General features: G+C 70.4%; 44 protein-coding genes, 1 tRNA gene and 1 CRISPR repeat array (2 of these 46 only partly in view). Of the genes, 25 read left to right on the top strand and 20 right to left on the bottom strand.

The features are described from left to right. Together KIP79_RS12875 and KIP79_RS12870 are read right to left on the bottom strand one after the other, a co-directional pair. Positions 1-1520 carry the 5' portion of an NACHT domain-containing protein gene (locus tag KIP79_RS12875; protein ID WP_214104996.1) on the bottom strand. Its footprint begins 673 nt before the window's first position, so the window shows 1520 of its 2193 coding nt (coding positions 1-1520); its start codon is at positions 1518-1520; its stop codon lies beyond the left edge, outside the window. Between the two features lie 224 nt (positions 1521-1744). After that, the gene (locus tag KIP79_RS12870) at positions 1745-2860 is read right to left on the bottom strand and encodes an RNA-guided endonuclease InsQ/TnpB family protein (RefSeq protein ID WP_214104995.1); all 1116 of its coding nucleotides are present in this window, start codon (positions 2858-2860) and stop codon (positions 1745-1747) included. Positions 2861-3761: 901 nt separating this feature from the next. On the opposite strand from KIP79_RS12870, the gene biuH reads away from it, so the two are divergent. The 6 genes from biuH (at position 3762) to KIP79_RS12840 (ending at position 10756) form a co-directional block, all read left to right on the top strand. Beyond that, positions 3762-4451, top strand: coding sequence for a biuret amidohydrolase (biuH, locus tag KIP79_RS12865; RefSeq protein WP_214104994.1), 690 nt, complete (start codon positions 3762-3764; stop codon positions 4449-4451). A 45-nt stretch (positions 4452-4496) separates the two neighbouring features. Then, a complete protein-coding gene (atzF, locus tag KIP79_RS12860) occupies positions 4497-6263 on the top strand; it encodes an allophanate hydrolase (RefSeq protein WP_214104993.1) in 1767 nt (588 codons plus the stop codon). A 21-nt stretch (positions 6264-6284) separates the two neighbouring features. Then, a complete protein-coding gene (locus KIP79_RS12855; protein WP_214104992.1) occupies positions 6285-7319 on the top strand; it encodes a hypothetical protein in 1035 nt (344 codons plus the stop codon). An 88-nt stretch (positions 7320-7407) separates the two neighbouring features. Further along, positions 7408-8964: a circularly permuted type 2 ATP-grasp protein gene (locus tag KIP79_RS12850; protein ID WP_214104991.1), complete on the top strand. Its 1557-nt coding sequence runs from the start codon at positions 7408-7410 to the stop codon at positions 8962-8964. Beyond that, positions 8961-9944, top strand: coding sequence for an alpha-E domain-containing protein (locus tag KIP79_RS12845; protein WP_214104990.1), 984 nt, complete (start codon positions 8961-8963; stop codon positions 9942-9944). The genes KIP79_RS12850 and KIP79_RS12845 overlap by 4 nt, the downstream gene beginning before the upstream one ends. Beyond that, the gene (locus KIP79_RS12840; protein ID WP_308169695.1) at positions 9941-10756 is read left to right on the top strand and encodes a transglutaminase family protein; all 816 of its coding nucleotides are present in this window, start codon (positions 9941-9943) and stop codon (positions 10754-10756) included. The genes KIP79_RS12845 and KIP79_RS12840 overlap by 4 nt, the downstream gene beginning before the upstream one ends. Before the next feature lie 190 nt (positions 10757-10946). On the opposite strand, the gene KIP79_RS12835 is transcribed toward KIP79_RS12840, so the two are convergent. Beyond that, on the bottom strand, positions 10947-12053 hold the full coding sequence (locus KIP79_RS12835; protein WP_214104989.1) for a glycosyltransferase family 4 protein: 1107 nt from the start codon (positions 12051-12053) through the stop codon (positions 10947-10949). Positions 12054-12216: 163 nt separating this feature from the next. On the opposite strand from KIP79_RS12835, the gene KIP79_RS12830 reads away from it, so the two are divergent. The 4 genes from KIP79_RS12830 (at position 12217) to KIP79_RS12815 (ending at position 18128) form a co-directional block, all read left to right on the top strand. Further along, positions 12217-13017 carry a PIG-L deacetylase family protein gene (locus KIP79_RS12830; protein WP_308169694.1) on the top strand — a complete coding sequence of 267 codons (801 nt, stop codon included), beginning with the start codon at positions 12217-12219 and terminating at the stop codon, positions 13015-13017. 19 nt (positions 13018-13036) lie between these two features. Then, positions 13037-14098, top strand: a complete 1062-nt coding sequence (locus KIP79_RS12825) for a lysylphosphatidylglycerol synthase transmembrane domain-containing protein (RefSeq protein ID WP_308169693.1) — start codon at positions 13037-13039, stop codon at positions 14096-14098. 103 nt (positions 14099-14201) lie between these two features. Next, positions 14202-17552: an ATP-binding protein gene (locus tag KIP79_RS12820; RefSeq protein WP_214104988.1), complete on the top strand. Its 3351-nt coding sequence runs from the start codon at positions 14202-14204 to the stop codon at positions 17550-17552. Positions 17553-17609: 57 nt separating this feature from the next. Then, complete coding sequence (locus KIP79_RS12815; RefSeq protein WP_214104987.1) at positions 17610-18128, top strand: DedA family protein; 519 nt, start codon at positions 17610-17612, stop codon at positions 18126-18128. Here KIP79_RS12815 and KIP79_RS12810 read toward each other — a convergent pair. Beyond that, positions 18119-18316 (bottom strand): YegP family protein, encoded by a 198-nt coding sequence (locus tag KIP79_RS12810; RefSeq protein ID WP_214104986.1) that lies wholly within the window; start codon positions 18314-18316, stop codon positions 18119-18121. The two genes, KIP79_RS12815 and KIP79_RS12810, sit on opposite strands and share 10 nt — an antisense overlap. Before the next feature lie 62 nt (positions 18317-18378). Here KIP79_RS12810 and KIP79_RS12805 point away from each other — a divergent pair, with 62 nt between their 5' ends. Beyond that, a complete protein-coding gene (locus tag KIP79_RS12805) occupies positions 18379-19191 on the top strand; it encodes a D-alanyl-D-alanine carboxypeptidase family protein (protein ID WP_214104985.1) in 813 nt (270 codons plus the stop codon). Here KIP79_RS12805 and KIP79_RS12800 read toward each other — a convergent pair. After that, positions 19154-19978, bottom strand: coding sequence for a TrmH family RNA methyltransferase (locus tag KIP79_RS12800; protein WP_214104984.1), 825 nt, complete (start codon positions 19976-19978; stop codon positions 19154-19156). The two genes, KIP79_RS12805 and KIP79_RS12800, sit on opposite strands and share 38 nt — an antisense overlap. Before the next feature lie 113 nt (positions 19979-20091). On the opposite strand from KIP79_RS12800, the gene KIP79_RS12795 reads away from it, so the two are divergent. The 11 genes from KIP79_RS12795 to KIP79_RS12745 all read left to right on the top strand — a co-directional run bounded on the left by KIP79_RS12795 (position 20092) and on the right by KIP79_RS12745 (position 33275). Beyond that, positions 20092-20751 carry a cation efflux transmembrane domain-containing protein gene (locus tag KIP79_RS12795; RefSeq protein ID WP_308169692.1) on the top strand — a complete coding sequence of 220 codons (660 nt, stop codon included), beginning with the start codon at positions 20092-20094 and terminating at the stop codon, positions 20749-20751. Between the two features lie 133 nt (positions 20752-20884). Then, on the top strand, positions 20885-22660 hold the full coding sequence (locus KIP79_RS12790) for a substrate-binding and VWA domain-containing protein (RefSeq protein WP_214104982.1): 1776 nt from the start codon (positions 20885-20887) through the stop codon (positions 22658-22660). 143 nt (positions 22661-22803) lie between these two features. Further along, a complete protein-coding gene (locus KIP79_RS12785; protein ID WP_214104981.1) occupies positions 22804-24420 on the top strand; it encodes an RNA polymerase sigma factor in 1617 nt (538 codons plus the stop codon). A 125-nt stretch (positions 24421-24545) separates the two neighbouring features. Continuing rightward, the gene (locus tag KIP79_RS12780; RefSeq protein WP_214104980.1) at positions 24546-25091 is read left to right on the top strand and encodes a hypothetical protein; all 546 of its coding nucleotides are present in this window, start codon (positions 24546-24548) and stop codon (positions 25089-25091) included. Between the two features lie 235 nt (positions 25092-25326). Beyond that, entirely contained in the window at positions 25327-27591 is a 2265-nt protein-coding gene (locus KIP79_RS12775) for a protein kinase domain-containing protein (RefSeq protein ID WP_214104979.1), read from the top strand. 172 nt (positions 27592-27763) lie between these two features. After that, complete coding sequence (locus tag KIP79_RS48945; RefSeq protein WP_214104978.1) at positions 27764-29395, top strand: serine/threonine-protein kinase; 1632 nt, start codon at positions 27764-27766, stop codon at positions 29393-29395. Continuing rightward, positions 29396-30793, top strand: a complete 1398-nt coding sequence (locus tag KIP79_RS12765; protein WP_214104977.1) for a protein kinase family protein — start codon at positions 29396-29398, stop codon at positions 30791-30793. It abuts the gene before it with no gap. A gap of 19 nt (positions 30794-30812) precedes the next feature. Beyond that, entirely contained in the window at positions 30813-32051 is a 1239-nt protein-coding gene (locus KIP79_RS12760) for a DUF2510 domain-containing protein (RefSeq protein ID WP_214104976.1), read from the top strand. Positions 32052-32073: 22 nt separating this feature from the next. Beyond that, positions 32074-32670: an oligoribonuclease gene (orn, locus tag KIP79_RS12755; protein ID WP_214104975.1), complete on the top strand. Its 597-nt coding sequence runs from the start codon at positions 32074-32076 to the stop codon at positions 32668-32670. A gap of 61 nt (positions 32671-32731) precedes the next feature. Beyond that, positions 32732-32807 (top strand) — tRNA-His (locus KIP79_RS12750). Between the two features lie 249 nt (positions 32808-33056). Then, the gene (locus KIP79_RS12745) at positions 33057-33275 is read left to right on the top strand and encodes a helix-turn-helix domain-containing protein (protein WP_214104974.1); all 219 of its coding nucleotides are present in this window, start codon (positions 33057-33059) and stop codon (positions 33273-33275) included. On the opposite strand, the gene lat is transcribed toward KIP79_RS12745, so the two are convergent. The 3 genes from lat to KIP79_RS12730 form a co-directional block, all read right to left on the bottom strand. Continuing rightward, positions 33203-34576 (bottom strand): L-lysine 6-transaminase, encoded by a 1374-nt coding sequence (lat, locus tag KIP79_RS12740; RefSeq protein ID WP_214104973.1) that lies wholly within the window; start codon positions 34574-34576, stop codon positions 33203-33205. The two genes, KIP79_RS12745 and lat, sit on opposite strands and share 73 nt — an antisense overlap. A gap of 123 nt (positions 34577-34699) precedes the next feature. Continuing rightward, the gene (locus KIP79_RS12735; RefSeq protein ID WP_250213139.1) at positions 34700-35329 is read right to left on the bottom strand and encodes an HdeD family acid-resistance protein; all 630 of its coding nucleotides are present in this window, start codon (positions 35327-35329) and stop codon (positions 34700-34702) included. A 92-nt stretch (positions 35330-35421) separates the two neighbouring features. Continuing rightward, positions 35422-37035, bottom strand: a complete 1614-nt coding sequence (locus KIP79_RS12730) for a penicillin-binding transpeptidase domain-containing protein (protein WP_214104972.1) — start codon at positions 37033-37035, stop codon at positions 35422-35424. 93 nt (positions 37036-37128) lie between these two features. On the opposite strand from KIP79_RS12730, the gene KIP79_RS12725 reads away from it, so the two are divergent. Further along, entirely contained in the window at positions 37129-37974 is an 846-nt protein-coding gene (locus KIP79_RS12725; protein WP_214104971.1) for a spermidine synthase, read from the top strand. Between the two features lie 14 nt (positions 37975-37988). Here KIP79_RS12725 and KIP79_RS12720 read toward each other — a convergent pair whose 3' ends face one another. Further along, positions 37989-38261 carry a 4a-hydroxytetrahydrobiopterin dehydratase gene (locus tag KIP79_RS12720; RefSeq protein WP_214104970.1) on the bottom strand — a complete coding sequence of 91 codons (273 nt, stop codon included), beginning with the start codon at positions 38259-38261 and terminating at the stop codon, positions 37989-37991. A 25-nt stretch (positions 38262-38286) separates the two neighbouring features. Further along, positions 38287-38889, bottom strand: coding sequence for a hypothetical protein (locus tag KIP79_RS12715; protein WP_214104969.1), 603 nt, complete (start codon positions 38887-38889; stop codon positions 38287-38289). A gap of 185 nt (positions 38890-39074) precedes the next feature. Between KIP79_RS12715 and KIP79_RS12710 the strand changes: the two genes are divergently transcribed. Beyond that, positions 39075-41648 (top strand): ATP-binding protein, encoded by a 2574-nt coding sequence (locus tag KIP79_RS12710; RefSeq protein WP_214104968.1) that lies wholly within the window; start codon positions 39075-39077, stop codon positions 41646-41648. Position 41649: 1 nt separating this feature from the next. On the opposite strand, the gene KIP79_RS12705 is transcribed toward KIP79_RS12710, so the two are convergent. From KIP79_RS12705 to KIP79_RS12690, 4 genes are all read right to left on the bottom strand, one after another. After that, entirely contained in the window at positions 41650-42555 is a 906-nt protein-coding gene (locus tag KIP79_RS12705; protein ID WP_214104967.1) for a carbohydrate ABC transporter permease, read from the bottom strand. 3 nt (positions 42556-42558) lie between these two features. Continuing rightward, positions 42559-43494: a carbohydrate ABC transporter permease gene (locus KIP79_RS12700; RefSeq protein WP_214104966.1), complete on the bottom strand. Its 936-nt coding sequence runs from the start codon at positions 43492-43494 to the stop codon at positions 42559-42561. A gap of 4 nt (positions 43495-43498) precedes the next feature. Next, on the bottom strand, positions 43499-44947 hold the full coding sequence (gene ngcE, locus KIP79_RS12695) for an N-acetylglucosamine/diacetylchitobiose ABC transporter substrate-binding protein (protein WP_214104965.1): 1449 nt from the start codon (positions 44945-44947) through the stop codon (positions 43499-43501). Between the two features lie 496 nt (positions 44948-45443). Beyond that, a complete protein-coding gene (locus KIP79_RS12690) occupies positions 45444-47027 on the bottom strand; it encodes a DUF885 domain-containing protein (protein ID WP_250213138.1) in 1584 nt (527 codons plus the stop codon). Between the two features lie 140 nt (positions 47028-47167). Between KIP79_RS12690 and KIP79_RS12685 the strand changes: the two genes are divergently transcribed. Then, positions 47168-48394: a DUF4032 domain-containing protein gene (locus tag KIP79_RS12685; protein WP_214104964.1), complete on the top strand. Its 1227-nt coding sequence runs from the start codon at positions 47168-47170 to the stop codon at positions 48392-48394. A 218-nt stretch (positions 48395-48612) separates the two neighbouring features. Then, a CRISPR array of direct repeats spans positions 48613-49303; the repeat unit is 30 nt; unit sequence GTCCTCATCACCCCTACGAGGGGTCGCAAC. Positions 49304-49422: 119 nt separating this feature from the next. On the opposite strand, the gene KIP79_RS12680 is transcribed toward KIP79_RS12685, so the two are convergent. The 6 genes from KIP79_RS12680 to KIP79_RS12655 form a co-directional block, all read right to left on the bottom strand. After that, positions 49423-50457: a hypothetical protein gene (locus tag KIP79_RS12680; RefSeq protein WP_214104963.1), complete on the bottom strand. Its 1035-nt coding sequence runs from the start codon at positions 50455-50457 to the stop codon at positions 49423-49425. A gap of 165 nt (positions 50458-50622) precedes the next feature. Then, positions 50623-52938, bottom strand: coding sequence for a hypothetical protein (locus KIP79_RS12675; RefSeq protein ID WP_214104962.1), 2316 nt, complete (start codon positions 52936-52938; stop codon positions 50623-50625). A gap of 85 nt (positions 52939-53023) precedes the next feature. Next, the gene (locus KIP79_RS12670; protein ID WP_214104961.1) at positions 53024-55255 is read right to left on the bottom strand and encodes a TIGR03986 family type III CRISPR-associated RAMP protein; all 2232 of its coding nucleotides are present in this window, start codon (positions 55253-55255) and stop codon (positions 53024-53026) included. Then, complete coding sequence (gene csx19, locus KIP79_RS12665) at positions 55255-55827, bottom strand: type III-D CRISPR-associated protein Csx19 (protein WP_214104960.1); 573 nt, start codon at positions 55825-55827, stop codon at positions 55255-55257. Before csx19 ends, KIP79_RS12670 begins: the two co-directional genes overlap by 1 nt. After that, entirely contained in the window at positions 55827-57485 is a 1659-nt protein-coding gene (locus KIP79_RS12660) for an RAMP superfamily CRISPR-associated protein (protein WP_214104959.1), read from the bottom strand. The genes csx19 and KIP79_RS12660 overlap by 1 nt, the downstream gene beginning before the upstream one ends. Continuing rightward, positions 57482-57671: the final stretch of an RAMP superfamily CRISPR-associated protein gene (locus tag KIP79_RS12655; RefSeq protein ID WP_214104958.1), read on the bottom strand. 2144 nt of this gene lie beyond the right edge of the window; only the last 190 of its 2334 coding nucleotides appear in the window; its start codon lies beyond the right edge, outside the window — the gene reads right to left on this strand; the stop codon is at positions 57482-57484. Before KIP79_RS12655 ends, KIP79_RS12660 begins: the two co-directional genes overlap by 4 nt.

The following is a 57671-nucleotide window of genomic DNA, read 5'->3' as shown; positions in this document are numbered from 1 at the left end:
GCCAGGGGCGCTCTGACCAGGAGCACGGCCAGACAGCAGATCGACCCCATGGCGATTCCCCACGCCAGGACCACGATCCGGTCCCGGCGGCACAGCCCGGCGGACCCCACGTCACGGCCGGCGATGTACAGGAAGGCCACCAGCGGGATCATCGGCCAGAGGACCAGGTTCGCCACCGCGTACGCGTCGACGTGCCTGCCGGCGGACAGCGTGGCACCTGCCACCATCAGCAGGGCGCCGATCGGCACGGCCCAGGTCAGCAGGGCTCGGGACCTGGCGCGCGACAGCTCGCCGGTCCAGGTCACGATGGGGATGGCACGGCGGCCGGGTAACACGGTGTCGCGCCCGCGAAGAATCGTCCGAGCCAGCAGGCCCAGCCAGGCCAGGACCGCCCGGCGGGGGTAGGTCCGGCCGAGGCCGCGTTTCCGTGTCAGCAGCTGGTCCACGAAGGTGTCCAGCAGGCGGCGGCGTTCCACCGTCTCGTCCTGGTCAGACCCGCGGCGTTGGCCGGTGTCGCGGAAGGCCACGCCGGCCACGTGCAGCCAGAAGGGGGCGGTGATCAGTTCGAGCAGTTCCGGATCCTCGGTGACGGCCGTCCGCAGGCCGGTCAGTCCGTGGCCCGCCTGGGCGAGGTAGTCGAGCACCCCGTCCCGGGTGAGTGGGCGGATCTCCACCGCGCCGCGGAGCTGGAGGCGGAGGTCGCCCGGCAGGTCTTCGTACTCGGCGAAGCGGCTGCCGACCACCAGCCGGAGGCGGGGGTGCTTCCGCTGGAGCTCGTTGATCAGGCGGGCGCACTGGCGGCGCAGGTCGGGGTTGACCTCGTCGAAGCCGTCCAGGAGGAGCACCAGCTTGTCCTCGGCCAGCCAGGTGGCGCCTACCGCTGTGCCGATGCCGTAGGTGCGGTCGATCTGGGCGAGCAGCCAGTCGTGGATGGCCTCGGGGGCGGCACGGGGGCCGAGCCGCAGGAACCCCTGACGTTTGCCCGACTGGGACCAGGTGGCCAGCTCGATCAGGACCGGGATGGGCTGGGCCGGGTCCGCCGCCTTGGTCAGCAGGGCCTCAGCCAGTTCCAGCAGCATGGTCGTTTTGCCTGCGCCGGGCGCGCCGAGGATCAGGACGGATTCGTCGAGTTCGTCGTAGATTTCGGCGACGGTGGCGTCCGGGGCGGGTTGCCAGGTGATGGCATCCTGGGTGACGTAGTACGACCTCGGCGGGTTGACCAGCCCAGACGCCGTGCTCAGTTCGAGCTGCACCCGGGCGAGATGCCCCAACGACTGATCCAACCTTTCCCGGACATATCCGGAAATGATGGCGATCGCCCGGGAACGGTCACTCTCGGTGATCCGCGCGCCAAGGAGCCGGGGCCGAATACGACGTCGATGCTCCCGGATCTCGTTGACAACGGCAGGCGCGACGAAAACGAGCACCGAACCACCGACCAGCTGCCACAGGTACGGCTCGACCGGCTTGAGCAAATCAGGCAGCTCCCCGCCGGTCCCCGCATTGACCGCGATCGGCACAAGAACCAGCGTGATCGCGGCCCCCGCCACAACCTGAACAATCCGCCACACCACTGCCCACATGCCCACCAGCCCGGCTCGCGACGTCAGCGACGATTATCGTTGACCTCCTCCCCTCCCTGAAGGGAGGGGATTCCCGGGTCACCCCTGGGGGTTCCTGTTTCATCGGGCCGTGCCTGCCCGGAAGACTCCGGGGCCGGTCTTACCAGCCCTCCGCAGGCGTTTTACCTGTCCGCCAGCCCGGCGGCCAGGATGTTCCTCGCGGCGTTCACGTCTCGATCGTGGGACGCTCCGCAGACCGGGCAGGTCCAGGCCCGCACACGCAGGGGCATCGACTCGCTGACATGTCCGCACCCTCGTGCCGAACACAGCTTGCTGGAGGGGAACCAGCGGTCCACGACCAGAAGTTCCCGCCCGTACCAGGCGGTCTTGTACTCCAGCATCGAGCGGAGTTCCCGCCAGCTCGCGTCGGAGACGGCTCGGGCAAGCGAGTGGTTCTTGACCAGGTTCCGCACGGTCAGGTCCTCGATCGCGAGCGTTTGGTTCTCGCGCACCAATCGAGTGGTGACCTTGTGCAGGAAGTCCCTTCTCCGGTCGGTGATCCGCGCGTGCGCGCGGGCGACCTTGACCCTGGCCTTGGCCCGGTTGACCGAGCCCTTGGCCTTGCGGGACAACTCCCGTTGCGCTTTGGCCAGGCGCTTGCGGTCGGCCCGCTCGTGACGCGGGTTGGTGATCTTCTCCCCGGTCGAGAGGGTCAGGAGGTGATCCAGGCCCGCATCGATCCCCGCCGACCGCTCGGCCGGAGACAACGGCGTGATCTTCTCTTCCACCAGGATCGAGACGAACCAACGTCCCGCCGCGTCCTTGCTCACCGTGACCGTGGACGGCTCCGCGCCCTCGGGCAGAGGTCGCGACCACACGATGTTCAGCGGCGCGTCCATCTTCGCCAGCTTCAACACGCCATTCCGGAAGGAGAAGGCATTGTTCTGGAACGTCGCCGACGCCCGCGACTTGTGCTTGGACTTGAACCGGGGATACCGCGCCCGTTTGGCGAAGAAGTTGTTGAACGCCACCTGCTGTGCTCGGAGCGTCTGCTGCAACGGGACGTTCGACACCTCGGACAGGAACTCCAGCTCGGGGTCCTGTTTCCACACCGTGAGCCACTTCGCGGTGTCCACGTACGAGGTCGAGACGCCGTCGTCCTTGTGGCGGCGGTTCCGCTCGGCGAGTGCTTTGTTCCAGACCAGCCGGACACACCCGAAGGTCCGACTCAGCAAGTCGGCCTGCTCGGGGGTCGGGTGGAAGCGGTACTTGTAGGCCCGCTTCACGATCTGGGACATGCTTAACACGATACGGAACGATCGTGTTATGTATGCGCTGTTCCGGCCTATCTCCGCCCTGAAGGACGGGGTCTGCGGCCTTCAATGACTCGATCAAACGATCACAACCCCACCAAAGTTTCCAGCCAACCCCACCCTCCCAACGACAACCGCCCCCAACCAAAGCCCAATGAGCCAGAACCCCGCAGCCGCGGGGCACGTGGTGGTCGACCGTCCTGGCGGGGCCTGGTCCGCGACCGAAGGGTGGGGGTTCCACGGGCAACCGACCACCCGGCGGAGCCGGGCCCGACCGAAGGTTATAACGGGCTGGGTGGGTGGGAGTTTCACGGCAACCATCCGGCCCGGCGGAGCCGGGCCCGGACCCGAGAGGGTCAGATGGGGTGGGTGGGACCTACCGGTAGCCGAGTTGGTGGGATGACCACGGCAATCAAGCCTGAGCGTCTGAGGAAGGGGCTGCTCGGCCGGGGCGAGGGTCAGTGGTGAGGGGTTGGCCACACGGAATTAACTCTGTCTGGAGTGAGGGGAAATGCGGCGACTCTACTGTGCGGGTCCAGGGAACGGCCTCGGATGAGGTGATGTCATGCCCCTGGCCGACCAGATGGGGCTCCTGTGGGAGTCCCCGCAGATTCCCACGTCTGCCGACACGCGGGCACGTACGGCGGATGCGGTGTGTGCTCCGGCGACGGGTGCCGACGCCGGAGCACAGCCACGGGATTCCGGGCGCAGTCGGGGTTCCGGAGCGGGATTCCGGGCGCAGTCGGGGTTCCGAGGCGGGGTTCCGGGGTCGGTCGGGGTTCCGGAGCCGGTCGGTCCCGGAACCCCGGTTTTCTTTTATCCGGGTTTTGTCGACAATCGACGGAGGACCGAAAATGAGGGTCATCGCCCATCCAGGGAGCGTGTCGTGAAATTTCCGGTTGTTGGGGCTGAGCCTTACGACTGGCCGTACGACGGGGAGATCGACCCCGCACGGACGGCCCTGATCTGCGTTGACTGGCAGGTGGATTTCTGCGGCCCGGGTGGTTACGTGGACACGATGGGCTATGACCTCGCCCTCACCAGGGCCGGCCTGGAACCCACCGCCCGAGTCCTGACCGCCATGCGCGACCGCGGCTTCACGATCATCCACACCCGCGAAGGCCACCGCCCGGACCTCGCCGACTGCCCGCCCAACAAACTCTGGCGCTCCAAGAAGATCGGCGCCGGCATCGGCGACCCGGGCCCCCAGGGCCGCATCCTGGTCCGCGGCGAACCCGGCTGGCAGATCGTCCCGGAAGTAGCACCCCTGGACGGCGAACTGATCATCGATAAGCCGGGCAAGGGCTCCTTCTACGCCACCGACCTGGACCTGCTGCTACGCACCCGCGGCATCACCCACCTGATCCTGACCGGCATCACCACCGACGTCTGCGTACACACCACGATGCGCGACGCCAACGACCGCGGCTACGAGTGCCTGCTGCTCACCGACTGCACCGGCGCCACCGACCACGGCAACCACCTGGCCGCCTTGAAGATGGTGACCATGCAGGGCGGCGTGTTCGGCGCCATAGCCCCCAGCGAAGCCCTGCTCAAGGCCCTGGGAGCCTATTGACGAGGAACCCTCCCCCAAGACCAGCCCACGGCCCTAAGGAGTCTCTTGCCTGACCAGCCGCACCCCAGCGCCCCCACCCCCAAGAAACCCGTCGGAACCCTTCAGATCGCCGCACTGGCCGCCGGTTACCGAGCCGGCCACTTCACCCCGTACGACGTGATCACCGAGGTCTACCGCCGGATCAAGGAACGCGGCGACGACGGGATCTGGATCAGCCTCCGCCCGGAAGCCGAAACGCTCGCCTCGATCGGCGAAGGGGATCCCAGCCTCCCCCTGTACGGCATCCCGTTCTCGGTGAAGGACAACATCGACGTGGCCGGCATGGCGACCACGGCCGCCTGCCCGGCCTTCGCCTACCAGCCGCCGGTGAGCGCCCCCTTGGTGGACCGGCTGCTGCGCGCGGGCGCGGTGCTGATCGGCAAGAACAACCTGGACCAGTTCGCCACCGGTCTTTCCGGCTCCCGCAGCCCGTACGGCGCGGTGGCCTCACCGCTGGTGCCGGGCCTGGTGGCAGGGGGTTCGTCGTCGGGGTCGGGAGCGGCGGTGAGCGCCGGCCTGGTCAGCTTCTCGATCGGCACGGACACGGCCGGGTCAGGAAGGGTGCCCGCGGTGCTGACCGGGACGGTGGGCCTGAAACCGTCCCGGGGCCTGGTGAGCACGCTGGGCGTGGTGCCCGCCTGTGCCTCACTCGACTGCCCGAGCGTGTTCGCGCTGAACGTGCCCGACGCTTCCCTGATCCTGTCGACAATCGCCGGTTTCCAGCCAGACGATCCGTGGTCCCGTGAGCTCCCCACCTCGGCCTACCGGGAACGCCTGCGGGTGGGCGTACCCGACCTTGAACTCGCGGACTTCCTGGGCGACGAACCGGCGAAAACCGGGTTCGCCAAGGCCGTGGCGCGACTGGCGGGGTTGGGCCACGAGTTGGTGCCGGTGGACCTGGAGCCCTTCCTGGCGGCCGGGCGGCTGCTCTACGAAGGGCCGTGGGTGGCCGAGCGCAGGGCGGCGCTCGGGGTCTTCACCGACGCCCATCCGGAGGCGCTGCACCCGGTGACCGCCCAGGTGCTGGCCACCGCCGACGGGGTGACCGGCGCGGCGACCTTCCAGGGCCTGCACGCGCTGCAACGGCTGCGGATGGAGACGCGGGCCGCCTGGCAGGCCATGGACGCGCTGCTGGTGCCGACCGTGCCCACCACGTTCACGCTGGCCGAGATGGCCGCGGACCCGATCGGCCGCAACAGCGCGCTCGGCCGGTACACCACCTTCGCCAACCTGCTCGACCTGGCCGGAGTGGCGGTCCCGGCCGGCCTGACGTCCGCGGGCAGACCGCACGGCGTGACCCTGCTGGCCCCCGCGGGTTCCGACGGTCTGCTCGCGGGCTTGGCCACCGCCTTCCACGAGTCGGTGGGGGGCGACGCGGGGGCCACGCCGTACCGGCTGGAGCGCGGGCTGCTGCTGGCCGTGGTGGGGGCGCACCGCACGGGGCAGCCGCTCCACCCGGAGCTGGCCGCGCGGGGCGCGGTCAGCGCGGGGGTGGCGCGGACCGCGCCGGTCTACCGCATGTACGACCTCGGGGACCGTCCCGGCCTGGTACGGGACCCCGGCGGCGACACGATCGAGGTGGAGCTGCACCGGGTCACCCCGGAGGCGCTCGGGCGGCTGCTGGTGACGATCGCGCCCCCGCTCGGCCTCGGCACGGTCGAACTGTCCGACGGCCGCCGGGTGCAGGGCTTCCTCTGCGAGCCGTACGCGATCCCGGCGGCCACCGAGATCACCGCGTACGGCAGCTGGCCGGAATATTTGAACAAAAAGTGACGAGCAAGCATCTAAACCCGCATGAAGCTTCTGCTGGTCCTGTCCCTGCTCGTCCCCCACCAGGCGGCCCCCGCCGACTGGCGGATCGTCAAGGGCCCCGCTCTCGACCGGGCCAGCGCCCTGCTCGACGTCGCCGCCACCGGCCGCAGCGACGCCTGGGCGGTCGGGTACGGCTGCAGCGCCGAGGACAGCGAGGGCTGCCCGGTGGTGGAACGCTGGAACGGCACCCGCTGGCGCAAGCTCGACGTGCGGCTGGGCACCGACCACGCGGACGGGGTCAGCGCCGACTCTGCCCGGAACGTCTGGGTGGTCGGCAACGGCACGACGGCCGGGGCCGCACACTGGAACGGCGTCAAGTGGACGACCTACCAGCCGTTCGGCGCCGCCGAGTACCACCGGGTCAACGACGTCGCGGTGTCCGGGCAACCGTGGTTCGCCGGCACCACGCCTGACGGTTCCGCCGTGGTGCTCGGCTGGACCAAGACGAGGGGCTTCTACCCGGCGTACTCCGCCGCGGGGAAACTGAACGCGATCACCGCCCGCCGCGCCACCGGCGACGTCTGGGCGGTCGGCTCCACCGGCACCCAGCCGCTGATCATCCACGGCAGCCGCTACGCCTGGCAGGCCGAGCAGCTGCCCTCCATCCCGAATGGCGTGCTCACCCGCGTCTGGCAGGTGGCCAAGAACGACGTCTGGGCGGTCGGCTACGCGGGCACCAGCCCCATCGCCCTGCGCTACAACGGGAAGACCTGGCGGCAGTTCCCCCTCCACATCGCCAAGGGCCGCCTGACCGGCCTGACCAGCGACGGCACCGGCCAGGTGTGGGCCAGTGGCGTGAACCTCAACCTCGGCGACCGCGCGATGTTCGTCAAACTCCCCTCGGGTTCGGTCTCCTACGGCCCCAAACTCCCCATCCCCGACCAGCGTGACTACGACCCCCAGACGGTGACCGAGGTCTCAATTGCTCGCATCCCCGGTACCGCCCAGGGCATCTGGGCGGTTGTCGCCGCAGGTGGCGGCGACAGGGAGGCGCACTTCATCTTGCGCCGACGGTGAGGATGTGCCGCAATACCCGTGAAGTCCCGACCAATACACGAAACAATCGTGGACTTCACGCGAAACATCGGTTTCCTACGCTCCGGACATGGCGGACATATTCGACTCATACGCCCTGGCCAATGCATGGGACGAGATGTTCGAGCGGCCGGGAGTGCCCCGCCCGCCCTACCAAGGGCTGTTCGCGGCCCTGCAACCCCTGGGAGCCGACGAGCTCCGCTACCGGGCCGACCAGCTGGCACGGGTGTTCACGGATCGTGGTGTGACCTTCGACTACGCGGGCGAGGAAAGGCCCTTCCCCCTGGACCTGATCCCCCGGGTGATCGACGCCGCCGAATGGGACCTGATCGCCCGGGCGGTACGGCAGCGGGTGCGCACCCTGGAGGCGTACCTGGCCGACGTGTACGGCGGACGCCAGGTCTTCCACGACGGGGTGGTGCCGTGGCGCCTGCTCCACTCCTCCCCCCACTTCCACCGCATGGCCGACGGGATCAGGCCGGCCAACGGCGTACGGGTGCACATCGCCGGCATCGACATCATCCGCGATGAGTCCGGCAACTTCTGCGTACTTGAGGACAACGTCCGCACCCCGTCCGGGGTGAGCTACGTGCTGGAGAACCGGCTGGCCATGATGCGCACGCTGCCCGCCCTGTTCGCGGGGCCCGGGCGGGACGGCGTGGGAGCCGAACAGCGGGTGCGGCCGGTGGACGAGTATCCGCCGCGCCTGCTGGCGGCACTGCGCAAGGCCGCCCCCAGCAACGTCACCGACCCGACCGTGGTGGTGCTCACCCCGGGGGTCTACAACGCCGCCTACTTCGAGCACGCGCTGCTGGCCCGGCTGATGGGCGTGGAGCTGGTCGAGGGCCGTGACCTGGTCTGCGAGAACAACCGGGTCTACATGATCACCACGCACGGCAAGCGCCCGGTGCACGTGATCTACCGCCGGGTGGACGACGACTTCCTCGACCCGCTGCACTTCCGCGCCGACTCCACGCTGGGCTGCCCGGGGCTGCTCAACGCGGCCAGGGCCAACACGGTGACCATCGCCAACGCGGTGGGCAACGGGGTGGCCGACGACAAGCTGCTCTACACCTACGTGCCTGACCTGATGAAGTACTACCTAGGCGAGCAGCCGCTGATCTCCAACGTGGAGTCCTACCGGCTGGAGGACGCCGACACCCTGGAGTGGGTCCTGGCCAACCTGGACACCCTGGTGCTCAAGCCGGTGGACGGCGCGGGCGGCAAGGGCATCGTGATCGGCCCGAAGGCGTCGGAGGAGACGCTGACCCGGCTGGCGGCGACGGTGCGCAGCGACCCCCGGCACTGGATCGCGCAGCGGCCGGTGGCGCTGTCCACCTCGCCCGCGCTCATCGGCGACCTGCCCCGCCCCCGCCACATCGACCTGCGGCCGTTCGCCGTCAACGACGGCGACGACGTCTGGCTGCTGCCCGGGGGCCTCACCCGGGTGGCCCTCCCGGAAGGGGAACTGGTGGTCAACTCCAGCCAGGGCGGCGGCTCCAAGGACACCTGGGTGCTCTCCGAACCAGGCCCTCGTACGGCCCCACCGGACCCGCACATCGCCGCGCCCGTGCACTGGGAGCCCACCAGAAGCGCCGCCTGGGACGAAGAGGGGGCCCAGCAGTGACCAGGGAACTGCTCAGCCGCATCGCCGAGACCCTCTACTGGATCGGCAGGTACGTCGAACGCTCCGACGACATCGCCCGCCTGCTGGACGTCTCCCTGCACCGCACCCTCGTCGGCGAGGAGGACTGGAGCACCGTCCTGGCCACCCTGGGCCACGGCGGAGCGGAGGCCCCGACCACCGAGACGATGGTCCAGCGGCTGGCCTACGACTCCGAGACCCCGGGCTCCATCGCCGGCTGCGTACGGGCCGCCAGGGAGAACGCGCGCGGCGTCCGCGAGATCGTCTCCAGCGAGGTCTGGGAGTGCCTCAACGTCACCTGGAACGAGCTGCCGCTCCGCCAGATCGGCGCGGAACGCCTGGGCCCGCACGGCTACCTGCGGTACGTGCGGGAGCGGGCCGCCCTGTTCTTCGGCCTGGCCGACGCCACCATGAGCCGGGACGACGGCTGGCGGTTCATCGTGCTCGGCCGGAGCCTGGAGCGGGTGGACATGATCTCCCGGCTGCTCTCGGTGCACTACGAGGCGGTGGCCAACCCGAGCTCCCCCAACTGGCGGCTGCTGCTGGAGGCGTGCGGGGCCGACGAGTCGTTCACCCGGACCCACCGGGGCGACGCCCGCCGGGTGCTGGAGTTCCTGCTGCTGGACCGGCTCTTCCCGCGCTCGGTGATGCACGCGCTGGCCACCGCGGAGCAGTGCCTGGCCGAGCTCACCCCCGACCACGACCGGGCCGGCATGTCGGACGCGGCCCGCGCCGCCATCGGCCGGGTCCGGATGAGCCTGGAGTACGCGGACGTGGCCGACCTGGACGAGCAGCTGCCCGAGCTGCTCGCGGCCCTCCAGGCGGTCTGCGTGATCGCCTCGGAGGCCATCACCGACCGGTTCTTCCAGCATGTGTCCACGGTTCGCTGGGAGCTTGGCGTGCAGGCGTGGGGGATGGCCCCGGGAATGGGAGGTGCGGAGTGGAAGCCGGCTGGCGTGTGAGGATCCGCCACCTGACCCAGGTGGAGTACGACGGGGAGGCGGAGTCCTCCTACAACGAGGTCCGGATGACCCCAGTGGACGACCACGGTCAGACCACCCTGGCCCAGCGGCTGACCATCCGGCCGGCCACCCCGGTCTGGACCTACCGCGACTACTGGGGCACCCAGGTCAGCGTCTTCGACCTGCCCAAGGCGCACCGTTCGCTGTCCATCGAGGCGGTGAGCCGGGTGGAGACGTACGGACCCCGGCCGCTGTCCAAGCCGCTGAGCTGGGGCGCGCTGCGGCAGATCGACGGGCCGATCGCGGAGATGCTCCGGCCCACCGAGCGCACCACCATGGCCCCGGACGTGGCGCAGGCCCAGGTGCACGGCCGGGATCCGCACGAGGCGGCCGAGGCCATCACCTGGGCGGTGCACGAGCGGGTGGCGTACGTACCAGGCTCGACCGGGGTGCTCACCAGCGCGCGGGAGGCCTGGGAACTGGGCAAGGGCGTCTGCCAGGACCTCGCCCACGTGGCCGTGGGCCTGCTCCGCGCGGCCGGGCTTCCCGCCAGGTACGTCTCCGGTTACCTGCACCCCAGCCGGGACGCGCCGATCGGCGAGCCGGTGGTCGGGCAGAGCCACGCCTGGGTGGAGTACTGGGCCGGGGAGTGGGTCGCCCTCGACCCGACCAACCGCTCAAAAGTGGGTGAATCACACGTCGTGGTAGCTCGGGGGAGAGATTACTCTGACGTCCCCCCTTTGAAAGGTATTTACCAGGGACCACCTGCGGGAAGACAAGTAGTCAAGGTAGAAGTGACCCGCCTGGCGTGATCTTGCCAAGAATGTGGGAAAGCTGAGACCAAACGATGAGAGGAGCGCATCCGTGAAAAGGGTCCAGATCATCCAGCGGCCCCGGCCGCCCCGCCGCCCCGTCCCCCTAGACCTGCGCACTCCCTCCGGCCGAATCCTCCCTTTCTAGGTTCGGCACGGCCCTGACAGCCTTTCCCATGCGTTCTTCCGACTACCCGACTCTCAGCCCTCTGGCCAGCGCATAACACCGGTCGAACCCCTCCAGCACCGCCGGCCACGAGCAGTGCACCGGTGTCGTTTCCCGGTTGTGTTCGGCGATGGCGGTGCGTAGTTCCTCGTCCTTGGCCAGGCGGGCGATCGATCCGGCCAGTTCCTCGAAGCTCCGTCCGAGCAGGCCCTCCTTGCCGGGGCGGACGAAGTCGGCCACGCCGCTCTGGGCCCGGGCCACCACCGGGACCCCCGCCGCCCTGGCCTCCAGCGCGGCCAGGCCGAAGGACTCGCGTGGCGCGGGGGCCACGAACACGTCGGCTTCGGCCAGCAGGTCGCGAATCTGCTCCCGGGTGTAGCGGCCTGGCATCGTGACCCAGTCCATGCGGTGGGCCCGCAGGTGGCGTTCCATCGAGGCCCGGGCGGGGCCGTCGCCCACGATGGTGGCGCGCATCGCAATGCCGGGTGGGGTTCTGGCCCTGGCCGCCGCCAGCAGCTTGAGCAGCCGGACGGGCTGTTTGCGTGGGGCCAGGCGGCCGACGGCGACGACGTGGACGGGATCACCGGGCGTGCGCCGTACGGGGCCGGAGGGGCGCCAGCCGGAGACGTCCAGGCCGTTGGAGACCACGTGCACCGGGACGCCCGGACCGGCGACGGCCCGGATCGGGCGGGCGGCGGCCTCGCTCACGGCGGTGGCCACCAGGCCCCAGCGACGCCAGTCGGCCAGCGCGCGCAGGCCCTGGTAGAGGCCACGGGTGACCGGGTCCCACATGCTGTGCACGGTGACCACGGCCGGCATCCCGGCCCGTTGCGCGGCGCGCACCCCCATCCAGGCGAACGGGGAGACCGCACCGGTGTGCACGTGCACCACGTCCGGCCGCGCGGAGGTCATCACCCGGATCAGATGCCCGGTGCCGAACGGGTGGACCGGCAGGTCGAACGGCATGGGGGCGATCAGACGGCGCACCCCCGGCAGCGGCTCCCCCGGCGTCGCGGTCGCCACCGCCACCTCGTGCCCGGCCTCCCGCTGGCTTCGGACCAGGTCAGCCACCTGTACCTCGATACCGCCGAGCCGGGGCAGGTAACAGTCGCTCACATGAAGGATCCGCACTCGAGCAAGCCTGACAGAGCCGACCACACCCATCAAACGGGACTGTGACATTGGCCGATCCTCCGGATCGGCGGGCTTGGCCGCCGGGAAGCCTGTGTCTTCCCTCCTCCGGATTGGCGGGCTCGGCCGCGCCCGGCCAATCCGAGCATGGGATCATGTAGGTGTGAAGACAGCGGTGTTCTTTCACGCCCACCCCGACGACGAGGCGCTGCTGACCGCCGGGACGATGGCCATGCTGGCGGCCGAGGGCCACCGGGTGGTGCTGGTGGTGGCGACGGCGGGCGAGCGCGGCCTGGCCGAGATCCCGCACGGGGACGAGCTGGGCGCGGCCAGGATGAACGAGCTCTACGCCTCCGCCGCGCGGCTCGGCTGCGCCAGGGTGGTCCGGCTCGGGTACGCCGACTCCGGCCTGGCCGCCGACGGCGGGGTGGCGCAGGACCGGCCGGAGAACGCCTTCATCGACGCCGACACCGAGGAGGCCGCGCAGCGGCTGGCCGCCATCCTGAAGGAGGAGACCGCCGAGCTGCTCACCAGCTACGACCCGGCGGGCGGCTACGGCCACCCCGACCACGTGATGGTGCACCGGGTGGGCGCCAGGGCGGCCGAGATCGCCGGAACCCCCATCCTGCTGGAGGCCACGGTCAACCGGGACCCACTGCTCAAGGCCATCAGGCTGGCCTCCCGGTTCTACCCCAAGCTGGACATCAGGGCCTTCGAGAGCGCCTACACGGCGGGCGCCGACATCACCCACCGCGTCAACGTGCGCCGCCACACCGCCGCCAAGCGGGCCGCCATGGCCGCGCACGCCACCCAGGCCACCGGCGGCGACGGCGACCGCACCCTGGGCGCGCTGCTCAAGATCCCGCCCCCGCTGTTCCGCTACGTCTTCGGCACGGAATGGTACGTGCGCCGCGACCTCCCGCCGGGCACCCGGCTGAAACACCCCTTCGCCCACCCCGGCTGACACCGGGCAGACTGGTGGGGTGAACAAATGGCTGCGGGTGATCCTGTCAGGCGCGTCACTCGCGCTGGCCGTGCTGATGATCGTGTTCCTGCCGGAGATCGTCGGCGGGCTCACCGGCAAGCATGTGTCGTGGACCGAGATCGGGCACCAGTTCGGCCAGCTGAACTGGGGCATGGTGGCGCTGATGGCCGCCGTCTGGCTGGGCAGCCTGGTCGCCTACAGCGTGGTGCTGACCAGTTCGCTGCCCGGGCTGACCATCCCCCAGGGGCTGACGCTGAACGCCGCCGGGAGCGCGGTCAGCAACCTGCTGCCGTTCGGCGGCGCCGCCGGGGTGGCGATGACCATCGCGATGACCAAGGGCTGGGGTTTCCCGCTCCGCGCGGTGGTGGTCTCCACACTGGTCAGCGGGATCTGGAACACCCTGTTCCGGTTTCTGCTGCCGGCGGTGGGCATCCTGGCGCTGGTGATGTCCGGCCAGGTGCTCAGCCCGACCGTGGCCAAGGCCGGCTGGGTCGGCGGCGTCTCCATCCTGGTGCTGGTCGCGGTGGTCGCGGCGGCCCTGTACTGGGACCGCGCGGCGGCCGTGCTCGGCCGGGTGCTGGACGCCCTGGCGCTGGCCCTCCCCCACCGGTTCCGCCCGGCCAGGCACGCGGTCTCCGAGGCCCTGCACCGGCTGCGCGCCGACACCGCGGACGTGCTGCACACCCGGTGGCCCGGGCTGTCCATCGGCATGGTGCTCTTTCTCGGCCTGCAATGGCTGATCATGGTGCTCTGCCTGCAGGCCACCGGCGCCTACCCCGGCCTGGCCGCCTCCGTGGCGGTGTTCGCGCTGAGCCGGGTGCTCACCTCGGCGCTGATCACCCCGTCCGGCGCCGGGATCATGGAGGGCGGGGTGGCCGCGCTGCTCATCGCCTTCGGCCAGCCCGCCGGCGGGGCCACCACCGCCGCGCTGCTGTTCGGCTTCTGGACGTACACGATCGAGATCCCGTGGGGCGGGCTGGCGCTGGGGGGCTGGACGCTGCTCCGCAAGCGCAGACAGGCCCCGGTGCCCAGAGCACGGGAGCATGCGCCAACACCGTGATCTTGAGAGACAATGGACGATCACGGCGGTGGATAGGTGAGGATGTCGGCCATGTCTAGAAGCTTGTGCACAGTTCGGCGGCACGCATAGCGTGGCGCCTGACATGAGCAAGGTGGTCTTCCGGGTTCTGGGACCGGTCGAAGCGTACGACGCCGACCATGACGCCGGAGGCGAGCGTGAACTCGACCTCGGCGGGTTGCGGCAACGGGCCGTGCTGGCCCGGCTTCTGGTCGCCCGGGGCCAGGTCGTGCCGGTCGACACCCTGATCTTCGACCTGTGGGCCGACGACGCCGCCAAGGGCGCCCAGTCCGGGTTGCAGGTCTACATCTCGCGGCTGCGCCGGGTGCTGGAACCCAACCGCCCGCGCGGCGGCCCCAACCGCCTGCTGGTCACCGTCGCCTCCGGCTACGCGCTGCGCGCCGCCCCCGAGCAGGTGGACGCGCTCCGCTTCGAGGCCACCGTGCGGGCCGCCGGAGAACGCCTGGACGAGAACCCGCAGACCGCCAGGGCCCGGCTGGAGACCGCGCTGGGGCTGTGGCGGGGCACGCCGTACTCCGACTTCGCCGACCAGCCGTGGGCCGAGGCCGAGGTGACCCGGCTGAGCGAGATGCGCCTGGTGGCCAGGGAACGGCACGCCGACGCCGGGCTCCGGCTCGGCCTGCACGCCGAGACCGTGCCCGACCTGGAGGCGCTGACCACCGAGCACCCGCTCCGCGAGGAGGGCTGGCGGCTGCTGGCGCTGGGCCTTTACCGGTGCGGGCGGCAGGGCGACGCGCTGGCCGCGCTCCGCAAGGCCCGCAACACCCTCGCCGACGAGCTGGGCATCGACCCCGGCCCGGCGCTGCGGAAGATGGAGTCCGACATCCTGGCCCAGGATCCGGGTCTGGACCTGGCCGCCGCCCCGCGCCGCCCGGAGACCACCGCCACCTGGCCGCCCCGGCCGGTGGAGGTCGGCTCGCTGCCGCCGCTGGAGGCCGAGCCGTTCGTCGGCCGGGACACCGAGCTGACCACGCTGGCCGGCGCCGCGCCGCGGGCCAAGTCGGGCCGCCTCACCATCGCGGTCATCGGCGGCGACGCCGGGGCCGGCAAGAGCACGCTGCTCCGGCAGCTCGCCGCGCAGCTGGAGAGCCACGGCTGGCTGGCGGCCGGTGGCGCCTGCCCGGACAGCCCGGCCACCCCGCCAGGCTGGGCCTGGGTGGAGGTGCTGCGCACGCTGATCGCCCGGCGCGGCGCCGGGGAGTACGGCGCGCTGCTGGCCCCGTTACTCGACGACCACGCCCCCGACACCGGCGACGACGAGACCTCCGGAAGCTTCCGGCTGCACCGGGCGGTCGGCGGCTACCTGTCCGGGGTGGCCCGCGAGGCGCCGCTGCTGCTCAGCCTGGAGGACCTGCACTGGGCCGACGACCAGACGCTGGCCCTGCTGCGCGCGCTGCCCAGCCTGCTGGCCGCCAGCCGGGTGCTGCTGGTGGTGACGTGCCGGGACAACGAGCTCAACGACCCGCAGCGGGACGTGCTGGCCGCGCTGGCCCGCCTCGGCCCGGTCCGGGTGGAGCTGGACGGTCTGTCCCCGGCGAACACCGCCGAGCTGGCCCGCGCCATCTGCCACCGGGACGTGGATGACGAGGTGGTCGCCGCCATCGTGGAGCGCACCGGCGGCAACCCGTTCTTCGTCAAGGAGACCGTGCGGCTCTGGGAGGCCGAGGCGGATATCTCCGAGGTGCCCTCCGGGGTGCGGGACGTGCTGCGCCGCCGGATCGCCCGGCTGCCGGAGAAGGCCCAGCAGATCCTGCTCCAGGCGGCGGTGATCGGCCGGGACGTGGACGTGGACGTGCTGGTGGACATCTCCGGGGACGAGGACCTGGTGGTGGACGCGGTGGAGGCCGCGCTGCTGGCCGGTCTGGTCACCGAGCCGGGTCCTGGGCGGCTCCGGTTCGACCACGGCCTGGTCAGGGACACGCTCTACTCCGACGCCTCCCGGCTGCGCCGCTCCCGGCTGCACGCCGCGGTGGGCTCGGTGATCGAGATACGGAACCCGGGCGACGTGGCCGCCCTGGCCCACCACTACGACCTGGCCGGCACCGCGGAGACGGCGGCCAAGGCGGTCCGGTACGCGGGCCTGGCGGCCGAGCAGGCCTCCTCGCGGTTCGCCCACCGGGAGGCCGCCTCGCAGTGGGAGCGGGCCATCGCCGCCTTCGACCGGGCCGGCGGCCGCCCGGGCAAGGACCGGCTGGAGCTACAGCTGCGGATGATCCGGGCGCTGGCCCTCAGCGGCGACATGGCCGCCGCCCGCGCGCACCGGCGGGACGCCATGGACGTGGCGCTGCCGCTGGGCGACCTGGAGCTGACGGCCCGGGTGGCCGCGGCCCTGGCCGTGCCGCACAAGGGCATCGCCCGCGACTTCACCAGGACCGCCTGGGAGATCGTGGACGTCACCGAGAAGGCGCTGCTGGAGCTCCCGGCCGGGGAGCAGGAGCTGCGCGCCAGCCTGCTGGCCACCCTGGCGCTGGAGCTGGAGGGCTCGGCCACCCCGCGCGGCGAGCAGGCCTCGCTGGAGGCCGAGGAACTGGCTCGCGCCAGCGGGGACCCGGGGCTGCTGGCCATGGCGTTGAGCGGGCGGCTGCGGCAGTCGTACACGATGGCGCAGGTGGACGAGCGGGAGGACATCGGCAGGGAGCTGCTGCGGGTGGGCGCCGAGTCCGGGCAGATCGCCGTGCAGACCCTGGCCCACCTGGTGCTGCTGGAGTGCGCGGCGGCTCGCGGGGACTTCGCCGAGGCGGACCGGCAGCTGGCCTTCGCCGAACGGCTCGGCCGGCAGTACGACCTGCCCGCGCCCGCCGCGGTCGGGGCCTGGTACGCCGGGCAGCGGCTGATGATCGCCGGAGACTACGAGGGCGCCGAGCGCGCCTACCGGAACGCGGCCCGGCTGACCGCCCGCGCGGGCATGCTGGAGGGCCGCCAGGACCTGCCGCTCATCGCCACCTTCTGCCTGCACCTGGTCCAGGGCCGGGCGGCGGAGATGGCGGACACGCTGGGCGAGGCCCACCAGCGTGGCGCCAAGTGGACTCTGGACGCGTACGCGGTGACCTTGGCCGCCGGCGGCCACCTGCGGGACGCCAGGGCGGTGGCCGCCACCCGGGAACCCGTGCGCGGCGACTTCCTGTACGAGCTGGCCATGACCTGGCGGGCGCTGGCGGGGCTGCTGCTGGACGACGGGGACCGGGTGCGGGAGGCGTACACGGCGTTGAAGCCGTTCAACGACCGGATCGCGGGCGCGGGCACCGGCGTGGTGGCGCTCTGGCCGGTGGCCAGGACGCTGGGCGACCTGGCCGCGCGGCTCGGGCTGCCGGAGGCCGCCGCGCATTATGAGAAGGCCCTGGCGGTGGCCCGGCGGGTGGGTGTGACACGCTGGGTGACTGAGGCGGAGCAGGCGCTCGGCCATGGCGTCCGCTAGCGGTCATGAATTAAGGTAAGCCTGTCCTTAGGAGCAGGTTTCGGGGGGAGGCGCGCGGTGCAACTCTTCTCCGACATCGTGGACAGCGTTCCGTACTGGCTGCTGGTGCTGGTCGGCGGGATCGCCCTGTTCGGCGCGTTCCAGGCCTACTACTGGCTGGGGCTGCGACTGGGTGAGCGGCTGTACGAGACCCGGGTCGGGCGCAGGATCGGCCGGGAGCGCATCGCCAAACTGGAGAACGTGGTCCGGCGCTGGGGAGCGCTGTCGGTGTTCGGGTGCTTCTGGGTGCCCGGCGGGTTGCGGCACACGCTGCCCTGGGTGGCGGGGGCGCTGCGGGTGGACTACCGGTGGTACCTGGTGGCCAGCGCGCTCGGCTGCCTGACCTGGGTGCCGGTGACCGCGTTCGGGCTGTACGCCGGGATCTGGGCGTGGCTCCGCCTGGCCGCGAGTTCCCCCTGGTACGCGGCCCTGGCGGCGGTGGCCGTGATCGCGTTGATCGTCGCCTTCGTGGTCTGGCGGCGCCGCCGGAACGCCGTGGCCCCGGCGGCGGCCGAGCCGGAGCGCGTTCAGAGCTGAACCGGCTCCAGCGCCGAGTCGTCCAGCCTGGCCTCCGGCGCGTGGCGGCGGACCGCCTCGATCCCGTTCACGCAGCCGGCCTTCGTGCTGTATCCCTCGCTGACCGCGATGGTCTGCCCGTTCCCCGCGACTAGCTTGAACCGGAACGCTCCGGCCTTGTCCTTGCTGATCACAAACCGCGCCGGCATCTGTTTCCCCCCGAAACGAAACTCGCTGCTCCTCCCCTACCCCGTTCACTGATCATGCGATCATGGCGAGCATGCGCGCCGGGGTTCTCGCCTTTTTCCTCACGTTTGCCCTTTTCACGGGCACTGCTGCCGCCCAGACTCTCCGGGCGCCGAGCGTCACCGCGTCGGAGGCGTTCCTGATCGACGCCGAGACGGGAACGATCCACTACGCCAAGCGGCAGACCCGCCGGGTCCCGGTGGCCAGCCTCACCAAGGTGATGACCGCCTACGTGATCCGCGAGGAGGCCGACCTGGACGACGTGGTGCGGATCACCCCGGCGGACGTGCGGTACGCGGCCGCGCACGGGGCCACCACGGGCGGCCTGCGGGCCGGTGAGCGGCTCACCGTGCGGGCGCTGCTGCACGCACTGCTGCTCAACTCCGGCGCCGACGCCTCACACGCGCTGGCCGAGCGGTACGGCCCCGGCACCCGCAGGTTCGTGGCCAAGATGAACGCCGCCGCCCGTGCCCTGAAGCTGCGCGACACCCGGTTCGCCAACCCGGACGGCCTGCCCGCCCAGGGCGCCTACTCCACCGCGCGGGACCAGGCCGTCCTGGCCAGGGTGGCGATGCGGGACCGGGTCATCGCCACCATCGCGCGTACCAAGGTCAAGACCATCGGGCGGCACACCTGGCACAACAGCAACAAGCTGCTCGGCGACGGCGTGATCGGCCTGAAGACCGGGTTCACCACCGCGGCCGGGTACTGCCTGAGCTTCGTGGCCGAGGTTCGCGGACACCTGCTCATCGGCGTGGTGCTCGGCGAGACCACCGAGAACCGGCGGTACGCCAGCGCCCTCAGGATGCTGGACTGGGCGGAGGAGCGCCTGCAGTGAGGGCGTGGCAGGCGATGGCGGCGGCGGCCACCACGTTCAGTGAGTCGACGCCGAGGTCGAGGGCCTCGGGGCTCATCGGGATGCGCACGGCCAGGTCGGCCTCGGCCAGCCAGTGCGAGGACAGGCCGTCGCCCTCGGCGCCGAGCATGAGGGCCACCTTCTCGGCGTGCGGGACCGTGCCAATGGGCAGGGCGGCCGGGTCGGGGGTGAGGGCCAGGGTCCGGAAGCCGGCCTGGCGCAGGTCGGCCAGGCCGCCGTACCAGTCGGTCATCCGGGCGTACGGGATGGCGAAGACGGCTCCCATGGAGACCTTGACCGCGCGGCGGTAGAGCGGGTCGGCGCAGCGTGGGGAGAGCAGCACGGCGTGCATGCCGAGGGCGGCGGCGGAGCGGAAGATGGCGCCGACGTTGGTGTGGTCGACCAGGTCCTCCAGGACCAGCACCCTGGTCCGGCCGGTGAGCAGTTCCGGCACGCCCGGCAGGGGTTTGCGGGCCATCGAGGCCAGGGCGCCCCGGTGCACGGGGAAGCCGGTGATGGACTGGAGTACCTCGTCGGAGGCCACGTAGATGGGCACGTCGGCCAGGTCGGCGAAGCGGGGCAGCCACTTGCGGGTGGTCAGCAGGGACCTGGCCGGGTAGCCGGTGGCCAGGGCGCGGCGGATGACCTTCTCACCCTCGGCCAGGAACAGGCCGTGCTCGGCCTCCAGGCTCTTGCGCAGTTCGGTGTCGCGCAGCCGGGTGTAGTCGGCGATCCGGGGGTCGGTGGCGGCGTCGACCTCGATGACCATCAGGCCAGCGTACCGTTGCCGGTCTTTTGCGATGCCGATCTTCCATCGCGGTGCGTAGTCGCTACAGTACTCACCGCTGCATGTGGCCGGATGGGCGGCGATCGGAGGTCAAGGTGCCTGACCAGCGGGCGTACGCGCATCCGGCCGTCCACCATGAGGACCGGCGCGAGAACTGGCAGGACTGGCTGGGCGACGCGCGGCGGGCGCGTGGGCTGTCCGCGGTGACCCTCGGCTGGCTCGGCGCGGAGAGCGCGATCGGGATCTGGTCGGGGCTGGCCGCGCACTCGGTGGCGCTGCTCGGGTGGGCGCTCTGCTCGCTGGTGGAGGCGCTGGCCAGCCTGATCGTGATCTGGCGGTTCACCGGCGCCCGGCTGGGCTCGGCGCACGCCGAGCGCACCGCCGCCCGCGCGGTGGCGGTCAGCTTCTGGCTGCTCGCCCCCTACCTGGTGCTGCACGTGGCGCACGACCTGAGCCAGGGCTACCGGTCAGGCACCAGCCTGGTCGGCGTCGTGGTGGCCGCGGTCAGCCTGGTGACCATGCCGGCCCTGGGGGTGGCGAAGTTGCGGGTGGCGGCACGGCTTGGGTCGCCGGCCACCGCGGGCGAGGGCGTGCAGAACCTGCTCTGCGCGGTCACCGCGGCCGGGGTGCTCGCGGGCCTGGCGTTCACGGCTATCGGCTGGTGGTGGGTGGATCCGGCGGTGGCGCTGGTGCTGGCCGGGGTGGCCGTGCACGAGGGGCGGCGGGCCTGGTCCGGGCACGTCTGCCACCACTGAAGTGTTAAAAGACCAGTTTTGCCGGGTTCTTGAGCTTGCCGCTATCGTTCCGTAAACATTACGGACAATCTCCCTATATGCCGTCGCGGAGACGCGTACCTTCGGGAGTCAAACGACACCAAAGGGGCCAAAAGTGGGACGCCATCGGACCGAGGACCTCGAAGGCTACCTCCCGGAGCCCCCGCCGCAGCGGCGGCGGGGCGGGGCCGGCAAGGTGCTGGTGCCGTTGGCCGGCGCGGTCGCGCTCGCGGTGCTGCTCGGCGTCGCCGCGTACGTGGTGGTCCACAAGGACCCCGGTTGCGGCCCCGACAAGGTGGCCCTCCAGGTGATCACGGCCAAGGACGTCGAGCCCGCGATCACCGAGATCGCCGGCCGGTTCGCCAAGTCCGGCACGACCGTGGACGGCAAGTGCGTGGCGATCACCGTCAAGGGCGCCGACTCCGCCGGGGTGGCGGCGGCGCTGTCCGGCAAGATCAGCGGCGAGAACACCGTCAACCCTGACATCTGGATCCCCGACTCCAGCCTCTGGCTGGCCGGGCTGCCCAAGGACGGCCCGGCCGAGGTCACCGGGAACGCGGCCCACAGCCCCGTGGTGCTCACCGCGCCCAAGGCGGCGGCCGAGCAGCTGGCCTCGGCCTTCCAGCCGAGCTGGGCCGGGATGGTCAACGCCGCCAACGCCGCCAACCCCGACGGCCTGGCCAAGAAGGTCCGGGTGCTGGTGCTCGACCCCGGCCTGAACGCGGCCGGCATGGGCGCGCTGCTCGCGGCGGCCGGGGTGCTGCGCGCCGGCGGCGGTGAGAACACCGAGGAGTTGCTGGCCGGTGTGCTCCGCCAGTTGTCGGGGTCCAAGGTCGGCTCCACCGACAGCCTGTTCGCCACGCTCTCCAAGCAGGCCACCCGGGTGCCCATCGGGGTCACCTCCGAGCAGTCGGTCTGGTCCTTCAACACCAAGAACGACAACGCGGCCGTGGCGCTCTACCCGGCCGAGGGCACCGTCAACCTGGACTACCCGATCGTCACCACCGGCGGGGAGGGCGTCACCGCCAAGGCCGCCAAGGAGTTCGCCACCGAGCTGGTCTCCGCCGCCGCCAAGAAGACCATCCAGGAGCACGGCTTCCGCACCCCCACCGGCCAGGGCAGCGCGCTCACCGCAGAACGCGGCCTCAACCCGAAGGCGCCCCAGGCCATCCCGCTGCCGGACGCCAAGACCATCAACACCCTGGCCCAGTCCTGGAAGCTCATCAACCTGGGCACCCGGCTGCTGTCCATCATCGACATCTCCGGCACCATGGCACTGCCCGCCGACAGCACCGGGGTGACCCGCATGCAGGCCATCGGCCAGGTCGGCCTGGAGGGCCTGAAACTGTTCCCGGACAAGACCGAGATCGGCACCTGGGTGTTCTCCGACAACCTGAACGGGCAGGGCGTGGACTGGAAGGAGATGATCCCGATCGGCCCGCTGGCGCAGCGGATCGACGGGGTCACCCGGCGCGAGCTGGTGGCCAAGGACCTGCAGTCGCTGAAGGCCATCCCGACCGGCAACACCGGGCTGAACGACACCCTCTGGGCGGCGTACCAGAAGATGACCAAGGAGTACGCGGCCGACAAGGTCAACACGATCCTGCTGTTCACCGACGGGGTGGGCAACGACGACCCGAACGGCGGGATCTCCGACGCCACCGTGCTGCGGCGGCTCAAGCAGACCTACGACCCCGAGAAGCCGGTCAGCATTCTGATCATCTCGTTCAACACGACGGCCGATGAGAACCGGGCCCAGATGACCGCGCTGGCCCGGGCCACCGGCGGGGCCGCGTACTTCCCGCAGACGGTGCTGGAGATCCGGAACATCTTCCTGAAGGGGATCGCGCGTCGACTCTGCGCCCCGAACTGTCCCACTGCGCAACAGTAGTCACAAGAGTCGCTGTTTTCCCAGGTCATGCTAGTTAAGCATGGCTTGGGAGACAGTAAACGCCCTTGTTCGAGGGGGCGTCTTCCACAGGTAAGGTCCCGGCGGATCGTGAAACCGGGCCCGTCGCTTGGGGGAGGACGCCGTTGCCCGGATGGCCGAACGTCGGCCGCGCCGACGAAAACCGTTTGCTGGAAGCGCTGCGCCAGGGGGACGCGCACGCGCCGGCCAGTCTCTACGACGCGTACGCCGACCGGCTGACCGACTACGCCTACGGGCAACTGCGCGACCTGGACGCGGCGGCGGACGCCGTCCACGACGCGATGGTGACCGCCCAGGCGTCGGCGAACCGGCTCAGCGAACCGGGACGGCTGCGCGCCTGGCTGTACGCGCTGACCCGGTACCAGTGCGTGGCCCGGGCCGCAGGCCGTACGGCGACGGGGTTGACCGGGCCGCAGCCCGGGCTGGAGGACGCCGAGGACCCGGAGCTGGCGGCGGTGGTGGTGGACGCGCTGGGCGAGCTGAGCCGGCCCGAGCGTGAGGTGCTGGAGCTGAGCGTGCGCCACGGGCTGTCCGGCGGCGAGGTGAGCGTGGTGCTGGGGCTGACCACGCGGCAGGTCGGGGCGCGGCTGAACCGGGCCCGCGACCATCTGGAGAACGCCGGGGCCGCGGTCGTGCTGGCCCGGGTGGGACGGGCGCACTGTCCCGCGGTGTCGGCCATGCTCGACTCGTACGAGGGGCCCGTCGGGGTGGCGTTGCGGCGGCGGCTGAGCAAGCACATCAGCGGCTGCGAGGTGTGCGTCGAGGGCAAGCAGCGGCACGTCTCGGCGGGGCGGCTGCTGGATCTGGTGCCGATCATGTTTCCGCCGCTCTCGCTGCGGCGCCGGGTGGTGGACACCTGCGTCAACCCCGATCGGGGCGAGACCCGGGTGCTGATCGCGGGGCGGAGCGAGAAGTTCGACGGAGAGGGTTTCCCGGTCACGGCGGCGTTCCCGGCGCAGGAGAAGCGCGGGCGGCGGGCGGCTCCCCGGCGGTCCCGGCGGGCGCTGCCCGTCGTGGCGGCGCTGGCCTGCGCGGTGGCGGCGGCGGGCACGCTGGCCTGGGCCGCCGGGAGCGAGGAGCCGGGGAAAATCAAGATCGAGGCGATGCGGCCGCCTTCCACGCAGCCGCTGCTCAACCCTACGGATGGACCGCTCCAGGATCCGGCGGAGGAGACGCCCGAAGAGCCGGACACGGTCGCCGAGACCCCTGAGTCCGATCCGGAGCCGACCGCACGGCCCCAGCTGAGCGCGCGGCCGACGTCCACGGTGTCCCAGCCGCGGCCCACGGCCACCAAGACCCGGGCACCCCGGCCCGGCGCGCCCGCGCTGTCGCTGAGCTGTCCCGGGGACATGGGGGACACCGGGGGTGACGTGATCTGGGTGAGCGCCAGGAACGCCGCGATCAACTGGACCGCGACCGTCACCGGCGGGGTGAGCGTGTCCAGCACCAAGGGCCGGTTGAAGGCGGGTGCGACCGGGCGGGTGACGGTGAACGTCGAGGATCCCAAGTCGTCGGGGAGCGCCACCATCGCGTTCCGGTCGGCGGGCGGGAACCCCGTGTGCCGGGTCTCCTGGCGTGGGGAGGACCCCGGATCGCCGCCGAACGGGGTCCCGGAACCGACGCCGCCCGTCCGTACGCCGACGCCCACCCCACCTGCCTCACCGAGCCCACCGGACTCCAACGCCCCAGGTCAGGGCGGTGAAGCCGCAAATCCGTCGTGAGATCACAAGTTTCGCGCAAAGATCACAAGGGGAGAAACCAGGCGACCTAGACACAAGGGGGCACAGTGGCCCAGGCATGGCTACCAGCTGCCAGTCGAATTCCCGCTCCCCAGGACGCCGGCCCCATGAACGGCGGAGCGCCCAGGGTCGTCTGGTTCATTTGGCCGACCAACCCACAAGGGATTTCGGCCAAGTCCGTCGCACAGCGCCTCGTCCAGCTCGACCGACCCGCCCACCTGGTATGGAACCCGGTGCGCGGGGAGATCGTCCAGCAGCTCCCGCCCAGCCGGGCGGCCTGCGGCCTGCGCGGCGACCTGAACCGGCAGGGCCGGGCCTGCATCCAGATCCGGGTGCTCGGCTCGGTCGAAGAACCTTTCACCGACACCAAACTGGACGGACTCGACGAGATCCTCTCCTGGCTCGACTCCTGGGAGGTACCCCGGCACTGGCCGGCCGGCCCACCCCTCCCCTTCCCGCATTCTCTGACCTCCCGGGGGACGACCCGGCTCTGGTCCCGAGGCGGCCACTTCGGCCACTCCCAGGTCCCCGGCGCCGTCGAAGGCGACCCCGGCGCCATCGACGTCACCCGCCTCCTCCGCCAGCATCCCCCGCCAACGGTGGAGGTCCCGCGCCAACGCGAGGAACTCCGCCTTCTGGAACGCGTCATCTGACCTCCGCCGTCCAGGGCCGGGCCAGCCGCTGGCCCGGCCCTCCGGCATGTCCTTTCCGGGCTGGACGAACAGAGTGGCCTGAGTGGCTCTCTGGTCTTACAAAAGTGGACATTTCCTGATGTGCGTGGTGGGGGCGGCGTAGCTTCTGGGGTCTGGGAGTTGAGAGGGGCTTCCGGGGCGTTGGGTTGGCCGGATAGTCGGGCGTAAGCAGCTTTCAAGGGGCGTTGGGCACGATTTGGGCAACCTGTCCGCCGGACAGCGCGTCTACTACGTGCACCACAACAAGGAGGCCTCGATGGTTGCCCCCGGCGACTGGCGTGTACCCGGTTACTCCGAGGTACGCACTCTCGGTACGGGTGGCGGAGGCCGAGTCGTGCTGGCGGTGCACGAGGCGTCCGGCGCCCATGTGGCCATCAAGTACCTCTCCGAGGACTTGCGTGGGCAGCCGGGCTTCCTCGACAAATTCCGCCACGAGGCCCGCCTGCTCGTCGAGGTCGACGACCCCAATGTGGTCAGGCTCTACGAGTACGTCCAGTCGGCGGACGGCGCCGCCATCGTGATGGAGCTCATCAACGGAGCTCCACTGCGCGCACTGCTCCGGGCCGAGGGCGGAACCGGCCCCGAGGCCGCCCTGGCGGTACTCAAGGGTTCCCTCCTCGGCCTGTCCGCCGCCCACCAGAGGGGCTTGGTCCACCGCGACTACAAGCCGGAGAACGTCATCGTCCAGGCGGACGGCAGCAGCAAGCTGGTCGACTTCGGCATCGCGGTCCGCTCGGGGGCCGGCATCGCCCCGGCCGGAACCCCGGCCTACATGGCCCCGGAACAGTGGGCCGGACACCCGGCAAGCCCCGCCACCGACGTCTACGCCGCGACCGCCGTCTTCTTCGAGTGCCTGACCGGACGCCGGCCGTACCAGGCGACCGAGCACGTGGTGCTGATGCACATGCACCAGACCGCCCCGATCCCCGCCGGGGACGCGCCGGTCCCGGTCCGCGGCCTGATCGAACGCGGCCTGGCCAAGGACCCGCTAAGCCGCCCCGCCAGCGCCGCCATGTTCGTGGCCGAACTGGAGCGGGTGGCCGTCGGCGCGTACGGCCCCGACTGGGAGGAGCGCGGGCGGCGCAAGCTGGCGGCGCTGGCCGCGCTGGCCGCCGGGCTCTTCCCGCTGGGCGGCGCGGCACAGACGCCGCAGGTGGGCACCTCACTGTTCCGCACGATGCTGGGCGGCGTCTCCCGGCACCTGGGCAAGGTCGTCATCGGCGCCGCCGTCCTGGTCGTGGCGGGCAGCGGCCTCGTCGCGTACGCGCTGAACGCCGACAAGAAGCCGGCCGACGTGATCCCGGTGGTCGCCGACGGCACCCCCACACCCTCAGCGACGCCGGAGGAGGCGACCCCGACGCCGACTCCCACGCCCACTCCGACGCCAACCCCGTCGGAGACGCCGGAAGAAACCCCGGAGCCCGAGCCCAGCCCGACCCCGACCCCGAAGCCCCCAACGCCGACCCCGACCCCCACCCCCACGGTCACCCCACCGACCAAGGTGGTCAGCGTCGCGCTCAGCGGCCTCTCACTCGGCCCCGGCGGCCAGGCGGTCGCGGCCTCCTACACCGGCCGCGCGACGGCGGCTCTGCCGATCGCCAAGGGCACGGTCACCGTGATCACCGACGGCACCGCGAAAATCACCCTGACCCTGAAGTACACCGTCAACGGCAAGGTCGTCGGCACCCAGTCCATCCCGCTCACCGGCGCCAAGAAGTACACCAGGAACTTCAGCAGGGACCTCGGCAAACGCCCCTGCGGCGGCACCTGGGGCGTGATCGCCACCACCACCCCGGCGTCAGGCAACGGCGCCCAGACCGCCACCGCCAAGGTCGCCGCCTGCCCGACCAAGGTCACCGACCTGACCGTGGAGTCGATCGAGCTGGACCGCGCGGGCAAGGTCGCCACCGCCCGGGTCAAGGTGCTCACCGACGGCACCGGCAAGGTGGACCTGACCGGCGACTTCGCCGCGACCGGCAGCCAGGGCAACCAGCAGATCGCCCACCTGGCCGGCAAGAAGTCCTACGTCCAGACCTTCACCTACACCTTCCCGCGCCCGGTCTGCACCGGCGCGGTGAGCTTCACCGCCTCCACCGACCCGCAGGGCCCGTCCGGCGCCGTGAAGCAGGAGCAGAAGGCCGCGTGCGCGGCGACCGTCTCCGCCATCGCGGTGAACCTGGGCGACCAGGTGCGCGGCAGCGCCTCGATCAGCTCCACCGTCACGATCCGGACCACCGGACCGGAGCCGCTCACGCTGACCGCCGTGTACCTGCTCGGCGGATCCCAGACCGGCTCCCCGCAGACCTTCAAGCTGGAGGGCCAGACCAGCTACACCATCACGGTCCGCTACAACTACGGGCAGCTCTGCGGCACCACGTACGGCCTGCGGGCCTACACCGACCCGGCCTGGTCCCAGGGCGCCGCCACCCAGACCAAGAACGCCGTGGCCTGCATCGGCTGACCCCCACGTGACCACACAAACGTGATCACATGGAAATCTTGCCCTGTAAGCTCACACAGGTAACTTTTGACATCAACCACGACTTTGTCGTGACTCTTCACTTCATTCCCTTGCGAATCACTAAGATACGTGTCCGTCGTGGCGGGGGCCCGGGGATCGTAGGGAGATCGTTATGAACGGCAGACCGGCCGCCTGGCGCGTTCCTGGTTATACCGAGGTGCGCGAGCTGGGCACCGGTGGCGCGGGGCAGGTGATACTCGCCCGGCATGACGCCGACGGCACGTTAGTCGCGATCAAGTACCTGTCCGCCGAGCTCCGCCAGGACCTCGGTTTCGTGGCCAGGTTCCGGCACGAGGCACGCCTGCTCGCTCTGATGGAGCGCAACCCGCACGCCGCCAGGTTCTACGAGTACGTCGAGCACCCGCACGGCGCGGCCATCGTGATGGAGTTGGTGGACGGCGTCTCGCTGCGCGCCATGCTCCGCTCCGAGGGCCCGACCGGTCCCGAGGCCGCGCTGGTGGTGCTGAAGGGCTCGCTCACCGGCCTGGCCATCGCCCATGACATGGGCATCGTGCACCGGGACTTCAAGCCAGAGAACGTCATGGTGGAGGCGGACGGCCAGAGCAAGCTGGTCGACTTCGGCATCGCCGCCCGGGCCGGCGAGGGCACCAACGTGTCCGGCACCCCGGCGTACATGGCCCCCGAGCAGTGGTCGGGGGCCCCGGCGGGGCCGAGCACCGACGTCTACGCGGCCACCGTGGTGTTCTTCGAGTGCCTCACCGGCACCCGCCCGTTCCGGGCCACCAACCTGGCCGCGCTGGCCCGCCAGCACCAGTCCGCGGCGCCCCCGGTGGAGGAGGTGCCGGCCCAGCTGCAGGGCCTGATCGAGCGCGGCATGGCCAAGCACCCGACCGAGCGACCGTCCTCGGCCGAGGCGTTCATGCGCGAGCTGGAGTCGATCGCCGTCGAGGCGTACGGCCCCAACTGGGAGGATCGCGGCCGCCGCCGCCTGGCCGCGCTGGCCGGGCTGCTGCTGCCGTTCTTCCCGCTCACCGAGGAGGCCCCGGAGGTCGGCACCGCGCTGAACGAGACCCGGCTGGGCGGCGGCCTGTTCAGCAAGACCGTGGTCAAGATCGGCCTGACCGTGGTCGGCATGGCGGTCATCGCGGGCGGCACCGCGGTCGCGGTGAGCTCGCTCAGCAGCGGCAGCACCACCCTGCAGGCCGGGACCACCTCGGTCTCCTCCCCCACGCCGCCCCCGCTCACCGACGAGACCCCGCCGGAGGACCTGCCCGAGCCGGAGATCACGATCGAGGACGAGGGCACCGCGCCGGCCACCCAACCGGCCACCCCGCCGACGACCGCTCCCACCACCGGGCCCTCCACCAGGCCGACCCAGCCGCGGCCCTCGCCCTCGCCCACCCCCACCAGGAAGCCCACCCCCAAGCCGTCCAAGAAGCCGACCCCCAAGCCGAGCCCGAAGCCGGGCGACCCGACGGCCACCGTGGACCCGGGCCAGTCCAACCCGCCCACCACCAGGCCGCCGTCGCCCTCCCCCACGCCCACCCGGACGACGCCCACCCCGTCGTCCCCGCCGCCGACCACCCCGGAGCCGTCCTCCCCACCGCCGACCACGCCCAGTGACCAGCCGACCATCGGGCTGTCGCCGTCCTCCGTACCGGAGGACACCCCGGTGGCCACGACCGCGATGGGCGTCTTCGCCGCCGGTCTGATGACGTCTGGGCTGATTCCCGCCACACTGGCCATGAGGCGTTTCACGGGAAGGCATCGGAGGCGGAGGTAAATGCTGCACGACGGGGGGAGCGTCGCCGGGCACTGGCTGAGCGGGAGGACCCGGGTCAGCGAAGTGGGCCTGTGGCATGACTCGACGGCGCCGGACGGCTCGCCGTCCGGGCTGCTCCGCTTCGACCAGCGGCTGCTGGCCGTGCCCGCCGCCCGGGACCGGCTGGTGGCCGCGGTCACCGCGGACCGGCGGCTCCAGCAGGGCGGCACCACCGGCCTGCTCCCCGTCGCCGACCTGGTGACCGCGCGCGGCGACGTCTGGCTGATCACCGGGCGCCGGGCCATGCCCACGGTGGCCGAACTGCTGGCCGACGGGGGCCGGGAGCCGGATTCGGGCAGCGCCGCGACCATCCTGGTGGAGACCGCGCAGACGCTGATCACCGTGCACGCGGCGGGGCTCACCCACGGCGCGCTGCACCCGGGGACCATCGTGATCGGCGAGGACGGCTCGGCCCTGCTGGCCGAGCGCGGCCTGCTCGAGGCGCTGCGCGGCGAGCCCGCCTCGGTGGAGCGGGACGTGACCGCCTGGTCCGCGCTGGCCCGGGTGCTGGCCGCCAGCTGGGCCGTCGGCCCCGCCTCGCAGTTGCTGGACCGGGCCGCCTCGGTGGCGGCCACCCGGGGCCTGAGCGCGGCCAGGGACACCCTGCTGGCCGGGCGTGAGGTGCTGCCCACGGGGTTCACCACCCGGGATCGCCTGGTGCGCACCCTGCACGCCTGGTCCGCCACCCCGGCGGTCGCCCCGCCGCCCCCGGTGGCGGCGCCGGACGCCGGGGAGATGGTCACCCTGCTCGACCCTTCGGCGCTCCGCACGGCGCAGACCCCGGATCCGACCCGGCCGGGCGGCTCGGGCGGGGACGCGGCCCTGCGGTTCGGGCCGGGGGTGCCGGTGGAGACCTCGGCCGCCCAGATCTGGCGGCAGGGCCGCGACCACAGCACCCAGCACACCCCCGACCTGCGCGGCCGGCTCGCCCCCACCGCCGCCCCGGCCCGCCCTTCCCGCCGCCGTACGGCCTGGGCCGGGACCGTGCTGCTGGCCATCCTGGTGGCGGCGGTGGTGCTCTGGCTGCGGCAGGCGCCCGGGCTGGCCCTGGCGGTGGAGAAGGTCGAGGTGCGGACTCCGAAGAAGACCCAGGGCTGCGACTCGACCGCGCGGATCGTGGCGGAGGTCACCACCAACGGGGGCAGTGGCACGTTCTCCTACGTCTGGGAGCAGAGCGACGGCCGGAAGATCAGGGAGACCCAGCGGGTGGAGGAGGAGACCACCTCACTGGAACTTCCCCTGCTCTGGAAGGTCACCGGGCCGGGTAGCCTGAAGGGCACCGCGACCCTGCGGATCCTGGATCATACGGCGACGGGAAAGCCGATCCAGGACAAGGCGAGCTTCTCGTACAAATGTTGACTTCACTAGGCTTCCTCGCATGACGACGACCCCCGCCGGTTGGTACCCCGACCCGTATGGCTCACCACAGCTCCGCTGGTGGGACGGATCGCAGTGGACCGACGCCACGCACCCGATCGAGCAGCAGCAGCCCGCCGCGGCGACGGCACCCACGGCCGTGCAGCCCGCGGTGGCCGGTGCCTCCGGCGGCCCGGCCGAGCCGTGGGTCCAGCCGAGCGGCGTCCAGCCTGGTCAGCCGCCGTCCACGCAGCCTGCCCCGCCACCCGTGCCGCCGACCGCTCCCCAGTTCGGCGCGCCGCCGACCGGCCCCCAGTTCGGCGCGCCGCCGGTCGGCCCGCAGGGCGGGCCACTGGGTGGCCCACAGGGCGGGCCGCAGGTTGGTCCTGGGCCTCAGGGCGGGCCGTACGGGCAGGGCCAGCCGTGGGGTCAGCCCAATCCGACGGCGATGATGCCGGCGCCCGATTTCACCATGCAGCCGCCCAAGCCGCCCTCCCCCATGCCGTGGATCCTCGGCGGCATCGCGGTGGTCGTGGCGCTGGCGCTGATCGTCGGTGGCGCGTTCGTGTTGATGAACCGTACAGCCGACCCCGTCGCCCAGCCATCCACAAGCGAGCCCGTGCTGCCGCCGGAGACGCAGAGCCAGGAACCGAACCTGCCGCCCTCCGAGCAGCCGCCGAGCGAGGCGCCGCTGACCGAGCTGCCGCAACCCGCCGGGGGCAGGATCCAGGACCCGGCGGCCGGGCTGTCGTACCTGTTCCCCGGCGACCCGTGGACGGTGCCGAACGCGGCCGACATCAACTCGCCGAACAACCCGGCCTACCCCCGGTTCACCAGCGGCTTCCAGGCGGTCTCGCAGAAGGGCTTCGACGGCCAGGAGGGCCACGACTGGGTGGGCTCGGTGTACGCCTCCCGGCTGCCCGAGGTCTTCCCGTACAACGGCCCCCAGGATCTGCGGAACGTGACCAGCGCGCTGCTGGTGACCTACGAGCCGTTGTTCTACTCGCCGCAGCACACCCGGAAGATCGCCCGGAACGAGGCGATCAAGGTGAGCGGCAAGGACGCCTGGGTTGTGGAATATGTCATGGACTTCAGCGCGCAGTCCAAGGCCAACAACTGGAAGTGGAAGACGGAACGCGGCGCGTTCGTGCTGGTGGATCAGGGGCCTGGGCAGGCGCCGTCGCTGTTCTACGCCTCGATTCCCGACAACCTCAACGTGTCGCTCCTTGACCAGCTGCTGGACTCCCTCCAAGCGGGCTGACAAGGCGCACTAGTCTTGGGTCATGAACGACCTGCTGGTCTGGATCGACTGTGAGATGACCGGGCTCGACCTCGGCCGGGACGCGCTCGTCGAGGTGGCCTGCGTGGTCACCGATGGCGAGCTGAACCAGCTGGACACCGGGGTGGACGTGGTGATCAAGCCGCCCCCGGAGTCGCTCGGGCAGATGTCGGAGGTCGTGCGCGCCATGCACACCGCCTCCGGCCTGCTGGAGGCGCTGGGCGAGGGCGTGACGCTGGCCGAGGCCGAGGGCATCGTGCTGGAGTACATCAGGGGGCACGTGCCCGAGCCGAAGCGGGCGCCCCTGTGCGGGAACTCGATCGCCACCGACCGGGCCTTCCTGTCCCGGGACATGCCCCTCGTGGACACCTACCTGCACTACCGGATGATCGATGTCTCCTCGATCAAAGAGTTGGCCCGGCGCTGGTATCCCCGGGTTTACTTTGCCTCCCCGGAGAAGCAGGGCGGGCACCGCGCGCTGGCCGACATCACCGAATCCATAAGGGAATTGCGCTACTACCGGGCCGCGGTGTTCGTGCCGCAACCCGGTCCCGACTCCGCGACGGCACGCGACGTGGCGGAAGCGATATCTGGTTCGTAGTCACGCCGCGAAGCGCTATGCTCTACAACGTGAGCCGGTGAAAACAACAGCGGCGAACATGGTGGGTGTAGCTCAGCTGGCAGAGCGCCAGGTTGTGGTCCTGGATGTCGTGGGTTCAAGTCCCATCACTCACCCCAGCGAAGTAGGGCCGGTCCTCAGGGACCGGCCCTCTCGCTTTTCCCGGCCGGTGCGGCTTCCCCGGCCGGTACGGCTGACGTGGTCGGCGGGCGCCCCCGCCGCTGACCCGGCCGACGCAATTGCGAGCTGGACCCGAGTAGTCCGCCGACATCGGCCCCAAAGGTCGATATCGCGGGTTATGCTCGCCTTCAACCGCTACGCCGGACGCTGCGGGGGCTCGGCGCCTTGACTTCTGCCACGGAGGCCGGATGAGAGTCGACGACCGCACCGGAACGAGCCTGAGCAAACGCGAGGTCGAGGTCATGGACCTCATCGCCACCGGGCACTCGAACGGCGAGATCGCGCAACGGCTGTTCCTGAGCGAGAAGACCGTGAAGAACCACGTGAACCGGATCTATTCCAAGCTCGGTGTGGACTCCCGGGTGACGGCCATCGATCTGTGGCTGGCGGACTCACCGTCGGACTGAGGACCGGACTGAAGAGCCGGGTCTCCGGTCTCGCGTTCGGTCAGCAGGAGGTCCCGGAGGCGGCTCAGGCCGTACTCCAGCTCTTCCGGGGTGACGTTGAGGGCCGGGCGCAGCCGGATCGAGCGCTCGCCGCAGGGCAGCATCAGGACGCCGCACCGCTCGCGCAGCGTGGTCACCACCCGGTCCCGGTCCGGCACGTCGAAGGCGCACATCAGCCCCCGTCCCCGGGCGTTGCCCACCAGCCCCTCGGCCTCCAGCTCGCGGAGCATGCCGAGGAGTTTCTCGCCGAGCACGGCGGCCCTGGGAATCAGCCCGTCCGCCTCGATGATCTCCAGCAGGCGCCGGCTGCGCACCATGTCCACCAGCCCGCCGCCCCAGGTGGAGTTGATCCGCCCGCTCACCCGGAACACGTTCTCCGGCACCAGGTCCACCCGCCGCCCGGCCATGATCCCGCCCAGCTGCGCCTTCTTGGCGAAGGCCACGATGTCAGGGGCCAGCCCCAGCTGCTGGTACGCCCACGGGGTGCCGGTCATCCCCACCCCCGTCTGCACCTCGTCCAGCACGAAGAGGGCCTCGTGGCGGTGGCAGAGCTCCTGCATGGCCTGGAGGAACTCGGGCCGCATGTGGTTGTCCCCGCCCTCGCCCTGGATCGGCTCGGCGATGAAGCAGGCGATGTCGTGAGGGTGGCGCAGGAACGCCTCCTCAGCCTGGGCCAGGGCGCGTTCCTCGGCCCGTTCGACGTCCCCTAGGTGGATGGCGGGCACGGTGATGCGGGGCCAGCCGAACTTGGGGTAGCGGTCGGTCTTGACCGGCTCGGTGTTGGTCAGCGACATGGTGTAGCCGCTGCGGCCGTGGAAGGCGCGGGTCAGGTGGAGCACCTGGGTGCCGAGGCCGGGGTGCCGGCCGTGCGCCTCGTTCCACCGGCTCTTCCAGTCGAAGGCGCATTTGAGCGCGTTCTCCACGGCGAGCGCGCCGCCCTCCACGAAGAACAGGTGGGGCAGTTCTGGGTCGCCCAGCACGCGGACGAAGGTCTCCACGAATTCGGCCTGCTCGGCGGTGCACAGGTCGGAGTTGGCGGGTTTGTTGGCGGCCACCCGGGCGAGGCGGTCGAGGAACGCCGGTTCGTCGTCGAACGGGTTCATGCCCAGGGGTGCCGAGGCAAACGAGGTATAGAAGTCCAGATATTTCCTGCCGTCACGGGCGTCGACCAGCCACGAGCCCTTGCTCCGCTCCAGGTCCAGGACCAGCTGGTATCCGTCCACCAGCAGATGCCTGGCCAGCCTCCCGCGTACATCGTCCATGTCGCCTCCACGCTGAGTCGATGGGGTCAGACAACACGATTGCCTCACATGGGGCGGGAAAAGTGAAGACTTTCCCGCCCCACTGGAGGCTAGATGGATGTTTTCCGGGAGGTTGAGATCTTCTCAGGCGGCGCGGCGGTGCCCCTCGTCCATGCCGTGCTCGGCTCTGGCCCGGCTGGGGGTCGGGTGCATCTGCCGGGCCCGGAAGGCCAGGTAGAGCATGGTGAGACCGACCACGATCGCGAAGATCCCGATCAGCCAGGACAGGGCGGCGGCGCCGGCGCCCGGCCAGATCACCAGGACCAGACCGAAGATCACCGATAGGGCGCCGCTGAGCCCCATCAGCCCCTGCCCGCCGACCCCGCCCCGCCGCATGACGGCGCCGACCAGCTCGAACACGCCGGTGATCAGGAACCAGGCGCCGATCAGCCAGATCAGCGCGAGCGCGGTGATGCGCGGCCAGACCAGGGCGGCGATACCGGCGGCCAGGCTGATGAGGCCGGAGAAGATCAGCCAGCCACGTTCCTCGGTCTCCCGGTCCCGGAACGCGCCCCAGAGTGCGGCCAGACCGTTGATGAGGGCGTAGATACCGAAGACGATCACCAACGCCCTGACGGTGATGCCCGGCCAGATGAGGGCGATCAGGCCGAAGATGATGGCCAGCGCACCGCGCAGGCCGAGCGACCGCCAGCGGTCGGCCTGCATCGTGCCCTCGCCTCCAGGACGGTAGATGTCGGAATTCATGTTGGCCATTTGACGCCACCTCCTTCCCCAGACTTTGTCCGGACAGAGGCCTCTGTCATCCCACAAACCGCCCAAATATTGTTAATCAGGTATTTATCGTATTAAACGGCACTAAGCAGGCGGGCCACGATGGGCACGGCGGCGCCGCTGCCGGTGCCGCCGTTCTCCACGAAGACGGCGAAGGCCAGGTCGCCGCGGTAGCCGACGAACCAGGCGTGGTCGGCCCTGCCCTGGCCCACCTCGGCCGTGCCGGTCTTCCCCGCGGTCCCGTCGGGCAGCCCGCCTCCGGCCGCGGTGCCCTCGGTGACCACGGCCGCCATCATCGAGCGCAGGCCCTCCACCACCCCCGGGTCCAGCTGCCGGGTCTGCTGCTCGGCCCCGAGCCGGTCGGCCGGCACCAGCCGGGGCGCCCGCCAGGTCCCGTTCTGCACGGCCGCCGCCATCGCCGCCATGCAGAGCGGGCTGGCCTCCACGGTGCCCTGCCCGAAGGAGTCCTCGGCCAGCGCGTCGTCGTTCTGCGGCGGGCTGACCGAGCCGCAGGTGCCGCCCGCGCCGGTGGCCAGGCTGCCGCCGAAGCCGAAGAGCCCCGCCGCGGCGGTGAGCGTGTCGGCGGAGAGCCGCTCCACGGCCTGCTGGGCGAAGGTGGTGTTGCAGGACTGCGCGAACGCCTGGCGCAGGGTGAGCGTGCCGTGGTCGCGGCCCTGGTAGTTGTTGATCGCGCGGCCCTGCGGGATCTGGTAGGTGGCCGGGCAGGACACCGTGGCGTCGACGGTCAGCCCGGCCTGCAGCAGCGCCGCCGCTGTGACGATCTTGAAGGTGCTGCCCGGCGGGAACTTCTGCAGGAAGGCGCCCTTGCCGCCGAGCCGGTCGGCCACCGCCAGCACCTCACCGGTGGACGGCCGGACCACCACCATGGTGGCCGGGCGGGACACGCCGTCCAGCGCCCGGGCCGCGGCCATCTGCACGTACCGGTCGATGGTGGTGGTGACCCGGGGCGGCGGGCCCTCCCCCTCGTGCTTGACCAGGGTGATCGGCTGCTGCCCCGGGTTCTCGATCACCGCCGACCAGCCCGCCGCGCCCCGGTGCGCGCCGGCCATCAGGTCCGACACGTACGGCTCCGCGCCGCTGTTGGCCGGGAGCGGCTCGCCCTCCCGGGTGGCCAGCAGGGGCGCCTGGCCGGGGATGGACCGCCGGACCACGTGGCCGCCGAACTGGAGCTGCGGATGGATGGTGTCGGGCAGCCAGTCCACCCGCCAGGTGAGCTCGGCGACCAGCAGCCGCAGCACCGAGGAGAAGGGCAGTTCCTCGCCGCCCTTGAGCTTCCGCACGCCGGTGAAAGCCAGTAACGCGGTGGTGTCGCCGGTGCGGCGCAGGTTGCCGGGCGTGAGCCGTACCGACTCCACCGCCAGGGCGGCGTCGAACTCCTGGTGGAGCGCGGCGAAGTCGCCGGGCAGCTCGTACACCAGGGCGGCCATGCCGGCCAGGTCGCCGCGCTCCCAGGCGCGCAGGTACGCGGTGCCGGTCTCGGCCGGGTCGCCCTTGACCTCGTCCACCAGGTCGTCGTCGAAGGTGAGGGTGGCCTTCGGCTCGGACGAGGGGGTGGGAACGGCGACGGTCTCGGGCTCGGACCGGCCGCTCAGTATCAAGCCGGTGATGCCTGCCACGAAAATGGTCAGACATACCGATATCAGGATGAGCAGCGGGCGCCTGCGCATACCTTTTCTCCTGGGTTCTCCTGGGCGCCGTCCCGGGAGGTCTCCTGGGAGGTGGAGGGTTCACTCCTGGATATAGCACGCATAGGAGACAGAATGGTGAAGGTTGCCAAGGAGCCCGTACCGGGACGGTACCCGGTGACGTTCGGCGAGGTCGAGCTGCTCCGCGACCTGGACCGGCCGGACGGCTGGATGCTCAGCTCCGGCGGCGTGCCCCAGTCCTATGTGGACCTGTCCGACCCCACCCATCTGGAGTTCGAGTACGTCCAGCTGATGGGCGAAGTGATCGACCTGCTCCCGGCGGGCCCGCTGGACGTCGTGCACGTGGGCGGCGGCGCCTGCACCCTCCCCCGGTACGTGGCGGCCACCCGCCCCGGCTCCCGGCAGATCGTCCTGGAACCGGACGGCGGCCTGGTCGAGCTGATCAGGAAGCAGCTCGACCTGCGGTCCGTACCGCGGCTGAAGGTGCGGATCACCGACGGGCGGTCCGGCGTGGCCGGGATCGCCGACGCCTTCGCCGACCTGGTGGTGCTGGACGCCTTCGTCGGCGCGACCATGCCGGTGGAACTGGCCAGCACGGAGTTCCTCGGCGACCTGGCCCGCGTCCTGCGCCCGCACGGCACCCTGCTGGTCAACGCGGCCGACGGCAAGGGCCTGGCCTTCGCCCGGCGGCTGGTGGCCACCCTGCGCGGCACGTTCCGGCAGGTGGCGCTGCTGGCCGAGCCCGGCGTGCTGCGCGGGCGGCGGTTCGGCAACCTGATCCTGGTCGGCTCGCCCCGGGAGCTGCCGCTGGACCGGATGCTCCGGCGCGCGGCCGGCGGCCTCACCCAGGCCCGCTGCGTGTACGGGCAGGACCTGGTGAACTTCGTGGCCGGGGCCGCGCCCATCCACGACGGCGACGGCGTGCTCGCCCCGGTGCCGCCGGAGGACCTGTTCGGCTAGTGGCTACCTAGTGGCTACTTCGCGCCGTGCTCATCGGCGATGCGGTCGATGTGCTTGGCCAGCGTGTAGTCGCTGTCGGTGAGCGTCCCGGTGTCGTGCGTGGTGAGCAGGAAGTGCAGGGTGCACCACCGGATGTCGATGTCCGGATGGTGGTTCATGCGCTCGGCCTCCTCGGCCACCGCGTCCACGATCGCGATCCCGGTCCTGAAGTCCGGCGCGGTCAGGGTGCGGCGGAGCGTCTCGCCCTCCCGGGTCCAGGCGGCAGGCTCGGGCTTGTCGGTTCCCATACGCCCGAGCCTAGTCACCCTGGCCTCAGAACGCCGGGGCGCCTCCCCCCGGCGCCGGCGAGCTCGCGGGGGAGCTCTTGGCCCGGGACCTGCGGGCCATCGACATGACGCCGCGCACCATGTGGGTGGCGTGGGTCTGCTGCCTGGTGGCGATGGACTCGGCCAGGATCGGTTCCAGCTCCGGCATCAGCCGGGGTAGCTGCGTGACGCTCCACTCGTGCCACCGGGAGAACTCGGTGCCGCCGCTCTCACTGTCCTCGCCACGGTAGGCCATCATGATCGGGCACTGGTCGTTGGCGTACCCGAGCCAGGATTCGATGGCCGAATTGAAACGCTCCACACGGGAGACGGCCGCGTAGAACCATCCGTCCTCCCCCAGGTAGTCCTCGTCATCGGCCCGTGCCGGGTAGGCCCTGGCCAGCGCACCGTGCAGAAACAGGCCGCTGGCCACCACCAGCTGGCGGCCGTCGGACCAGTCGATGGTGTCCTGGAGCGGTCCAGGGCAACTCGACTCGATGGCGGTCCGCTGGTAGCTGGTCGGCTCCCGCTCGAAACGCACGTGGACCTCGGCCCACATGTAGTACTTGGCCTCGCCTGCCCCGAAGAAGGGGAAGGGGAATTCACTCATTCTGGTCTCCCGGTAGGGCGGGACGCATGTACGGGAACGGACACGAACGGTAGTAAACCCTGATGAACAACTGAAACGCAGATCACAGGGGTAGCAGTGATCGGTTAAGACACCGTGTCACCTGTCCCGAACTCCTAGCATCCGTAGTATTACGGGACTTTACTGGGTCCGTGTTCGTCGGACGCATGACGGAGTTGACAAACCTGGTCGAGGCGACCGTAAGGGGCGGCCTGGCCGAGGTGTCCGGGGAGCCGGGCATCGGCAAGACCCGGTTGCTCGCCGAGTTCGCCCGGCGCTGCGCCGCGGGCGGGGTGGCCGTGCTGCGCGGGCGGGCCACCGAGTTCGAGCGGGAGATGCCCTACCGGCCCTTCGAGGAGGCGCTCGGGCCGCTCGGCGGGGGCGACCGGCTGGTGCTGGCCCGCGAGGTGCGGGCCAGGCTGGCCGTCGCGGCCCCGGTGGCGCTGGTCCTGGACGACCTGCACTGGGCCGACCCCGGCTCGGCGGAGCTGCTGGCCTACCTGATCCGGCGACCGCCCGCCACCGGCCCGGTGCTGCTGGTCTGCGCCTACCGGGACCGGCAGGCGGACGCGCGGCTGCTGGCGGCGCTGGCCGAGGCCGGCCCGGCCGCCGTGCCGCACACCCGGGTGCGCCTGGGGCCGCTCCACCTGGCCGAGGCCGAGCGCCTGATCGGCGACCTCCCGGGACTGCACGCGCTGTACGCCGAGAGCGGCGGCAACCCGCTCTACCTGGAGGCGCTGGCCGCCCACCGCGGCGGCGAGCGCCAGAGCGACCTGAACGGCCTGCTGCTGGGCGAGCTCGCGCTGCTTTCGCCGCAGGACCTGCTGACCGCGCAGTCGGCAGCGGTGCTCGGGGACGAGTTCACCCCCGACGACGTGGCCATGATCCTCTCCGAGGCGGGCACCGGACCGCTGGGCCGGCTGGCCGCCAGGGACCTGATCCGCCCGGCGGGCAACGGCCGCTTCCGGTTCCGGCACCCGCTGCTGCGGCGGCTGGTCTACGAACGGGCCGACCCCGCCTGGCGGATGTCGGCGCACCGGGTGGCCGCCAGGGAGCTGGCCAGGCTCAACGTCCCCGTACGTGAGATCGCCCACCACGTGGCCCGCACCGCCAGCCGGCACGAGCCGTCCGACCTGGCGGTGCTGATGGAGGCCTCGGCCGAGGCGGTCATGCTGGCCCCCGCGGCGGCGGTGGAGTGGCTGACCGCGGCGCTGCCGCTGGTCGGCGACCTGACCGACCCGGCCTCGGTGCGGCTGCGGGTGCTGCTGGCCCGGGCCCTCACCTTCGACGGGCGGCTTGAGGACGCCAGGGCGGCCATGCACGAGCTGCTGCCGCACCTGCCGGTGGGCTCGCGGAGCGAGGTGGTGGCCGCCTGCGCCGTGGTGGAACGGCTGCTCGGCCGCTACCAGGAGTCGGCCTCGCTGCTGGCCGCCGAGGTGGCCAAGGGCGGCCAGGGCGCCTGGCTGCACCGGGAGCTGGCCACCCTGCGGCTCCAGATGGGCGACGTGGGCGGCGCGCTCGCCGAGGTGGCCGTGGCGATCGAGGCGGCCGCCACCCCCGAGGAGGAGGCGGCGGGCCACTCGCTGCTGGCCTTCGCCGCCGGGTACGAGGGCCGCCCGCAGCCCACGGGACAGGCCATCGACGAGGCCCGCACGCTGGTGGACGGCCTCACCGACACCGCCGCCATGCGCGAGCTGACCTGCCTGAGCCGGCTGGCCTGGGCCGAGCTGTTCATGGAGCGGCACGCCGACGCCGAGCGGCACGCGCGCCGGGCGCTGACGCTGGCCCGGCCGCTGGGCCGCAGCGGCATCCTGGCCGACGTGCTCACCGCCGCCGCGCAGATCTGCGGGCGGACCGGGCGGCTGGCCGAGGCCATCGCGTTCGGCGAGGAGGCCGAGGACGTGGCGCACCACTCCGGCAGCCCCACCCTGCTGGCACTGATCCGGGCCATCTACGCCGAGTCGCTGGCCCACGTGGACCTGCCCAGGGCCACGCACCTGGCGACCCGGGCCGCCGCGTCGGTGGCCGGGGTGGAGGGCTGGTGGTCGGCGTCCACGGTCTGCCTGTCGGCCCAGGTGATGCTGCTGGCCGGGGAGCCGGACCGGGCCCGGTGGATGCTGCTCGGCATCGGCGGCGGGGTGGGCATGCCGCACTGCCAGCCCGGCTACCGGCCGATGTGGCTGGAGGCGCTCACCCAGGCCGCGCTGGGCTGCGACGAGGTGGCCTGGGCCGGGGCCGCCGCCCGGGACGCGCTGGCCGCCGCCGAGCAACTCGGGCTGCCCGCGCAGCGCGCGTTCGCCCTGCGGGCGCAGTCCTGCGTACGGGCCGCGGAAGGGGACCAGGCCACCGCGGAGACGCTGGCGGAGCAGGCGGTGGCCCTGTTCACCGAGTCCGGCATGCGGCCACACGCCGCCCGTACGCTGATCATGACCGCCGCGTGCCGGTCCGACACGCACCGGGCGCTGGCCACCGCCAAGGGCATCGCGCAGGAGATCGGCGCCACCGTGATGGCCGAGGAGGCCGAGCGGGAGCAGCGCCGCCTGGCCGCCAAAGGGCCGCGCCGGGGCGAGCTGCTGACCAAGCGGGAGCGGCAGATCGCCGAGCTGGCCAAGACCGGCATGACCAGCAAGGAGATCGCCACCAAGCTGATGCTGAGCAGCCGCACGGTGGACGACCACCTGGCGCACGTCTACCGCAAGCTCGGGGTCTCCTCCCGTACGGCGCTGGCCAACGTGCTGTGACCTATTTCCCGACACCCGCCGTGAGGCCGGACTGGATCTGCCGCTGGAAGATCACGTAGACGATCATGATGGGGATGATGGCCATGCTCAGCGCGGCGAACAGGGCGGCCCAGTCGGCCTCGTAGCCGGCGCTGGTGGAGATGTTGGCGATGCCCTGGGTGATCAGCCACTTGTCCTGCTTGTCGCCGGGCAGCAGCACGATCGGCAGCAGGTACTGGTTCCACTGCCCGATCACGTTGAAGATGGTGATGCTGATCAGCCCCGGCCTGGCCATCGGCATCATGATCTGGAAGAACGTGCGGGTGTGCGAGGCGCCGTCCATCACCGCGGCCTCGGCCACCGTGTCCGGCAGCGCCTTGAAGAACGCCGCCAGGAAGAAGACCGTGAACGGCAGCGAGTAGGCCACGTACACCAGGACCACGCCGGTGTGGGTGCCGAGCAGGCCCAGGTTGTCGACCACCTTGTAGAGGGAGGACAGGGCCAGGAAGGGCGGGATGGACAGGCCGGCGACGAACAGCACGTAGATCAGGCGGTTGCCGGGGAACCGGTAGCGGGCCAGCACGTAGGCGGCCATCGAACCGAGCATCATGGTGAAGAACGTGGACAGGGCCACGACGATCACCGTGTTGAGCATGTACTGCCCGATGTGCGACTTCTCCCAGGCCCGTCCCCAGGCGTCCCAGTGGAAGTTCTCCGGCAGCGCCAGCGACTTCCCGCCGAACAGCTCGGCGTTGGTCTTGAAGGAGCTGAGGAAGGTGTAGACGATCGGCGCGATGGTGAGGATCGTCCAGATGAACAGAGCGGCGTGGGCCAGGCCGCCGAAGACGCCGGGGCCGCCGCCACGGGCCGGAGGCCTGCGCCTGGCCCCGGCGCGCGCGGTCTTGAGGGGCACGGTCTGGGTCGCCATGGTCTAGAACTCGATCCTCTCGCGCCGGGTCACCCGGAGGGTGAGCGCCGCGAACGTCAGCACCATGAAGACCAGCGCGACGCCCATCGCGGACGAATAGCCGAACTTGTAGTACGTGAAGGCCTGCCGCCAGATCTCCAGCGGCAGCACGGTGGTGGAGTTGTCGGGCCCGCCCCGGTCCACCGAGAGCACCTGGACCAGGGCGAAGCAGTCGAACGCCGCGATGCACAGGTAGACCCAGCCGACCTGGACGGTGTTCCAGATCAGCGGGATGGTGACCCGGAAGAACAGGGTGAACCGCCCCGCGCCGTCCAGCGCGGCGGCCTCGAAGATCTCCTTCGGCACCGAGGCCATGCCCGCCGAGAAGAGCACCACGTAGAAGCCGACGGCCTGCCAGACGGCCACGCCGATGATGGTCCACAGCGCCAGGTTCGGGTCGATCAGCCACCCGATCGGGTCGATGCCGACCAGGCCGAGCGCACTGTTGAGAATGCCGTCCTTGTCGGGCCGGAGCACCGCCTGGAACAGCACGCCCACGATGGCGACCGCGAGCACCTGGGGGAAGAAGAAGACGACCTTGTAGAAGGGGGAGCCCCAGACCCCGGTCATCCGCCCGTTACTCTGCCCGCCGCCCAGGTTGAGCAGGAAGGAGAAGAAGAGCGCGATGAACAGGGCGATGAGCGGCATGGCAAGCAGGATCACGCCGTGGTGCCGGACCGCGGCCCAGAACACCCCGTCCTCGAACAGCTTGGTGAAGTTCTCGAATCCGACATAGTCGAACGTCGGTGAGATACCGCGCGAGTTCGTGAACGCCAGCTGGACAGCCTGAAGGTTCGGGCTGACGAAGAAGACGATGTAGAGGGCCACGGGCAGGATCAGGAAAGCGAGGATGAATCCGTACCTGCGCAGCACCGGGGGGGTCAGCTTGCCATGCCGCATCGGATCACACGTTCCGGGTCTGCTTGGTGATCGAGGAGTCGTTCTTGGTCTTGTCCGCGGCCTCCTGCATCTTGGTCGCGAACTCCTCAGCCGAGATCCGGCCGAACATCAGCGCGTTGGTCTGCTTGCGCAGCTCGGTCTCCAGCTCCTTGTACCAGCCCTCGAAGCTGGAGAAGGTGACCACGTTGGTGCCGGCCGCGGTCTGCATGTCGGCCACGCTCTGCAGGCCCGGTGAGAGGGTCAGGCCCTCGGTGGCGCCGATCACCACGGTGAGGCTCTTGGTCTTCTCGGTGAAGTCCTTGGCGGCCTGCTTGGAGAGCATCTGCCGCAGGTACTCCAGGCCGCCCTGCGCGTTCTTGCCCTTGGACGGCACCACGAAGCCCTCGGCCGCGGCGGCCCGGACCGCCTCGTAGGGCATCTTGTCGGCGGCGGTGACGCTGGGGGTGGGGGCCACCGCGTACTTGAACTCCGCCGGGGTGTCCTTGGCCTGCTCGGCCTCCAGCCAGGAGCCGGACGGGTAGAGGGCGATCTTGCCCTGGTTCTGCTGGGTCTGCACCTCGGTGTGGATCAGGCCCTCGTAGGACTTGTCCATGTACTTGCCGATCTCGGCCCAGGCGGCGGCGGCCTGCTTGACCGAGTCGTTGTTCCAGGCGTTGTCGGCCAGGTTGTCGATGTTGATCAGGATCTCGTTGCCACCGATCTTGGCGGCCGAGATGAGGATCATCCAGTACGCGTAGTAGGAGGCGTTCTTGCCGGCGTACGCGAACGGCACGATGCCCTTGGCCTTGGCCGCCTCGGCGAAGGTCTTGAACTCGTCGAAGGTCTTCGGCGGGGTCCAGCCCTCCTTCGCGAAGAGGGCGGAGTCGTACCAGAGGCCGTAGGCGGTGTAGACGTAGTTCAGCGTGTACGGCTTGGCGGGGTCGCCGCCCAGGCCGGACTCGATGGTGCCCTGGACGATGGTGTCCTTGACCTTCTTGTTCGGGTCGTCCACCGAGGGCGCCTCGAACAGCGGCGTCAGGTCCAGCAGCTGGCCTGCGCCGATCAGGGCGCCACCGTCCAGCGCGTCGGTCCCGGAGTTGTTCACCACGTCGGGCACGTCGCCGGAGGCGAAGCGCGGGGTCAGCGTCTGGCCGATGGTCTGGATGCCCTGGTGCTTGATCGTCGCACCCGGGAACGCCTTCTTGTAGAGGGGCTCGTGGGACTGGGTGGCGTACTCGTCGCTGTATCCACCCTTGAAGATCACAACCTCGAGCGGCGCGTCGGCCTTCACCCCGAACGGGTTGGTGGGCGAGGTGGCGGCGGTGGTCGCGGCGGCGGAAGGAGCCGCCTCGGAGCCGCCACCCGAGGTGGCGCAGGAGCTCAGGAAACCGGCCGCGGGGCCGGCCACGAGGGCGGTGAGGCCGACGCGGCGCAGCAGCTGGCGTCGCGTGATCTCGCGGGGCGTGTTGGTCATGCAACTCTCCTGGCGGGGATCAATTAGGAAAGTTTCCTAAACGTTTGAGGAACGTACGGCTAGCTCACGAACCCGTCAAGACTTCCGGATCGGTCTAGACCAACCCGTAACCCGACTGCGACATGTCCGCGCGATACACCTTCACAGAACCGCCTCTTAATCACGATATGTCCACTTTTATTGGTGGGATGACTGGGTGATTAGTAGGTGATGGAGTACTGACCTGTCGCAGGATTATGCACTCCTGGGCGGCAACTGGTATAGACCGGCTGACATTATTTTGAGCAGCGGACTAGGGAGGCCCCACCAGGCATCCCCGCCAGGCATCCCCGCCAGGCATCCCCGCCAGGCATCCCCGCCAGGCATCCCCGCCAGGCATCCCCGCCCGGCGGAGCCGGATCCGACCGAAGGTCAAACACGGGTGGGCGGGTGGGACTACCACGGCAAGTGGGTGGGCGGGTGGGATAACCAGGAGGCTGGTAGGCGACCGATTTCGCTAGCTCTTGCTCTCCAGGGCGACTTTGCGGGTGAGGCCGAGCGGGAGCCCGCCGCTGCCCGCGATCAGGTCATGAAATGTCCGTAGATCGCCCTCGTACTGGGCGCGGATGTCCTCGATCTCGATGGCCCCGGTCAGGTAGGACGGCGCCTGGGTCGGCCACGCGCAGTACCGGCTGACCTCGCCCTTCGCGGTGCCCGGCGACAACGACGCCTTGGTGGACATGTAGGTCTCGGCCTCCTCGACGGACATGTCCCCGCAGTGCAGCGCGGTGTCCACCACGATCCGGGCCGCCCGCCAGATCCGGCAGTCCAGATAGGCCAACTCGGTCTGCGGAGTGGTGAAATACCCCTGCTCGTGCATCAGCCGCTCGACGTACAACCCCCAGCCCTCCACAAAGTACGGCGTGCGGAAGATCTTGCGCACCTGCCGGGGGTTGCCCGCGCTCCAGGCCAGCTGCCAGTGGTGGCCCGGGTAGGTCTCGTGGGCGGTGATGGTGGGCCGCTGGGCCCGGCAGTTGGTGCGCAGGCGTTGCCGTACCTGCTCATCGGTGAAGCCGTCCGGGGTGTAGGGCACGAAGAAGACCCCCGTACGGGAAGAGCTGAGCGGCGGCGGAGGCAGGTAGCTGGCCACCGCCAGGATCGGACGCTGAAAGTCCGGCGATGGCACCACCAGGCACTCCTCCCCCTCCGGGAAGGTGACCAGACCGCGTTCCCGGACGAAGTCACGCACCCGCCGAGTCTCGGCCTCGTACTCCTCGCGCATCGCCTCCAGGGTCGGCGGATGATCGTCCATCAGGGCTTCCATCGCCGGCCGCCAGTCCTCGTGGCCGAGCCGCACCGCCAGCTCGCGCATGTCCCGGTCCAGTCCGGCCCACTCGGCCTTGCCCTTCTCGTGCAACTCGGCCGCGCCGTACCCGAGCATCTCGCGCTCGCGGAGCATCGTGGAGTAGAGCTTCTCCCCCATCCGCCAGGTGCCGTGCGCCTTGAACCCCTCCAGGAAGGAGGCCAGCTCGTCGAAGGCGTCCGCCGCCGGCCCGGCCGCCGCCGCCAGCCTGGCCCGCAGACCGGGATCCCCCACCAGGCCGGGCAGGGTCACGGTGAGGAACCGCCGGCCCGTACGGGCCTGGTCCAGGCCACGGGAGACGAGCAGATCGGCGGCGAGCGCGGGATCCAGGTTGACCCGGCAGGCCGCCAGCGCCCCCGGCACCTCCCCCAGCCGCGCGATGGCCCCCTCAACCAGTTCGGCCTCCGGCCGCAGCCGCTGCTGGAACGGATTGAACAGCGCAGCGAAGATCGTGCTCAGGTAGACCGCCGGGTCACGCCGCCAGTCCGGCCAGGCCGCACCCGCCACCGCACCACGCAGGTACGACCGGACCAGTTCCACATCGATCTGATCATCCAGATCACCGTCCACCGGCGCGGAAAGCCGGTCCAGCCAGAGCTCGGTGGCCCGCTCCCGCCGAACGAACCCGTCCCCGGTGAGGTCCCCGAGCGTACGGTCGAACCCTTCGGCCCCGAGCAGGTCGGCGCGGACGGGATGGTGCTCCAGATACCAGTCGACGAACTCGTCCAGCAGCGTCATGCGGTGACCCTACCCGTGCCCCGGCATCCCCGGGCAGTGGCGAAATCCGTCACACTGGTTGTGGCCAGCCCCCGGGTTCGCTGTCAGCCCCCGGGTCCCCACGACCAGTTGTGCTCAACCCCCGCTTTGAGGAGCATTCGGTGCCCCTGCAGATGACCGGCGCCCCCAGCGACCCCGACCTGATCCGGTTGCCCTGGGACCTCCCGCTGGAGGAGTGGCCCGACCATCACCTGGTCGCCCTCCCCCGCGGCATCTCCCGGCACGTGGTGCGCTTCGCCCGGCTCTCCGGCCGCGTCTACGCCATCAAGGAGATCAGCGAGCGGTACGCCAAGCGCGAGTACAAACTCCTCTGGGACCTGGCCCGCCTGGACACCCCCGCCGTGGAGCCGGTGGCCGTGGTCACCGGCCGGACCACCCCCGACGGCCAGCCCCTGGACTCCGCGCTGATCACCCGCCACCTCCAGTTCTCGCTCCCCTACCGAGCGGTGCTCTGCGGCACCGTCCGTCCCGACACCCTCACCCGCCTGCTGGACGCGCTCACCGTCCTGCTCGTCCGGCTCCACCTCACCGGCTTCTACTGGGGCGACTGCTCCCTGTCCAACACCCTCTTCCGCCGCGACGCAGGCGCCTTCGCCGCGTACCTGGTGGACGCCGAGACCGGCGAGCTACACCCGATGATCAGCGAAGGCCAGCGCGCCCACGACATCGACGTCGCCCACATCAACATCTACGGCGAACTCCTCGACCTGGAGGCCGGCGGCCTGCTGCACTCCTCCATCGACCCGCTGGTCTTCGCCGAACAGATCGTCGAGCGCTACCACCGGCTCTGGAACGAGCTCAACTCCGACGAGATCATCGAGGAGGTGGACTGGCACATCGTGGAACAGCGCATCCGCCGCCTCAACAACCTCGGCTTCGACGTCGCCGAAATGATGGTCCGCCGCAAAGCCGGCACCGGCCGCCTCATCGTCCGCCCCAAGGTCGTCGACGCCGGCCACCACCAGCGCCGCCTCCTCCGCCTCACCGGCCTGGATGCCGAGGAGAACCAGGCCCGCCGCCTCCTCAACGACCTCGACTCCTTCCGCGTCGCCGAGGGCCTCCGCCACGAGGACGAAGCCATAGTCGCCCACCGCTGGCTAGCCGAAATCTTCCGCCCGGTCGTCACCGCGATCCCCGCCCCCCTCCGCGGCAAACTCGAGCAGGCCCAGCTCTTCCACGAAGTCCTCGACCACCGCTGGTACATGTCCGAAGCCGCCGGAAAGGACGTCGGCCTCAAACCCGCCGTCGACTCGTACATCAAGAACGTCCTAGTCCACAAACCCGACGAGAAGGCCATCATCGCCTCAGCAGACGGCATCTCCCCTTGAAACTGCCCTCGACCTGGACCCCCAGAGACAAGCCATCCCTGGCAGCTGCAAACTGCCAAAGTGACCCCAAGAAGCCGCCGCAGATGTGAAGAGAGCCTATTCTTGATGTCGGCATTTGCAGCAAACCTCCCGGGTCTCCTGCACAACCGGAGGTTCACTGCAAAACCCGCCCCCAAGCCACCGAGAAGACCTACCCTGACCTGCGTCTTTACATTGGGGTCCTCATCACCCCTACGAGGGGTCGCAACGATCCCAGACGAGATGCACAGGCCGAAGGACGGGTCCTCATCACCCCTACGAGGGGTCGCAACGGGTTCACCTGTGACCAATCGAGGGCGGTGGACCCTGTCCTCATCACCCCTACGAGGGGTCGCAACATGGTGAAGTAGGAGCCTGCTGCGTGCGTGGAGGCGGTCCTCATCACCCCTACGAGGGGTCGCAACCGTCCAGTTTCGTGGACGCGAGCAGCAGCTCGCCGGTCCTCATCACCCCTACGAGGGGTCGCAACGGTGTGTGCTCGCTGACGCCCACGTCCAGTCCCAGGTCCTCATCGCCCCTACGAGGGGTCGCAACTTCCACCCCCGGGATGTAGCTCACAGGACTATTCCCCCCGGGTCCTCATCGCCCCTACGAGGGGTCGCAACTGGATCTCGAAGACGACACCAGCACCGCGTCCGTGGGGGTCCTCATCGCCCCTACGAGGGGTCGCAACCTGATGACGCCGCCCAGATCCAGCATGATCGCTTTTGGTCCTCATCGCCCCAACGAGGGGTCGCAACCCTCCTTGCTCGAACTCGCGCCCGCAGTGCGGGCGTCCTCATCGCCCCTACGAGGGGTCGCAACGTGGTTTCGCCATCGTTGGAGGTCTGGCCAGCCTTGGTCCTCATCGCCCCTATGAGGGATCGCAACGATCCACTTGCGGTGGCGGAAGTCCCATTGCGCGATAGGCCAGGTCATCGGTGAACTGGCCTATCGCGTGGTGGGCAGATCAGGCTGGGCGCTTGGGTCGAGTGAGAGTGCCGGACGTTCTATGGGTGGCATTGCTCGGTGGCCCAGTCCAGGTCGGCCTGGGTGATCTGGTTGACCCATTCGCGTACCTGGGCCTCGGCCTGGGTCGGCTTGAGGTTGAGTTCTGTGGCGGCCCATTCGATCAAGTTCGGATCGGGGTTGGTGGCGGCCGCGCAGATGCGTTCCAGGACTCGATGTTCGGGGGAGCCTGTCGTGGTGAGCAGGGGGGTGAGTCTGCGTCGTATGGTCTGTGTTTCCTCGGTTTGGATGAGGAGTTCCTCTGGGTTCGTGGGGGTGTTGGCCGTCCAGGGGAGGGGGTCGCCCTCGCTGAGGTACTGGAACACGTTTGCCAGGTAGAACTCGGGGCGGAGCGCGTGCAGGTGGTCGAGGGTTTGGCGGAGGAGGCGGCGTGCGGTGGGGTGGTCGAGGTTGAGTTGCTCGATGTGTTCGGGTGAGAAGCCGTAGAGGTCGCGGCTTCCGTGCCGGAGGCGCAGGATCGCGTCCACGAGCAGGTTGAACGCGACGCGGTTCTCGCGGAGGGGGGCGGCCCAGGCGGAGGTCATGAGATCTCGGTCGGGGCGTGCCGAGGCGCCGCGGGACTGCGCGAGTTTGCGGCTTATACGGGCTTCGAGACTGATGAGTTGGTAGCGGATTAGTTGGGCGCGGGCCGCGCGGAGTCCTGAGGGTTCTTCATCGCTCGGGCGTCCCCGCAGCAGGCGTGCCATCGTGTCGATATCTTGGGTGGTCGCCTCCAGCGAGGTTACCCACTCGACGATGGTCTGCATCTCGCGTACGGGCTCTCCGTTCCGGACTTGGGGCACGTTGCCGGCGAGGCTCGTGCGCAGCCTGTCGTAACCGGCCTGAGCGAGATCGGCGATCCACTGCTCGCATGTGTGGCATGGGCATGAACCCTGGACGCCGCTGCAGTACCTGCCGTTGTGCAGGGCCCGGCGCAGCGGGCCTCGGGCCGCGTCTCGCAACGCGGGTGAGGTGAGCGCGAAGTACGCCGGAAAGGCAACCTGCTGACGGGGTGACGCGACAGCGGCGAGGTACATGTGAGGCCCCTCCGAGAGGCATAACAGGAGAACGCGCCTGAGCGCGCGGTCTCGCGACAATCGGCCTCGATGTTCGAGGCCCTCAGAGGGGAGCGATGGAATCGCTCGAAGCTCGCCAGCGTCAGCTGTTGAACGTGGCCAGGTTGCCAAAGGCAGTACCCGACGTCAACCACTTTCCCGATAGATCACCCGCAGTGCATCAACGGCCCCTTTGTACTGCTTAATCAGCAGATCGTCTCCATCCGTCGGCCCACCCAGTTCCTGGATGGTCCGCGACAGCAGACCCTGCAGATCAGCCTGAGTGGCACTTTGGGTGGCGTGCTGAGCAAGGTGATTCTTACCGCGATTTGTCCCCTTGCGCTGGCCTTTGGCTTGAGCCAGTCGATCAAGTTTGTGTCCTTGCAGGGAATTGTTTGCGAGCTTCCCCAGCTCATCCAGCGCAGGCATTCCCTCGCGCAGCACCTCCCACTGATCCCACCTGAACAACGCTGGCCGTAACGCCACGACCGCGAGATAGGCCGTCGGTATCCGATGCCCGACGACGGTGAGTTCGGCGATCAGCGCCAGCCGTCTCCTGGCGGCTGCACGGCGATCGATTGGAGAAGCCTCTGCGGAGGCAGGCCCGAAGACCTCCGACTCCAACCGGTTGAGTACGGCGTCCGCCGCTCGGAGTACGTCCGAACCGCGTCTCACCAGCCGACGCGCCGTGCGGAGGTCCAGGCGCTGGAGAGCGCTGATGGCGAGCCGGGCAAGCACACGGTCGGCGCCCATTCGCGCAAGGATGCGCTGGCCATCTCGAACCTCTCCCGAGGGCGCCCGCGGGGAACGCACCAGTTCGGTCAACCAGAGCGGGCAAGCCGCGGTCAGCGACCACTCCACGGCCGCCACGATCATGCCGTAGTTGGTCAGCGGCGGCCCTGGATTCAGCACGAGAACGACTTCGTCGACATCCCGAAGGCTGCCGGAGCGCGCTCTGCGTCCGGTAGGTGCCGCCTCTGACTCCAGCGCCGAGACGATCCGCTTCTGGATCTCTTCGAGGCTTCCTTCGACGCCTTCGATGACCCGCACGTCAGCATCGGGTGCCACGTTCATCGCCGACCGGGCGAGCAGGTGTGCCCGTTCGGTGGTCTCAGGGCTGGCCAGCAGCCGCAACCGCAGGAAGCCCCAGCGCAGCAGTTGGTCGCGCCGCCGACGCATCTCGGTGAGAACGGCCTGTACGGCCTCGTGATCCTCGGTGGCCCTCCCCTCCCGATCGAGCCCCACACCCAGCAGCCCGAGCACGTCCCCGCTGCCCAGAACCGGCCAGCCGACGCTTCCGGTGGCCGCGACGAGCCCCACTCCCTGATCCCCGCCCTCCCACTGGTCCGCAGCGGCGATCAGAGTCGGCGGCAGCGGCCCCGGTTCAAGCCGGTTCGGCAACAGATGTGCTTGATGACTGGACGCGACCGCGTAGAGCGCGACCAGCGCCTCATCGTTGATCAAGGCTGCGCACCGGCTGCCGTTCAGACCCCACAGCTCACGACCGACCGTACGGAGCCGTCCCGCCAGCCTGCCCTCACCCCCGGCCCGGTCGGACAGGTCGTCGATCAGGTGTGTCAGCCGATCCCGAGCAGGACGCGGCAAGCTCTCCTTCTCTTTGTCGAATCGTCTCCGGAGCGACTCGGCGAACCAGGCGCGGACCAGGCCGTAGTCGGCGGCCTCGCCTCGTCCGAGGCGTTCGAACAGGGCGGCCTGCGCGGTCTGCCAGAGCTCGGTGAACTTGGCGAGCTGACCTGCAGGCAGCACGTCGCCGGTCATGGACTCCAGGGCGGCCAGACTCGTGTCGCCCGCCTGCCGCGCCGCGAGCAGCCGCCAGACCGTCTGGTTGCCGGGGTCCAGCTCCGCGAGGGCATCCCAGAAGCGGTAACGCAGCAGCCACGGCCAAAGGTAGGTGTCCGCCTGCCCGGCCGGGTCCAGCGCGTACGGCTCTCGCGGGTTGTCGATGTGGAGGATGCGCGCGGGCACCCGGGTGGTGAGAGCCGCGCAGAGGGCCCCCGCGCTCAGTGCGAAGGCCCCCGAACCGCAGCTGATCAGGATCTCCTCGGGCCGGTGGCCGGCGAGCCACTCGGTCAGGGCCGCGGACGTGTCCTTCAGCCTGGGGCTGTCGACCCGGACGACGGCGACCGCGTCGCGTTCGAAGCGCGCACCGCACAACCCTGGCTCCGAGGTCAACCGAGCCCGCATCTCGTCGGCCCAGTCAGCGAAGGTCCGACCGGCGGGTGCGCCGGGCGCGGTGGTGCCGAGGAGCGCGACCAGCGAAACCGGGATATCGGCTGCGGCGAGCCCCTCGAACACCTTGCGCAGCGGACGGCGATCCTTGCCTGTCGCGCCGGGGTCTCCGTCCAGGTCCGGGACGACGTCGGCGAAGTTCCAAGCCCCCGGGCAGCCCAGATCGCCCCCGCCCACGGCATGCACGAGCAGCACGCCTTCGGCCTTCTCCACCCCCGATGCCTCCCTACGGCGAGCGCATGAAATCAACCGCGCCGACGGTATCCTTCTTTGCCATTGATCGCCGGGAAAGTGGCAACTATCTGATTCGACGCTTCTGTGGCCGCGAACCCGAAGCCCCAGCCGATTTATCCTGATATTTGTTTCTTTTCACCCCCTCGCCACCTTCGGCGTCTTTTGCCGGGTAGACCGGGAGCTGCGCGGGCGGATTCGCCGGAAAGGGCAGCGAGCGCCCGCGACCAGGGGCGATATCGCCACGGCTCAACTGCTCGTTCGCGGTGAACCATTCGTAGTTCTGCCCGCGCGGATCCGGTGGCGCCGGGATATTGTCCAGCAGCCGGTCCGGGCGGACTCGCGGATCATGCACCGGAAACTCGGGGTTGCCGCGCGCCACGGCCAGCATGGCGTCCCTGACGGTGACGAGCTGCGGGGAGCCGCTCACCAGCCGCTCGAACTCCTGCCATGCCTGATCGAGGATCGACTTGGCATCGCTCCGGGGAAGGGTCGCCGACAGCGAACGGTAGTAGTCGGTGTACTGCTCCCCGGAGTGCAGTTCGGTGTGCTCGACGTCGACATCCAGCCGTACGCTGCCGAAACCGAGCGGCCGGCCATACCCCAGCCGCTGGAAGTGACCCGGCGGCAGAGTGAGCAGCCAGGCCAGCGCACCGAGTTCGGACACCTCGAGGTCCCGGACGTCGATCGTGAACCGGAACGTCGTCCCAGGCCGGACCCAGCCCTTGACCGACCGGTTCTGCGAGTCGCGCTGCTCGGCACCGTTCACGGTCTGGTACCGCTTCCGATCCTGGGTCAGGCTGCCGTTCTCGTCGAAAGGCATCCAGGGCCGCCGGAACTCCCGGTAGAACTTGCCGACACGTGCCTGGGTGGGGTCGACCCGCCCCTGACCCTCGCTCCAGTGCTGGGTGCGGTCCAGCCCCGCGTGATGCCAGTACGCCTTACGGCCACGCAGGCCACGCCCCTCCTGGTAGAGCTTCTCCTTGGGCGTACGGTCAGGGAGTGCGGCATCCGGTCTGTCGGCGGATTCGGCGACGTAGAACCTGCCCTGCTGCGGCTTCGGCTTACTGAGGATCGCGAGCGGCACCCCGTCGCCGTCGAAACTCTCGACCGCCTCGCCGGTCTCCTGGTCACACTCGACCGGCCCGATGCGCAGCCGCCCGCGGTACGCCGCCTGCCGAACTCCCGAGCCGTTCGGAGCCACCCAACCGAACACCCGATCCGCAGGGGAAAGCTCGTCGTAGCACGACGCCGGGGCCAGCGAGGCGGGCAGCAACTGCGCCGGGGTCACGGGATAGACGTCTCTGGGCACCATGACCGGATAGAGGCCGACCACCCGGCCGTTCTCCTGCCGGGCGTAGCAGACGGTTCCCGGCTTCAGCGCTGTGCGTTCCTGATCGTAGATGTGTGGGCTCCAGGCGAGTTGGCCCGGTCCGCTGCCGATACGTTCACCAGGTGTGGCGGCGCCACCGTCCGGATGCGACCGTTCAAACAACTCCTGGTCGTCATGCGAGGCCCGGTAGTTGTTCATGAGCCGGTTCCAGTCCTCGACCAGGGCGCTCCACTCGCGCGCCAGCGGGAGCGGCTCCGGCTTGCGCCCCGGCCCCGGAGGCTGGAGGTAGAAGAACCGCTCGCGGGTCTTCCCCTCGATGTTCGGTCCGGTGACGTACGCGATGCCCTCCACCTCCCGCTGCCCTCGCTGGGGAACGAGTCGTTGCGGGGAGCCGGAGCGGACGAAGTCGTCGACTCTCGTGCCGTTACGGCCATCGCCGCTGATCAGCGCCCGCAGGCGCTGCATGTGGACCGGCGCGGTCTCCCCCGGGTAGAGGGCTGCCCCCGACTTCTCGTACATCCGGAGGGTCGCCATCTGGAATCGGTACAGAGTTCCTGGCCCAGCGACGTACACGGGCACCATGCCCAGGGCGAATCCGGCGTCACGGCGGAATCCGAAGGGCGCGTCATGCTTGTCGAAGACGCCGAACCGGGAATTGGTGATTGTCTCGTACGCGGCGCGGAGCATGCCCTTGACAGAAGTGGCAGCCAGGTGAGGCCGACCGTTCCGGATCCGGACCGGGTATACGAGATGGCCGCTCTCCCCTTTCAGTGGCGGCGTCCCTCGCGCGGTGTCGAGAAGGAGCAGCGGCGTCTCCACCGTGAGCCGGACGGCGATGCGTCCCGTCCAGCATCCCGCGCTCAACCGGTCCCGGTCCGGCGGTCTCCTGTCGCCGAGCTCTGCTGGCAGGTCCTCCCGAGGGAAGGCGGGAACGAAGGTGTAGGGGTTCAGGAACTCCTCGGCCATCAGGCGGCACCCTCCAGACGGTACGGCTCGAATCTGAGTAGCCGCTCTTCGGCGACGTTGGCGTTGCCGTGGTCTCGATCCACGGTGACGTATTCGCGGGTGATGAGGCGTACTCGGTCTTGCGGAACGGCAGGAGGGGCCGACCGGGGCACGTTGAGCGTGCCGACCCGGCTGGAGGCGAGTGTGGCCCAGGCGGCGTCTGCCTCCTTGACCTTGCCCCAGACCAGGTAGCGGGTGTCGATCGTGTCGATCGCCTCGATCGGCTCCAGCGGTTCCCAGGAGGAGCCCGGTAGCAGGTTCTTGTTCTCGGTGAGCAGCACCGCGTATCCGGCTTCGACCCAGCGCAGTTCCGCGTCGGGGGTGAACGCTCGGGCTTCGTAGACGGCCGAAAGGTCCACGGGCCCGGCCTTGGTGAGGCAGTCGCGTCCGCTGACCGTGGCCACCTTGTATGCCGAGGGGGCGGTGAGCAGGGCGCATCCGCCGTCCAGCCGGTCGAGCGCCTCCGCCAGGGTGATGCCGGAGATCGCGGCGCCGTACAGCGTTCTCGGCGTGGTTTCCTGTGGGTTCGTCATCACGCCTCCCGAGTCACGTAGTCGGTCCACGCCTGAGCGATGGGTTCGATCTCCCGGCTCGCCAGCACCTCGGGCAAGCTGATCGGTTCCGTCCAGCCCCCGCCGGTCAGAGTGATTTCCTTGACCTCGATGTCGCCGAAGCCACGGTTGACGAGCGCGCCAAGCGGGATGCGTCCGGCGGACAGATCGCGCAGTGTGAGAAACAGCAACGCGAGGGCGTGATCGCGGTCGTCGCCGAGCCGGGTGAGATCAACGCTGAGCCGGATCGGCGCCCAGTCGACCGCATGCGGTTCGAGCACGTGGAACAACCTGCCGTCTGCGGCGCCACCGGTCCACCTGTCGAGGGCGACGTGGTCGGCCTGGGACAGGCCAAGTCCCTCCAGCCGGTCCAGCAGCCCCTCTGACAGCCCTTTCCGCTCGCCGTCCTCGTCACCGACGGGAGGGGTGTCGGCACCGGTCACCGACCGCCACAACGTTTCGGGGATCGTGACCTCGGCCTGGCACTCCTCGACGCGCAGCGCACCGGCGCGCCGTTCGGCGTCGTCGTCGCGGACCGCGCCGAACAGTGCCCGTACGGCGGGCAGCCGGTCCAACTGCGCCCGGAACGCGGCACTGTACGCAGCCGGGGAACCGACCGCGGTTCCGGTCCGCTCATCTGGGAGCCCTTCGGCCGCGCATCCGCCCTGGGTGGCGTCCGACGGCACACCGGCGGGGAGCCCACGGGCGGTGAGTTCCACGAATTCGGCATGGCCGCGCAGGGCTCCCTTGAGGGACGACCCCGGTAGGACAAGGGTGAGGTGGCGACGGTCCACCCGGGTGGTGAGGGGCAGCGTGTCGACGATCAGCCCACTCGACGTGCCACGGACCATCACCGGCGACAGCGGTCGCCAGTCGATCGACACCTCCAGGACTTCACGCCGCTCCGGCAGCCCGGTGTCCTTGGATCGGAGGGACGTTACCGAGCGGCGTCGCATCGGGTCGTCGCGAAGCACCGCGAGCAGGCCCTCAGGCGTGTCGAGCCGGTCCACCACCACATCCAGGGGGTCGTCGAGCAGCCGGACCGAACCGAACCCACGGCTGGTGGCGGCCCCGAGCCTGATCTCGCCTCGGCCGAGTGCGGCCAGAATAGCGACCATGCGCGCCTGGTCCAGGTCCGCCCCCAGTTCTCCCGCCTCGGTTGATTCGATGTCGATCTCCAGTCGCAGGTAGCAGCCCGCAGGTACCACGGCCCGGCCGTACAGGAACTCGGGAGCCGCGGTTCCGGTCGACCGGTCGATGCCGACGAAGGGCCGGAACTCCAGCAGCGCGGGGTCAAGCGGTGTGGCCGGCAGGCCGTGCTCGTCCAGGCGGCAGGTGGTGGCGGCCAGGGCATCCGCGACGAAGACCCGGCTCGCCCTGCCCCCGTCCCCCTGGTCCGGTGTGTAGCCCCACAGGTCGCTGAGGCTCTTCGGTTCCTGTTCTCTGCCCCGGCACCAGTTCCGCAGGACCCCGGCGAGCGTCGTGCCGGGCACGTACACTCTGCCGAGGCCGTCGACGGCGATTGGCAGCGGTTCGGCGGGATCGCCACCGAGCCCGCCGACGTGCAGCGGCGACTCCGTGCGCAGCCAGCCTCGGGCGCGGATTCTGCTCGTCACGCGGCGGCCCACTCTGGCGATCATCGTGTCCTCCCCTCCGCAGGCACGGGCGTCCGCGCCGTCTCCACATCGCCCGTCCGCGTCGCCGTGTGGCGGACCTGCGCGGCCACGCATGCCGTGATGAGCACGCGTACGGCCTCGTCGTGGAGCTCGGTCCGGAGAATGGCCGCCCCATCGAGTGTCACGGTGAGTTCGTCCTCGTTCAGGCTG

The organism is Acrocarpospora catenulata, assembly GCF_018476525.1.
GTDB lineage: Bacteria > Actinomycetota > Actinomycetes > Streptosporangiales > Streptosporangiaceae > Acrocarpospora > Acrocarpospora catenulata.
Note: the sequence above shows the minus strand (reverse complement) of the source record. Positions and strands in the feature narration are given on the sequence as shown.

Excerpts from the sequence above, each read along its gene's own strand:
- KIP79_RS12855 (WP_214104992.1), top strand. The coding sequence starts at position 6,285 with ATGAAGCTTCTGCTGGTCCTGTCCCTGCTCGTCCCCCACCAGGCGGCC.
- KIP79_RS12670 (WP_214104961.1), bottom strand. The coding sequence starts at position 55,255 with ATGGCCGAGGAGTTCCTGAACCCCTACACCTTCGTTCCCGCCTTCCCT.
- KIP79_RS12700 (WP_214104966.1), bottom strand. The coding sequence starts at position 43,494 with ATGCGGCATGGCAAGCTGACCCCCCCGGTGCTGCGCAGGTACGGATTC.
- KIP79_RS12810 (WP_214104986.1), bottom strand. The coding sequence starts at position 18,316 with ATGCCGGCGCGGTTTGTGATCAGCAAGGACAAGGCCGGAGCGTTCCGG.
- lat (WP_214104973.1), bottom strand. The coding sequence starts at position 34,576 with ATGGACGATGTACGCGGGAGGCTGGCCAGGCATCTGCTGGTGGACGGA.
- KIP79_RS12720 (WP_214104970.1), bottom strand. The coding sequence starts at position 38,261 with ATGGGAACCGACAAGCCCGAGCCTGCCGCCTGGACCCGGGAGGGCGAG.
- KIP79_RS12765 (WP_214104977.1), top strand. The coding sequence starts at position 29,396 with ATGCTGCACGACGGGGGGAGCGTCGCCGGGCACTGGCTGAGCGGGAGG.
- KIP79_RS12800 (WP_214104984.1), bottom strand. The coding sequence starts at position 19,978 with ATGGTCATCGAGGTCGACGCCGCCACCGACCCCCGGATCGCCGACTAC.
- KIP79_RS12690 (WP_250213138.1), bottom strand. The coding sequence starts at position 47,027 with ATGACGCTGCTGGACGAGTTCGTCGACTGGTATCTGGAGCACCATCCC.
- KIP79_RS12730 (WP_214104972.1), bottom strand. The coding sequence starts at position 37,035 with ATGCGCAGGCGCCCGCTGCTCATCCTGATATCGGTATGTCTGACCATT.
- KIP79_RS12820 (WP_214104988.1), top strand. The coding sequence starts at position 14,202 with ATGAGCAAGGTGGTCTTCCGGGTTCTGGGACCGGTCGAAGCGTACGAC.
- KIP79_RS12725 (WP_214104971.1), top strand. The coding sequence starts at position 37,129 with ATGGTGAAGGTTGCCAAGGAGCCCGTACCGGGACGGTACCCGGTGACG.
- KIP79_RS48945 (WP_214104978.1), top strand. The coding sequence starts at position 27,764 with ATGAACGGCAGACCGGCCGCCTGGCGCGTTCCTGGTTATACCGAGGTG.
- KIP79_RS12680 (WP_214104963.1), bottom strand. The coding sequence starts at position 50,457 with ATGTACCTCGCCGCTGTCGCGTCACCCCGTCAGCAGGTTGCCTTTCCG.
- KIP79_RS12760 (WP_214104976.1), top strand. The coding sequence starts at position 30,813 with ATGACGACGACCCCCGCCGGTTGGTACCCCGACCCGTATGGCTCACCA.
- csx19 (WP_214104960.1), bottom strand. The coding sequence starts at position 55,827 with ATGACGAACCCACAGGAAACCACGCCGAGAACGCTGTACGGCGCCGCG.
- KIP79_RS12705 (WP_214104967.1), bottom strand. The coding sequence starts at position 42,555 with ATGGCGACCCAGACCGTGCCCCTCAAGACCGCGCGCGCCGGGGCCAGG.
- KIP79_RS12870 (WP_214104995.1), bottom strand. The coding sequence starts at position 2,860 with ATGTCCCAGATCGTGAAGCGGGCCTACAAGTACCGCTTCCACCCGACC.
- orn (WP_214104975.1), top strand. The coding sequence starts at position 32,074 with ATGAACGACCTGCTGGTCTGGATCGACTGTGAGATGACCGGGCTCGAC.
- KIP79_RS12745 (WP_214104974.1), top strand. The coding sequence starts at position 33,057 with ATGAGAGTCGACGACCGCACCGGAACGAGCCTGAGCAAACGCGAGGTC.
- KIP79_RS12850 (WP_214104991.1), top strand. The coding sequence starts at position 7,408 with ATGGCGGACATATTCGACTCATACGCCCTGGCCAATGCATGGGACGAG.
- KIP79_RS12735 (WP_250213139.1), bottom strand. The coding sequence starts at position 35,329 with ATGGCCAACATGAATTCCGACATCTACCGTCCTGGAGGCGAGGGCACG.
- KIP79_RS12660 (WP_214104959.1), bottom strand. The coding sequence starts at position 57,485 with ATGATCGCCAGAGTGGGCCGCCGCGTGACGAGCAGAATCCGCGCCCGA.
- KIP79_RS12780 (WP_214104980.1), top strand. The coding sequence starts at position 24,546 with ATGAACGGCGGAGCGCCCAGGGTCGTCTGGTTCATTTGGCCGACCAAC.
- KIP79_RS12805 (WP_214104985.1), top strand. The coding sequence starts at position 18,379 with ATGGCGAGCATGCGCGCCGGGGTTCTCGCCTTTTTCCTCACGTTTGCC.
- KIP79_RS12715 (WP_214104969.1), bottom strand. The coding sequence starts at position 38,889 with ATGAGTGAATTCCCCTTCCCCTTCTTCGGGGCAGGCGAGGCCAAGTAC.
- ngcE (WP_214104965.1), bottom strand. The coding sequence starts at position 44,947 with ATGACCAACACGCCCCGCGAGATCACGCGACGCCAGCTGCTGCGCCGC.
- KIP79_RS12710 (WP_214104968.1), top strand. The coding sequence starts at position 39,075 with ATGACGGAGTTGACAAACCTGGTCGAGGCGACCGTAAGGGGCGGCCTG.